Raw genomic sequence first — 57,671 nt, forward strand, 5'->3', positions numbered from 1 at the left:
TTAGGTAAGGAGGTGATCCAACCGCAGGTTCCCCTACGGTTACCTTGTTACGACTTCACCCCAGTCATGAATCACAAAGTGGTAAGCGCCCTCCCGAAGGTTAAGCTACCTACTTCTTTTGCAACCCACTCCCATGGTGTGACGGGCGGTGTGTACAAGGCCCGGGAACGTATTCACCGTAGCATTCTGATCTACGATTACTAGCGATTCCGACTTCATGGAGTCGAGTTGCAGACTCCAATCCGGACTACGACAGACTTTATGAGTTCCGCTTGCTCTCGCGAGGTCGCTTCTCTTTGTATCTGCCATTGTAGCACGTGTGTAGCCCTACTCGTAAGGGCCATGATGACTTGACGTCATCCCCACCTTCCTCCGGTTTATCACCGGCAGTCTCCTTTGAGTTCCCGCCATCACGCGCTGGCAACAAAGGATAAGGGTTGCGCTCGTTGCGGGACTTAACCCAACATTTCACAACACGAGCTGACGACAGCCATGCAGCACCTGTCTCAGAGTTCCCGAAGGCACTCCTCTATCTCTAAAGGATTCTCTGGATGTCAAGAGTAGGTAAGGTTCTTCGCGTTGCATCGAATTAAACCACATGCTCCACCGCTTGTGCGGGCCCCCGTCAATTCATTTGAGTTTTAACCTTGCGGCCGTACTCCCCAGGCGGTCGATTTAACGCGTTAGCTCCAGAAGCCACGGTTCAAGACCACAACCTCTAAATCGACATCGTTTACAGCGTGGACTACCAGGGTATCTAATCCTGTTTGCTCCCCACGCTTTCGCACCTGAGCGTCAGTCTTTGTCCAGGGGGCCGCCTTCGCCACCGGTATTCCTCCACATCTCTACGCATTTCACCGCTACACATGGAATTCTACCCCCCTCTACAAGACTCTAGCCAACCAGTTTCAGATGCAATTCCCAAGTTAAGCTCGGGGCTTTCACATCTGACTTAATTGACCGCCTGCGTGCGCTTTACGCCCAGTAATTCCGATTAACGCTTGCACCCTCCGTATTACCGCGGCTGCTGGCACGGAGTTAGCCGGTGCTTCTTCTGCGGGTAACGTCAATTGATAAAGGTATTAACTTTATCACCTTCCTCCCCGCTGAAAGTACTTTACAACCCTAAGGCCTTCTTCATACACGCGGCATGGCTGCATCAGGCTTGCGCCCATTGTGCAATATTCCCCACTGCTGCCTCCCGTAGGAGTCTGGGCCGTGTCTCAGTCCCAGTGTGGCTGATCATCCTCTCAGACCAGCTAGAGATCGTCGCCTAGGTGAGCCATTACCTCACCTACTAGCTAATCCCATATGGGTTCATCCGATAGCGCAAGGTCCGAAGAGCCCCTGCTTTGGTCCGTAGACGTCATGCGGTATTAGCCACCGTTTCCAGTAGTTATCCCCCTCTATCGGGCAGATCCCCATACATTACTCACCCGTCCGCCGCTCGTCAGCAAGAAAGCAAGCTTTCTCCTGTTACCGCTCGACTTGCATGTGTTAGGCCTGCCGCCAGCGTTCAATCTGAGCCATGATCAAACTCTTCAATTAAAAGTGTTTGATGCTCAAAGAAATCGAAAACTTAGCTATTCATAAATGAATTTACTTTTGTTGTTCACTCTTCAAGACTTGATACATCTAATATTTTAGAAGATATCGTCTCTGCGAGTGCCCACACAGATTGTCTGATAATTTGTTAAAGAGCAGTGCAACATTCGCTGCCGTTTCCGGTCTTCTGCGTTGTTGCGAGGAGGCGTATATTACGTTATTCCTCTGAAGAGTCAAGAGTTTTTTCAAACTTTTTTCTTTTCCCTTCGCTGTCCTTCGTGGCTGTTGTCAGCTCATCGTCGGTCAGTGGATGCGCATTATAGGGAGATCTCGGATTAGCGCAAGTGTTTTTTTAAAATAATTTTCCGTTCGCTTTTTTTTTCAACAAAACACGGAAAAACGCTCTATTTCTATGCTGATAGAGTAAAATCCAAACAGCTTTCTATAGCTGACTCACGTAAGATAGAAGATAAATTATGGTATAGGTAACCTTTATTATGCAATTTAGCGAACAACGTTCAGCTTCTCAAAAAAATCTTTCTTATATTGTTGCTGAAAAATTGGGTAAACAAATTCTTTCTGGCCATTACGAACCTGAATCTTTGTTACCAGGAGAAATAGAATTAGCAGAGTTACTCTCTGTCAGTAGAACCGTTATTCGAGAAGCAATAAAAATGCTTGCAGCAAAAGGGATGCTTTTACCACGCCCAAGAATAGGCACTCGAGTAACGCCAATGCAAAATTGGAACTTATTAGATAATGACCTTCTTAATTGGTGGATAGACAGTGGTGAATTTAATAAAGTCAGCCATTATTTCCATCATGTGCGTTTAGCCATAGAACCTCAAGCTTGTTATTTAGCTGCATTTAATGCAACTGAAAGCCAAAAACAGTCTCTTGTTTTATTTGGCAAAGAAATGCAGTTGCTTGATGAGAATTTTGACAGACAACATTGGTTAGATATTGATACACAATTTCATTACCTTATTTACCAAGCAAGTGGTAATCCATTTTTTGCTTCTTTTGGTTCTTTGTTCCTTTCTGCTTATAAAAAGTATTTTGATCTTATTGTGGGTAATGAAACCGTACAACCGGAAACACACAACCAAATAGTTCAAGCTATTATTGATGGTGATGGAAATAAAGCACGCGACCTCTGTTTAATCTTATTAACAAGTGATTGAATAGTTTTAATACAAAAATTGAAGGTTTTCTGTATATAATGAAGCGATAATCAAAATATAGAACAAAGACGGTATATGCTTCATGTTGAAATCCGCCAAAAATATGTCTGGGTTGCCTTGGATAGCTGCAATGGCTTTTTTTATGCAGGCTCTCGATGCAACCATTCTTAATACGGCATTACCTGATATAGCCAAGAGTCTTAATCACTCACCTCTCGCCATGCAATCGGCCGTTATTAGCTACACATTAACTGTGGCTTTATTAATTCCAGTTAGTGGATGGCTAGCCGACAGATTTGGAACTCGCCAAATTTTTATTATTGCGGTTTCTTTATTTTCTGCTGGCTCTTTATTATGTGCACTTTCTCCTAACCTCTCTTTTCTTGTTATTTCACGAATTATACAAGGAATAGGTGGAGCAATGATGATGCCAGTTGCACGCCTTGCTTTATTAAGAGCCTATCCACGTAGTGAATTATTACCCATTCTAAATTTTGTCACTATGCCGGGATTAGTAGGCCCCATAGTAGGGCCTCTTTTAGGAGGGATTTTAGTTACTTACGCCTCTTGGCATTGGATATTTATTATAAATATCCCTATTGGCCTATTAGGTATTTTCTATGCCATAAAGCATATGCCTAATTTTACTATGCCAAAACGCAAATTTGATTTACTGGGTTTTATTTTCTTTGGCTTTGGCTTAGTGATGCTTTCCGTTAGCCTTGATCTTTTTGGTGATAAAAATATCTCTCGCTATATCCCTATAGCCGTTATTTTAGGTGGTTTTTCTCTACTTGGTTTATATATTAATCATGCGAGACGCCACCAGCAGCCTCTGATCCCATTAAATATTTTTAAAACACGAACATTCTCTGTCGGGATTGCAGGCAACATTGCAACAAGGCTAGGAACTGGCTGTATTCCTTTTTTAATGCCACTTATGTTACAAGTTGGCTTTGGCTACCCTGCAATTGTTTCCGGTATGATGCTGGCACCAATGGCTCTGGGCTCTATTTTAGCCAAATCATTTGTCACAAAGATCTTAGTGAAATTTAGCTATCGCCGAACGCTCTTTGCTATCACTATTATTATTGGTTTGATGATCGCTCAATTTTCACTTCAATCTCCTGACATGTCTATTTACTATCTTGTTATCCCACTCTTTTTATTAGGTGTGGTCATGTCGATACAATTTACATCGATGAATACAATTTCATTGGCTGACTTAACAGATAATAATGCAAGTTCAGGAAATAGTGTTTTAGCTGTTACTCAACAGCTGGCTATTAGTTTTGGTATTGCTGTCAGTGCGTCTATCTTAGGATATTTTGATACTGAAAACGTTGGCACTACTGTTGATAACTTCCACTATACTTTTATTACGGTAGGTATTATTACATTACTGTCCTCCTTCGTGTTTTTACTCCTCGATAAACATGATGGCGATAACCTAACGAATAAAAAGAAAAAGGCCTGATAGTTTTATTCAAACTAAAAAGAGAGCTTATGCTCTCTTTTTCTTTATATATAGATAGAAAAAATGCTCTACAAGGATGATGCTAAAAAAGTATCCACTTCATGACGCCAAGGTACTGATGGCTGAGCGCCTGCTCGAGTAACAGCAATGGCAGCAGCAGCATGAGCAAACCTAATCGCTGGCATCATAGATTGCCCCTCTAATAAAGCGGTAATTAATGCGCCATTAAATGTATCGCCTGCTGCGATAGTATCAACAGCTTTCACTTTAAATGCAGGAACAATACAACCTTTACTATTTTGCTCGCTAACCCAAACTCCACGGCTTCCTAATGTAATCAGAACTGTTTTAATGCCTTTATGATGTAGAACATCCGCTGCTTGTTGAGCACTTTCATCATCTATGACTTTAATTCCTGTCAGATATTCAGTTTCTGTTTCATTTGGAGTAATAATATCGACAAGAGATAACAACTCATCAGGTAATGCTTGAGCAGGTGCAGGATTTAGTATTACTTGCACATTTTCTTGTTTCGCTATTTCAGCCGCTTTTAATACAGAATCAAGTGGCGATTCTAATTGCATTAACAGAGCATCAGCTTCTTTTATAATATTCCCATGGCACTGAACGTAATTTGTATCTAATCGCCCATTAGCACCAGCATGAATACCTATAACATTTTCACCCTGTTGATTAACGAAAATCAACGCAACACCTGTTGCTACATCGTCAATTAACTCAATACTCTTGGTATCAATGTTATCTGTCATTAATTGAGCTTTGGCTTTTTTACCAATATCGTCATTTCCTAAACAAGCAAGAAAAGAAATATTCGCACCACAACGCCCAGCTGCGACCGCCTGATTAGCTCCTTTACCACCAAATACCATTTGAAATTGGTTACCTGAAATGGTTTCACCAGGAAGCGGAAAATGAGCAACATTAAGAATATGATCAGCATTAACACTACCTAAAATCACAAGTTTCTTCGCTTCCATGATTTTTCCTTACTCTCAATAATAAATTCTAAATGCACTGAATAAATAACATGCAATATTTTAAACCGATCATCTCAGCAACATTAATGAAAAAACGTGATCACCATCGAAACGTTTCGCTAGTAAAACAAAAAAGAACCAAAAATAAGCAGTAGGAAGCTGAATCGATTTTTGTTATAAACAATTTGTGTGCTAATAGAATGTTTGACTATATGTCAGCAATCCTTTTCTGATATTTTCGGGGAATAATGAAAATAAGTACCCACTATTAGGAGTGTTTATGCAACTTGCAGAGCGGATTTCACAACTTAGCCAATATCTTGAAACTGGGCTTTATGAGCGACAATCAGCTATCCGTCTTTGTTTACTTGCAGCACTCAGTGGTGAGAGTGTTTTCTTACTTGGCCCTCCAGGTATCGCTAAAAGTTTAATAGCCAGAAGAATGAAAGAAGCCTTTAAAGAGGCTAAAGCGTTTGAATACTTAATGACGCGTTTTTCAACACCTGAAGAAATTTTTGGTCCTTTATCTATTCAAGCTTTAAAAGATGAAGGGAAATATCAGCGTTTGGTTGAGGGATATTTGCCTGATGCTGAAGTTGTCTTTCTTGATGAAATATGGAAAGCCGGACCCGCTATTCTTAATACGTTATTAACGGCGATTAATGAGCGTAAATTTAGAAATGGGGAAACTGAAGTCAACATCCCAATGCGCTTATTAGTTTCAGCTTCGAATGAATTACCTGATTCAGATAGTAGCCTTGAAGCGCTTTATGACCGAATGCTTATTCGTATTTGGCTAACAAAAGTTCAAGATAAGAAAAACTTTCGCGCTTTACTCGTTAATAAAGAAGTTGGCTCTTTTCATATTCCGTCTCATCTTCAAATTACCACAGAAGAATTTTCACGCTGGCAGTCAGAATTAGAAAAAATCACATTAGATGACCACTTATTTGATTTAATTTATCAACTTCGTGAGTCTTTAGATAAAAGTGATGCAGCTCCTTATGTTTCTGATAGACGTTGGAAAAAAGCGGTACGCCTTTTACAAGCTAGCGCTTTTTTTAATGGCCGTAATGCTATTTCACCATTAGATCTTATTTTATTAAAAGATTGCCTGTGGCATGACCAAGCATCATTTGCATTATTAGATAAATTATTACAAAGCCTTTTAACAGAACAAGCTTACCACCAGCTAGAATTGATCAGAAAAACAGAGAGTTTGTGGGCTGAGTGGATGCAATCAACGAGAAGCAAACAAGATCAACAAGCTTTTCGTTTTGAAAAACAAAGTGGAATGTTTGGCCGTAATGTTCATTTTAATCTGCCAGAAAAAATACAGGCAGATAAATACACACTGTTTTTACACATACCTCTGCATATTCATAGTATTCAAGTTAATTTTATTACATTTGAACACAAAGCCTTAGAAAACTTCTTATCCAAAGGAGAAGAATTGTCTGCACGTTTAAATGGCATTGGTTTTCCTCAATCTATTCATGCTCAAATTCGTCCAGATGGCGTATTAGAAATTTTAGATGTAAGTCGACGCACAACTTCTCTTTACCAACAACAAGAAACAGCACCTACGCCTCTTATTGAAAATAACAAAGAGTGGCAAGACAAATTAAAAGATCTGACTCAAGAAATTTATGGTGAACAAGAAAAATTTAATCATCATCAACCAAATTTATTTATTGATAATGATTGGCTTATTACCATCGAGCAAAGTTTTGTTCAGCTAAATGAAAAACTCTCTCAATTAAAAAGCCAAATAAAGTGATGTGATTATGCTGACACTTTCAACATTAGATATGCTTTTAGCTATAAATGAAGGACAACTTATCGAAGAAGTTATTATTGCTATATTAGCCTCTCCTCAATTAGCTGTTTTTTTTGAAAAGCACCCAAGATTAAAAAAAGCATTACTTAAAGATATCCATCAATGGAAAAAAAACCTACAACAAAGAGTTAAAGAAACATTAGTACCGACTATGATTGCTGATGAATTTGCTCTTTACCAACAAACGCAATCATTAGGTAATGCGATATTTAATCAGCAAGTTGAACACATCCTTGCTGAATTAAATAAATTAGATTCCTCTTTTATTGAAGAAGCCTCTCAGCTTATCAAAACAAACAAACCGTTTTCTCCTGCTCAGCAAGCGTTGTTTATCCAACACTGGCGGATAAGTTTAATTTTCCATGTCACAGCATTACACAAAGCCTTATTTGACCAAGAGCAAGAGCAACTCCTGGCTGAACTTCAGGAACGTTTAGCGCTAAGCGGGAGTTTAAGTAATACATTCTCTGAAAATGAGCGTGCAGCAGGGCGTTTATGGGATATGAGTAAAGGTGTTTTAACAAAAACCCCTTTCGATGAGAAGATTATTCAGCGTTATAGCGATTTTCTCGATCAACAACCTGAATTACACAAACTAGCAAGTTTACTAGGTCGTAGCAAAACAGCCAAATCTCTCCCTGAAGAGAGTGTTATTTTTGAACCTATAACTATTGTTGAAAAAGCGCCGGATACAACACCGGAGCAAGTCAACGGAATTGGGCTCGGTGATGATATTTTACGCTTACTTCCCGCTGAGCTCGCCTTGTTAGGTATTAATGAAATTGAGTATGAGTTTTATAGAAAGCTGGTAGAAAAGCAGCTCAATACCTATCGATTACAAGGAGATAATTGGCAAGAGCGTACTGTATTGCGTCCAGTAACTCATCATCATGATGAAGAAAGACCAAGAGGGCCTTTTATTGTATGTATTGATACATCAGGTTCAATGGGAGGATTTAATGAACAGTGTGCTAAAGCTTTTGGGTTAGCATTGATGAAAATAGCGCTTGCAGACAATCGTTCGTGTCATGTGATGTTATTTTCAACGGAAACGGTTCATTACCAGTTATCCTCATCTAACGGCCTACAAGATCTTATCAAATTCTTAAATCAATCATTTAGAGGGGGCACGGATTTAAGTGCATGTTTGGATGATGTTGCAGAAAAACTAAATAGCCCAGCATGGAAAGATGCTGATGCTGTTGTTATTTCTGACTTTGTCGCCCAAAGGTTACCCGAAAACCTAATCAACAAAATCAAAAAAAGCCAACAGCAACAGCACAATCGCTTCCATGCGGTTACCCTATCCAATTACGGTAAACCCAGTATCATGAAAATCTTTGACCATATATGGCGTTTTGATACTGGATTAAAAAGTCGCTTACTTCGACGCTGGCGCCAATAATTACAGCATATCAGCGAAAGCTAAACGGGTGTCTTTTTCCCACACACCACACTGTACTTGACCAATATGCTCTTTTTGCAGAAGTAGCATCACTAAACGCGATTGGCCAATACCACCACCAATGGTTTGTGGCATATCGCCATGCATTAATGCTTTGTGCCAATCAAGCTCTAGGCGCTTAGTATCATCGGTTAATGTTAACTGACGCATTAATGTTTCAGGATCGACACGGATACCCATTGATGACAATTCAAAAGCATCTTGTAATACTGGGTTCCAGACTAAAATGTCACCGTTTAAACCTTCAAATCCATCTTCGTTTGGTGTCGTCCAGTCATCATAATCAGGTGCTCTAACATCATGAGATTCACCACTTGAAAGTTTTCCACCAATACCAATTAAGAAAACGGCACCATATTCTTTCGCAATCGCTTTTTCACGACCTTTGGCATCAAGGTCAGGATAACGGCGCAATAACTCTTCAGTGTGGATAAATTGAATTTGATCTGGCAGGAACGGTACCAGACCAAATTCTTCGCTGACGGCTTTTTCAGTTTCTTTTATTGCCTGATAGATTTTACCCACTGTCTGCTTAAGATAAGGAACTGTACGATCCTTAGCTTCCATCACTTTTTCCCAGTCCCACTGATCAACATAGACAGAGTGGATCTGAGTTAAGCGATCTTCGTCTGGTCTCAACGCTTTCATATGTGTATAAAGCCCCTGACCAGAACTAAATCCAAAACGACCTAATGTTTTACGTTTCCATTTTGCTAATGAATGGACAACTTCAAAGGTAGAATCTGGTAAAGATTTGACTTTAACTTGTACCGCCTTCTCATGCCCAGATAAGTTATCTTGAGTTCCATCACCAAGGCGACTTAAGATCGGTCCTTGAACTTCAATCAGTCCTAATTCTTTTTCCAGCAGACGAGAAAAATATGATTTAACAAAGCTAATTTGCTGTTGAGTCTGAATGAATGATTTTTCCATTTTTATATCCCTAGTGGTGATGTCGTGTTTCGCTGATATAGATTAAGCAACAAAACAGGTACTAAATTCAATATACTTCATTAAAAATAGCCTTGCTTGTTTTAAATCGTTAAAAATAACGCTATAAAAATGTATTATCGTTAAAAACAGGAGGAGTTTATGGACAATATTTATCAGATCGATAATCTCGATCGTGACATACTTCACGCATTAATGGCTAATGCGAGAACACCTTACGCTGAATTAGCCAAAAAATTCGAAGTAAGCCCGGGCACAATTCATGTTCGTGTAGAGAAAATGAAGCAAGCAGGAATTATTACGGGAACGCGTGTTGATATCAGTGCAAAGCAATTAGGTTTTGATGTCTGTTGCTTTATTGGCATCATTTTAAAGAGTGCAAAAGATTACCATACAGCATTAGATAAGTTAGATAAGTTAGATGAAGTCGTAGAGGTGTACTACACAACAGGACAATACAGCATTTTTATTAAGGTGATGTGTAAAAGCATAGAAGCACTACAAGACGTACTTATCAACAAAATTCAGACGATTGATGAAATTCAATCAACAGAAACATTGATCTCTCTGCAAAACCCGATAATAAGGACGATCAAGCCATAAGGGTAAATTCTTATTTTTTTTTATAACCACATTATCCACAGGTAGATCCCAAGTGATTCACAGCGTACAATAGCGCGTCTTGAACATAAGGAGATCATTAATGAAAAAAGTCACTCTAATTAGTGGCAGTACCATGGGTAGTGCTGAATATGTCGCAGAACACCTTGCAGAGATCTTATCTGAGGAAGGTTTTGAGACTGATTTACACCATGGCCCTTCACTTAATGATCTTTCTAATGAAGGGATCTGGCTGGTGGTTACTTCCACACATGGTGCAGGTGATATTCCTGACAACCTACAGCCTTTTGCTGATGAGATTTCGGCAGACTCTATTGATCTTAGCAATATCTCTTTTGGTGCTATCGGTATAGGAAGTAGTGAATACGACACTTTCTGTGGTGCGATCAGAACATTGGATCAAAAATTAATAGAAAAAGGGGCTACTCGCCTTGGTGATCGTCTCGAAATTGATATTCAAAAGTATGACATTCCGGAAGATCCAGCTGAAGAATGGATAGCTTCTTGGAAAAATCTACTTTAATTTGCACAAAAAAACAGCAAACAGATGTGGATAACTCTACTCAAAAGCAGGGGTTAACCCGTAGTTATCCATTGTATAAGCCTCTATCAAGAAATGACCTGTGCATAACTCGTCATTTTGATCCCAGCTTATCAGCAGATAGATCACGGATCATTCACAGTATATGATCCTTTACACTTTTATGATCTTTAAATAGAAAATCCACTTATCCACAGAGGATCGCTTCCTTAATAAAAGATCTAATAAAGAGATCTTTAAATAAAAAGATCTTTAAATAATTACCTGCGGATCAGCTCGCTTGTATCTGTCAAAAAGTTGAGTAGAATTCGTTTTTCCAATGCAACACATTCAGCATTCGTAACATTTAAGGTTCACACATGTTTTATCCAGAACACTTTGACGTCATTGTCATCGGTGGTGGTCACGCCGGTACAGAAGCCGCTATGGCTGCAGCTCGTATGGGGCGTCAAACCCTATTACTGACCCACAATATTGATACTTTGGGCCAAATGTCTTGTAACCCAGCTATTGGTGGGATTGGTAAAGGGCATCTGGTAAAAGAGATCGATGCCATGGGTGGATTAATGGCAACAGCCATTGACCATGCCGGTATTCAATTTAGAACCCTTAACGCAAGTAAGGGACCCGCTGTAAGAGCAACAAGAGCACAAGCAGACCGTGTTCTTTACCGCCAAGCTGTTCGTACCACACTTGAAAATCAACCTAATTTGATGATCTTCCAACAACCAGTAGAAGATCTGATTGTTGAAAATGACCAAGTAACGGGTGCAGTTACTCGTATGGGATTAAAATTCCGTGCTAAATCAGTAGTTTTAACTGTAGGAACTTTCCTTGATGGAAAAATCCACATTGGTTTAGAAAACTACAGTGGTGGTCGTGCAGGAGATCCACCTTCAGTTTCACTATCACACCGATTACGCGAATTACCTTTACGTGTTGGTCGCTTAAAAACAGGAACACCACCTCGAATAGATGCTAGAACTATTGATTTTAGCCAATTGGCAGTTCAGTTAGGTGATACACCAATGCCTGTTTTTTCGTTTTTAGGTAATGTGGATCAGCACCCAGAGCAAATGCCTTGCCATATCACATACACTAACGAAAAAACCCACGACGTTATCCGTAATAATCTTGATCGTAGCCCAATGTATGCAGGTGTCATCGAAGGAATAGGGCCTCGTTATTGCCCATCTATTGAAGATAAAGTGATGCGATTTGCTGATCGTAATTCACATCAGATCTTTTTAGAGCCTGAAGGTTTAACCAGTAACGAAATTTACCCAAATGGTATTTCAACAAGTTTACCTTTTGATGTTCAAATGCAAATCGTAAATTCTATGAAAGGTATGGAAAATGCGAAGATCATTAGACCTGGTTATGCCATTGAATATGACTTCTTCGATCCTAGAGATCTAAAACAAACTCTAGAAAGTAAATTTATCAACGGGTTATTCTTTGCTGGCCAAATTAACGGTACAACGGGTTATGAAGAAGCTGCGGCTCAAGGTATGCTTGCAGGGCTTAATGCTGCACGTTATGCCTATGATCAAGAAGGTTGGTTCCCACGTCGTGATCAAGCTTACATTGGTGTATTAGTTGACGATCTTTGTACTCTTGGTACAAAAGAGCCATACCGTATGTTTACGTCTCGTGCGGAATATCGCTTGATGCTACGTGAAGATAACGCAGATTTACGTCTGACAGAAATTGCTCGAGAATTAGGCATGGTTGATGATAACCGCTGGGCTCAATTTAGTGAAAAAGTTGAACTTGTTGAAAAAGAACGTCAACGTTTAAGAAATATTTGGGTTCATCCTCAAGCAGATAACCTTTCTGAAATCAATGAATTACTAAATACCCCATTATCCAAAGAAGCCAATGGTGAAGATCTATTGCGTCGTCCTGAAGTGACATACGAGATACTGAAAAAAATACCTCGTTTTGCACCTGGTATTGACGGTTCAAAACCACAAGCGGCAGAACAAGTTGAGATCCAAGTTAAATACGAAGGTTACATTAATCGCCAACAAGAAGAGATCGAAAAGAAACAGCGTAACGAAAACGCGGCATTACCGATAGATCTCGACTACAAGCAAGTAAGTGGGTTATCTAACGAAGTTATTGCTAAACTTAACGATCATAAACCGACGTCTATCGGTCAAGCATCAAGGATCTCAGGTGTAACACCTGCTGCTATCTCTATTTTATTAGTGTGGTTAAAAAAACAAGGCTTATTACGCAGGAGTGCATCATGAGTGACTTACTTAATCGGCTAAAAAAGCTGGCTAAGCAAGCCAATATTGAGCTAACAGATATTCAAGCTGAAAAGCTAACGGGTTATGTGATGATGCTTGATAAGTGGAATAAGGCGTATAACCTGACCTCCGTCAGAGATCCACAGCAAATGCTAATCCGCCATATATTGGATAGTATTGTGGTTAGCCAATACCTTGAAGGTGAAAGATTTATTGATGTAGGTACAGGGCCCGGATTACCAGGTATTCCTTTGGCTATAATGCGTCCCGATCATCACTTTGTCTTATTGGATAGTTTAGGTAAGCGAGTTCGCTTTATGAAGCAAGTTCAGCATGAGTTAGGGCTTCATAACATCGAGCCGGTTCAATATCGTGTTGAAGAGTACCAACCTGAGAAACCTTTTGATGGTGTTATCAGCCGTGCATTTGCATCTATGAAAGACATGCTTTCTTGGTGTTCTCATTTGGTGGCTGAAGAACAAGGGTATTTTTATGCATTAAAAGGACAAATTCATCAAGAAGAGTTAGATGAACTTGCTGATAATGGATTAAAAGCACCTAAGAAAGTGATCAGTTTATCCATTCCTGAATTGAATGAACAAAGACATTTGGTGATTATTTAATCAAAACTTACCTGCATTATTGATCTTTTTTTCATTTTTTGTGCTCTGGCGATAATATTTACAATGTTATCGCCATTTGTTTTATGGGGAATTATAGGTAGTGTTAATTTTCACCTTAATGGAACAATAAATTAACATTTTATTATCTTTTGCGTTAATTCGCTTTGTAGCCTGAGTTTTCCTTATTTTATTTCCAAAATAAATTAATAATTCTGTGCATTATAAAAATATTGAATTTATTTAATTGAAAATGGGTCAATTCTTTTCCAATTGACACTAAATTGTTCATAAAAGGGAAGTTAATTGTTAACTTAGTTATATATTTTATGAAATAAGCTTTATTTATACTTTTATATTTGTGATGTATATCACGCTATTTATTTTATTCGGCTCTATTATTTTTACTCTTTTTGTCCTTAATCATTTTTCATAAATGGAACCTTGGTAAGAAATTTAAATTAATCTTCACTTTTTCGCTACTTATTGATTGAATTCATTGCCACGCCCCGTATAATTTGCTCGTTTTTGTCACTTGACACTTTATAGCAAAGACAGTTTGATACATCATTCAGTAATACCTTTTACGATAGCTAGTCTGGAGAATACAAACGTCATGTCTGTCTCCCTCTACAACGGGAAAGTTGCACTGAAACTGTTATTTTTGCAGTTTATGACTTTTGTTATTCTCAGTGCGAGTTTCTACTTAAAGAGTACAGACTGGAGTTTTTCAGCTTTTTTAGGCGGAATGGCATGTTGGTTACCCAATATTGCTTTTCTTTTGTTAATGCGCTTACAAAAAGTCAATGAAGAAGAAGCTCCAGTTCGCATAAACTGGCTTTTTGCTTTCAGTGAAGGGTTGAAGGTTATATTATCAATAGCCTTGCTGATTGTTGCTTTAGGAGTGTTTAAAGCGGCATTTGCACCACTGGTCATGACCTACTTAGCGGTGCTTGTTATGCAGGTCGTTGCACCAGCCGTCATTAACGGTTAGCGTTTTTAACAACAAAAGGGTAATTGGCATCATGTCTGCATCAGGAGAAGCATTAACCACTAGAGACTACATAGGTCACCACCTGAATAACCTTCAGTTGGACCTACGTACTTTCGAGTTGGTCAATCCCCATGCTGAAAATGCGCCATCATTCTGGGTGTTAAATATTGACTCACTTTTCTTTTCAGTATTAATGGGAGCATTATTCCTATGGCTGTTTAGAAAAGTAGCAGTAAGAGCAACCAGTGGCGTACCGGGAAAATTCCAGACTGCAGTAGAAATGATCATCGGTTTCGTTGATAGCAGCGTTCGTGATATGTATCACGGAAAGAGCAAGGTCATTGCACCTTTGGCATTGACTGTGTTCGTTTGGGTGCTGTTAATGAATGCCCTGGATTTATTACCAATCGACTTCATCCCTTATATCGGTGAACACATCTTAGGGTTACCAGCGTTACGCATCGTTCCGACTGCGGACGTGAGTATTACTCTTTCGATGGCAATTGGTGTATTTATCCTGATCCTTTTCTATAGCATTAAGATGAAAGGCATAAAAGGGTTTACTAAAGAGCTGACTTTACAGCCTTTTAATCACCCAATTTTTATTCCTGTCAACTTAATCTTGGAAGGGGTAAGCCTGCTATCAAAACCTGTTTCACTCGGTCTTCGACTGTTTGGTAACATGTATGCAGGTGAACTGATCTTTATTCTTATTGCTGGTCTGTTACCGTGGTGGTCACAGTGGTTATTAAGCCTTCCTTGGGCGATATTCCACATACTGATTATTACGTTACAAGCCTTTATTTTCATGGTTCTAACGATTGTTTATCTGTCGATGGCATCTGAAGAACATTAATTATTAACTCTTTGAAGAAATAACTGAAACAAACTGGAGACTGTCATGGAAAACCTGAGTATGGATCTGCTGTACATGGCTGCCGCTATTATGATGGGTTTAGCTGCAATCGGTGCTGCAATCGGTATCGGAATCCTCGGAGGCAAATTTTTAGAAGGTGCTGCTCGTCAGCCTGATCTGATCCCTCTTCTGCGTACACAGTTCTTTATCGTTATGGGTCTGGTTGACGCCATCCCAATGATTGCTGTGGGTCTGGGCCTTTACGTGATGTTTGCTGTTGCCTAATGATGGTAATGAGCAGTAAAAGCATCAAGTTAGTTTATAACCAAAAAAGAGGTATTGTGCTGTGAATTTAAATGCAACAATCCTCGGCCAGGCCGTCGCATTTGTCCTGTTTGTTTTGTTCTGCATGAAATTCGTATGGCCACCAATTATGGCGGCCATTGAAAAACGTCAAAAAGAAATTGCTGACGGTTTATCATCTGCAGAACGTGCTAAAAAGGACTTAGATTTAGCGAAAGCCGATGCAGGCGATCAGCTAGCGAAAGCAAAAGCAGAAGCACAAGCAATCATTGAATCAGCGAATAAACAACGCACTCAAATGATTGAAGAAGCTAAAGCAGAAGCAGAGCAAGAACGTAGTAAGATCGTTGCACAAGCTCAATCCGAACTGGATGCAGAGCGTAAACGTGCTCGTGAAGAACTTCGTAAACAAGTCGCAATGCTGGCTATCGCAGGTGCCGAGAAAATTATTGAACGTTCCGTGGATGAAGCTGCTAATAGCGACATCGTTGATAAACTGGTCGCTGAACTGTAAGGAGGGAGGGGCATGTCTGAAATAGCAACTGTAGCTCGCCCCTACGCCAAAGCAGCTTTTGACTTTGCTGTGGAAAACCAGGCTGTCGATAAATGGCAGGTTATGCTGGCGTTCACCGCTGAAGTAGCACGCAATGAGCAGGTAACCGAATTACTTTCTGGTTCTTTAGCATCAGAAAAACTGGCTAACATCTTCGCTGACCTTTGTGGCGATCAATTAGATGAACATGCTCAGAATTTAATTCGTGTTATGGCTGAGAATGGCCGTTTATCAACGTTGCCTGAAGTATTGAGCCAATTTATTCAATTGCGCGCAGTACTAGAGTCAACGGTTGACGTTGAAGTAACTTCTGCCATTGAGCTAACTAAACAGCAGCTAGCTAACATTTCTGCAGCGATGGAAAATCGTCTATCACGCAAAGTGAAGCTGAATTGCAAAATTGATAAGTCTGTTATCGCAGGCATGATTATACGCGCCGGTGACCTCGTCATCGATGGCAGTATTCGTGGCCGTTTAGAGCGATTAACTGACGTCTTGCAGTCTTAAGGGGACTGGAGCATATGCAACTGAATTCCACTGAAATCAGCGAACTGATCAAGCAGCGCATTGCTCAGTTCAATGTAGTGAGTGAAGCTCACAATGAAGGTACGATTGTTTCCGTCAGTGACGGTATCATTCGTATCCACGGTTTAGCCGAAGTTATGCAGGGTGAGATGATCGCACTGCCGGGTAACCGTTTCGCTATCGCACTGAACTTAGAGCGCGACTCTGTTGGTGCGGTTGTGATGGGGCCTTATGCTGACTTAGCAGAAGGCATGAAAGTTAAATGTACAGGTCGTATTCTGGAAGTACCTGTTGGGCGTGGTCTGCTTGGCCGTGTGGTAAACACACTGGGTGAGCCGATTGATGGTAAAGGTGCCGTAGAGCATGATGGATTCTCACCTGTTGAGATGATTGCTCCTGGTGTTATCGACCGTCAATCTGTTGATCAGCCTGTACAAACAGGTTACAAATCAGTCGATGCCATGATCCCAATCGGTCGTGGTCAGCGTGAATTGATCATCGGTGACCGTCAAACAGGTAAAACTGCTCTGGCTGTCGATGCGATTATCAATCAACGCGACTCTGGCATTAAATGTATTTATGTCGCTATCGGTCAGAAAGCCTCTACTATTTCGAACGTTGTTCGTAAATTAGAAGAACATGGCGCGTTAGAAAACACCATTGTTGTTGTTGCTTCTGCATCAGAATCAGCAGCACTGCAATACCTCGCTCCTTATTCAGGTTGCGCAATGGGTGAATACTTCCGTGACCGTGGTGAAGATGCCCTGATTATTTATGATGACCTGTCTAAACAGGCTGTCGCATACCGTCAAATTTCACTATTACTTCGTCGTCCACCTGGACGTGAAGCATATCCTGGTGACGTTTTCTACTTGCACTCCCGTTTACTTGAGCGTGCTGCTCGCGTTAATGCTGAGTACGTAGAAGCATTCACTAATGGTGAAGTTAAAGGTAAAACCGGCTCTCTGACTGCGTTGCCAATTATCGAAACGCAAGCAGGGGACGTTTCTGCATTCGTTCCTACGAACGTAATCTCTATTACCGATGGTCAGATCTTCTTAGAATCTAACCTGTTTAACGCAGGTATCCGTCCAGCTGTTAACCCAGGGATCTCCGTATCTCGTGTAGGTGGTGCAGCTCAGACTAAGATCATGAAGAAACTTTCTGGTGGTATTCGTACTGCACTTGCGCAGTATCGTGAGCTGGCAGCATTCTCACAGTTCGCTTCAGATCTGGATGATGCTACCCGTAAACAATTGAACCACGGTCAGAAAGTGACTGAATTGCTGAAACAGAAACAGTACGAACCAATGTCTGTTGCACAACAGTCTTTAGCACTGTATGCCGCAGAACGTGGTTATCTGGAAGATGTTGAAATTTCAAAAGTTGTGCCATTTGAAGCGGCTTTATTAGCTTATGCCTCTCGTGAACATGCTGATTTATTGAAAGAAATCAACCAGACCGGTACTTATAACGAAGAAATCGAAGCGAAGCTGAAAGGCGTGCTAGAAAACTTCAAAGCGACTCAGTCCTGGTAATAACTATTCGGCCTAATAGTTAAACATTAGGCCGTCTGGTTCATGAGGAGAAGCAGAAATGGCCGGCGCAAAAGAGATACGTTCGAAGATCGCCAGTGTGCAAAACACACAGAAGATCACTAAAGCGATGGAGATGGTCGCCGCGTCGAAAATGCGTAAAACGCAGGAACGCATGGCAGCCAGCCGTCCTTATGCAGAAACCATGCGCAGTGTGATTGGTCACCTTGCGTTAGGGAATCTGGAATACAAACATCCATACCTCGAAGAGCGTGAAGTTAAACGTGTCGGGTACCTGGTTGTTTCGACCGACCGTGGTTTGTGTGGTGGTTTGAACATTAACTTGTTCAAAAAACTGCTGGCAGACATGAAAGAGTGGTCTGAAAAAGGTGTACAGGTAGATTTAGCTCTAGTGGGTTCTAAAGCAGCTTCATTCTTCGGCTCTGTGGGCGGAAATGTTGTTGGTCAGGTAACCGGCATGGGCGATGATCCAAAACTGTCAGACCTTATCGGTCCAGTCAATATCATGTTGCAGGCTTATGACGAAGGTCGTTTAGATAAACTGTATGTGGTGGCAAATAAGTTCATCAATACCATGGCTCAAGAGCCTAAAATTCTTCAGGTTTTACCATTACCACCAGGTGATGATGAAGAGCTGAAAGAAAAATCTTGGGATTATCTGTACGAACCTGATCCTAAGGCGTTACTGGATACTTTACTGCGTCGTTATATCGAATCGCAGGTTTACCAGAGCGTCGTAGAGAACTTAGCGAGTGAGCAGGCCGCCCGAATGGTCGCGATGAAAGCCGCTACAGATAACGGTGGTAACCTGATTAAAGAGCTGCAATTGGTGTACAACAAAGCACGCCAAGCAAGCATTACTCAGGAACTTACAGAAATTGTGTCTGGTGCAGCCGCGGTATAACAGCTAGGTTTACGAATTACGTAGAGGATTCAAGATGGCTACTGGAAAGATTGTCCAGGTAATCGGCGCCGTAGTGGACGCCGAATTCCCTCAGGATAGCGTCCCTAAAGTATACGACGCTCTTGAGGTTATGAATGGTAAAGAAAAACTGGTGCTGGAAGTTCAGCAACAGTTAGGCGGTGGTATCGTTCGTTGTATCGCAATGGGTACATCAGACGGTTTAAGCCGTGGCTTAAAAGTTGAAAACTTAGGCCACCCAATTGAAGTACCAGTAGGTAAAGCAACACTAGGACGTATCATGAACGTTCTGGGTACACCTATTGATATGAAAGGTGATATTGCAACTGAAGAACGTTGGTCAATTCACCGTGAAGCACCAACCTACGAAGAGTTATCAAACTCACAAGAACTGCTTGAAACCGGTATCAAAGTAATGGACTTAATCTGTCCGTTTGCTAAAGGTGGTAAAGTAGGTCTGTTTGGTGGTGCGGGTGTTGGTAAAACAGTTAACATGATGGAATTGATCCGTAATATCGCGATCGAGCACTCAGGTTACTCTGTATTTGCCGGTGTTGGTGAGCGTACTCGTGAGGGTAACGACTTCTATCATGAAATGACAGATTCTAACGTTCTTGACAAAGTATCGTTAGTTTATGGTCAGATGAATGAGCCACCAGGAAACCGTCTACGTGTAGCACTGACTGGTCTGACTATGGCTGAAAAATTCCGTGATGAAGGCCGTGACGTACTGTTATTCGTCGATAACATCTATCGTTACACCTTAGCCGGTACAGAAGTATCAGCACTGTTAGGTCGTATGCCATCAGCGGTAGGTTACCAGCCAACATTGGCTGAAGAGATGGGTGTTCTGCAAGAACGTATCACTTCAACCAAAACAGGTTCAATCACCTCTGTACAAGCTGTATACGTACCTGCGGATGACTTAACTGACCCATCACCAGCAACAACGTTTGCTCACTTAGATGCAACAGTTGTACTGAGCCGTCAAATTGCTTCATTAGGTATCTACCCTGCGGTTGACCCACTGGATTCTACCAGTCGTCAGTTAGACCCACTGGTAGTTGGCCAAGAGCACTATGATGTCGCTCGTGGTGTTCAGTCTATCCTGCAACGTTATCAGGAACTGAAAGACATCATCGCTATCTTAGGTATGGATGAACTGTCAGAAGAAGATAAACTGGTTGTTGCGCGTGCGCGTAAGATCCAGCGCTTCCTGTCACAGCCATTCTTCGTTGCTGAAGTATTTACCGGATCACCAGGTAAGTTCGTTTCCCTGAAAGACACTATCCGTGGCTTTAAAGGTATTCTGAACGGTGATTATGACCACCTGCCAGAGCAGGCGTTCTATATGGTTGGTACTATCGAAGAAGCAGTAGAAAAAGCTAAGAAGCTTTAATACGGCTGACGGGAGGTTGATATGGCCGATACATCGTTCCACCTGAAAGTTGTCAGCGCTGAAAAGCAGTTATATGACGGCGAAGTCAAACGAATTCAGGTAACTGGTAGCGAAGGTGAGCTCGGTATTTATCCGCAGCATACCCCGTTATTAACTGCCATAAAACCGGGCATGGTACGTGTCGTAAAAACATCGGGCGAAGAAGAGGTTATCTACCTTTCAGGTGGTATTCTCGAAGTTCAGCCGACTGGCGTCATTGTACTGGCAGATACAGCTATCCGTGGTCGTGATTTGGATGAAGCGAAAGCGTTGGAATCTAAGCGTAAAGCTGAAGAACACATTCAATCCTCTCATGGTGATGTTGATTATGCTCAAGCATCAGCAGAATTAGCCAAAGCGATTGCAAAACTACGTGTAATCGAACTGACTCGACGTTGATGTAAATAGGCAGTCTATGAATAAAAAAGCCAGTTGGTTCTTAGCTAACTGGCTTTTTTGCGTCATGAAATATTTTGTGTGACGAAATATGTAGTATTATTTAGCATAAACAGGTTTACTTGCCATTCTTTACGGGAGTTATCGGGTTAATTATGTCTAATTCAGCTAAAAGCGTTGTTATTCTTGCTGCGGGAAAAGGCACCCGCATGTATTCACAGTTACCTAAAGTTCTTCATAAACTTGCGGGTAAATCCATGGTTCAACATGTGATTGATACTGCTAAGTCATTAGGTGCTCAACAAACACACCTTGTCTATGGACATGGTGGTGAGCTAATGAAAGAAAAATTAGGTTCACAACCTGTTAATTGGGTACTACAAGCAGAGCAACTAGGAACGGGTCACGCAATGCAGCAAGCCGCGCCTTTCTTTGCTGATGATGAAGATATCCTGATGCTTTATGGTGATGTTCCTCTTATAACCAAAGAAACATTAGAACGTTTAATTGAAGTTAAACCAGAAGGCGGTATTGGTTTATTAACGGTTATTTTAGATAATCCAACTGGCTATGGTCGTATTGTTCGTGAAAATGGTGAAGTAACTGGCATCATCGAACAAAAAGATGCTTCTGAAGAACAACTCAAAATTAATGAAATCAACACTGGCATTTTAGTGGCTAATGGTGGTGATTTAAAACGTTGGTTAGGTAAGCTCGATAATAACAATGCACAAAAAGAGTATTACATTACTGATATTATCGCGTTAGCGCATAAAGAAGGTCGTAAAATTGAAACGGCTCATCCTCGTCGCCATAGTGAAATGGAAGGCGTAAATAACCGTCTACAACTGGCTGCATTAGAGCGTATTTACCAAACAGAACAAGCAGAGCGCTTATTATTAGAAGGTGTTATGTTGCTTGATCCTGCGCGCTTTGATTTACGTGGAACATTAACTCATGGTAAAGATGTGGTGATTGATACCAACGTTATCATTGAAGGTAATGTGACGTTGGGAAATAACGTTGAAATTGGTACAGGTTGTGTTCTAAAAAACTGTGTGATTGGTGATAATTCTATTATTAGCCCATATACGGTGATCGAGGATGCAAACTTAGCACAAGAGTGTACAGTTGGCCCATTTGCACGTCTTCGCCCAGGTAGTGAATTAGCTGATAAAGCTCACGTGGGTAACTTTGTTGAGATGAAAAAAGCCAGCTTAGGTATTGGCTCTAAAGCAGGCCATTTGACTTACTTAGGCGATACAGAAGTGGGAGCTAACGTTAATATCGGCGCAGGTACTATCACTTGTAACTATGATGGGGCGAATAAATTCAAAACCATTATTGGTGATGATGTCTTTATTGGTTCAGATACTCAATTAGTGGCGCCAGTTACTGTTGCTAATGGTGCAACCATTGGTGCAGGAACAACACTCACTAAAAACGTAAATGAAAACGAATTAGTGATCAGTCGAGTTAAGCAAACTCATATCAGTGGATGGAAACGTCCAGTGAAGAAAAAACAATAATTTTAAGAGAAGGGCGTATATTTAATTAGCGCCCTTTTCTTGTACTCTATTATTCTAAAAACAAAAAATATCTCCGCTTTCTACAATGGCTTGGGGAAAAGACCAATCAGGTATAAGACATCCAAGTGCGAATAAACGCACAGTTTTAGGAATAACACAATGTGTGGAATAGTAGGTGCAGTTGCACAACGCGATATCGCTGAAATCTTAATTGAAGGCTTACGTCGTCTAGAATACCGCGGTTATGATTCTGCGGGGTTAGCCGTTGTTGATAATGACTGCAAAATGACACGTTTGCGTGAAGCTGGCAAAGTACAAATGTTGGCTGATGAAGCAGAAAAAACACAAGTCATTGGTGGCACAGGTATTGCTCATACACGTTGGGCAACACATGGTGAACCTTGTGAAGATAATGCACATCCTCATGTATCTGGCACTATTGCCGTGGTACACAATGGTATTATCGAAAACTACCAAGACCTGAAAGCAGAATTAATTAAAAAAGGGTATCAGTTTGCTTCTCAAACAGATACCGAAGTGATTGCTCACTTGGCAAACTGGGAACAGCGTCAAGGCGGCACATTACGTGAAGTTGTACAGCGCGTTATTCCTCAATTACGTGGTGCTTACGGTACTGTAATTATGGATAGTCGCACACCAGAATTATTAGTTGCCGCACGTTCTGGTAGTCCGCTGGTGGTTGGTCTTGGTGTGGGAGAAAACTTCCTTGCTTCTGACCAATTAGCATTATTGCCAGTGACTCGTCGCTTTATCTACCTTGAAGAAGGGGATATTGTTGAAATTACACGCCGTCATGTCCATATTTTTGATGTAAATGGTGAAGAAGTTAATCGTGATACGATTGAATCTAACGTTCAATACGATGCGGGTGATAAAGGTGTTTATCGCCACTACATGCAAAAAGAGATCTACGAACAGCCTCTGGCGATTAAAAACACCCTTGAAGGTCGTTTAAAATCAGATTCGATTGATCTCAGTGAATTAGGCCCTAAAGCTGAAGAGATCTTATCTGAAGTTGAACACATTCAAATAGTAGCTTGTGGGACTTCTTATAACGCAGGTATGGTTTCTCGTTATTGGTTTGAATCGTTAGCGGGCATTCCTTGTGATGTCGAAATTGCATCTGAATATCGCTACCGTAAACCAGCAACTCGCCGTAATAGCTTATTGATCACATTATCCCAATCAGGTGAAACCGCAGATACGTTAGCGGCGCTACGTTTATCTAAAGAGTTAGGATATTTATCATCACTGGCGATTTGTAACGTGGCTGGATCTTCTTTAGTGCGTGAATCTGAATTTGTTTTAATGACTAAAGCAGGTGCTGAAATTGGTGTTGCATCAACTAAAGCGTTCACAACACAGTTAACAGTTCTATTAATGCTGGTGGCATATATGGGACGCATTAAAGGTGTTGCAACATTAGAACACGAAGTTTCAACAGCATTACATGCATTACCAAGCCGTATTGAAAGCATGTTATCGAAAGATAAAGTGATTGAAGCCTTAGCTGAAGATTTCTCAGAAAAAAGTCATGCTTTATTCTTAGGTCGTGGTGACCAATACCCGATTGCGGTAGAAGGTGCCTTAAAGCTAAAAGAGATCTCTTATATTCATGCTGAAGCTTATGCTGCTGGTGAGTTAAAACATGGTCCATTAGCATTAATTGATGCGGATATGCCGGTTATCATTATTGCGCCAAATAATGAATTATTAGAAAAATTAAAATCTAATATCGAAGAAGTTCGCGCACGTGGTGGTTTACTGTATGTGTTTGCTGATCAAGATGCAGGCTTTGAAGAAAACGAAACGATGAAGTTAATTTCTCTGCCTCACGTTGAAGAGCTTATCGCACCGATTTTCTATACCGTACCATTACAGTTGTTGTCTTATCATGTTGCTTTAATTAAAGGCACAGACGTAGACCAACCTCGTAACTTAGCAAAATCAGTTACAGTTGAATAAAGATTAGCTTTATTCTAAAAGAACCAGTCATGCTGTAAAAAGCAGGCTGGTTTTTTTATGGGTAAATAAAAAAATAAAGCACATTTACTCTCTATATCATGATTGAAGCAATGGCATAGGTTGCCTAGGATTATCTTTATATTGTTGTGATAAAGGAGTAACACTATGGCGAATGAAGAAGAGAATACATCAATATTGAGCATGTCCCTTTCAAGTTTAAATATCGCTTCAACAAGAAGAAGCTAGTCATGTCCTCGCTTTGTATAAAATACAGATAGAACAGGGTGATATACAAAAAGCCTATCATTACCTTATGTGTTATATGATGTATTTAAAGGCTTATTTTTCTCGCTATCTACCAGATACATTTTCGATAGGTAATATTTCCCCTGGGTATTTAGATTTTACTTATTTTCCTTTTTTTGATGATTTTTTACGTGAGCGAAAATTACGTTTGGGTATTGTATTAAATCACCAATCCCTTCAATTTGAATTATGGTTAATGGGGCAAAATGCACTTGTTCAACAAGATTACTGGGAATTACTAAAAACAAGTAAATGGAATAGAAAACGGACAGACAAGATCTTTCAAGAAGCCTTAAAAACAACAACAAAAATAACAGATGAAATAAAGCAACGAGAAGCATCTTGATAAGCGATAAAACTCTGCCCGCAAATCGATAACAGGCAGAGGAAAATAGCACTATCGGAGAGATATATCGCTATTAAAACAACACTACAGTAAGAACAAAACTAATTAAGAAAAATAAGTAAGAAAAACCTAGTTGTAAGACTTAAATAGAGATTGATTACCTGACTTATCAAAAGCAATAACTTGGTAAGGCTCTTTATAATCACCAGCATACATACCTAAACTTCCCGCAGGCATTCCCCCAACAGCAATGCCCGATTTCGATTTATCCACTAAGTCGATATTTTTTAAGCTATCAACCGGGATATGTCCAACTAAGTCCTTACCTTGGTAAGTTGCCAAGTGGCAACTTAATAAATTATTTGGCACGCCTGCTTGTTGATATTTTTCCATTAATTGAGTTTCTGAAACGATATTCACTTTAACGTTAAAGCCAGCTTCTTTTACACCATCAGCCCATAAAGTACAGCATCCACAACTCTCTGTTTTATAAACCTCAACAACATTATGATTAGAAGCATAAGCTGTACTTGTAAAAGCTGAGATTGCAATGATAGAAGTCAGTAATAAATTTTTCATTGTTTATTCCTTTCATTAAATTGATAGAGAGACAATAATCTTTCCCCCTACGGGAAGGTCAATTTAATAAAGGTATAAACACGTAGAATTTTGTAAAAAAATATTTATAGAAAACAAAGATATAAATAATACTCTGTTTATTCTTTTCTTAATGATTTGTTGATATAAAAAGAAAAAAGCCTGCATAGCAGGCTAAAAATGGAGAAAGTAGGGTAAACATAGAGTTAGGATGTAAATGATTATGAGGGTATCTCATTAGTTAAATCACCTCTTGCGAAGAGTGATTGTGCTTTAACTGATAGTGAGTATAAACCTAAGCTTAACTTGAGGTTAAAGCGGATAAATTTGTATAAGGTGTACAATTTTATTGATTGAATTTAAAAAATAAAAAATGAAAATAAAAAAAGCCAACTTATTCAATTAATTGGCTTTTTTGTAAGGTATATTGGTTGGCTTTAGATGCAAATTATTTGATATTAATTATTTAATAATTGTAATTTATTTTACATCGATCTCAGTACTTGTCCACTCTTTATCAACCTTACCTTCAATTCTGACAGTATTCTCAGGTGTGACTGTTTGTCCGCGCCATCTTTTATTATCAATATCTACATTGATACCGCCGGTGCTATCTTCAAAAACATACAGCTCATCGCCAATTTTTTTGGTAATTTTACCCGTTAAGATAACCCATGTGTCATCAGAAAGATCTTTTGCTTTAGCAACCGTAGTTTCACTAATAGAAGGGCCTTTAAATCCACCTTGTTCTGTTGGTGCTTGAATTGAACCTTGAAAACCACCTTGGTGTGTTGTATTTGCTTGAGATGCAAACGCTAACGTACTACCAATTAATAATACTAGAATTTTTTTCATAACAAGCTCACTTATAGGTTAATAATTCAACTAATTAATGAATTAGATTTTATTTCATTTTCATGTATAAAACCGCATGTTAAGGTAAATTTTAGTATTAATATATCAACTGATTGATATTACCCCTTAAATTGTAGTTCTTTATTTTTCTTTGTGTTTTTTATTGATATAAGCATCTATCACTAAATACTTCTTTTCTCTAAGTTAAATCCACTGGTTATTTCCCCTTGGGATCGGTGCTAGCGGTTATTCAAAAATATACCCTTCGGGATCATTGTTTTTAGATCTATTACCTCTTATTATCCAGCGCCTTCAAATTTTTTTTAATTTTCCCCTATTATTTTTAGAGGTTTTAGGTTTTATGACTAACGAACGCATTGCCAATCCGGGTCCATTAGGTTTAATGGGTTTTGGTATGACAACGATTTTGTTGAACATACATAATGCCGGTTTTTTCCCTGTTGTCTCAGTCATTATGAGTATGGGAATTTTTTATGGTGGGATCGCACAAGTTATTGCTGGTATTTTTGAGTTCAAAAAAGGCAATACTTTTGGCGCAACCGCATTTACCTCTTATGGTTTCTTTTGGATAACATTGGTAGGAATTTGGTTATTACCCGTGATGGGCTTAAGTGAGCCAACAACCCCTCTCTTTTTAGGTGTCTTTTTAGCATTATGGGGAATATTTACCTTTTTCATGTTTATTGGCACATTAAAAGCCAATAGAGCATTACAGTTTGTTTTTTTAAGCCTGACAATTTTATTTGCCCTACTGGCGATTGGAAATATCACTGGTAATGCACTGATTTTAAAAATTGCCGGCTTTGAAGGTATTATTTGTGGCGCCAGTGCTTTTTATCTAGCAATGGCTGAAGTATTAAATGAGATGTATGGCAGAACAATACTGCCAATTGGTCACAAATAACTGTTTTATAGAGAAGTGGCTATTTAGCCACTTCTACTACTTGGCTTTTTCGTCGTACTAATTTTCTTGCACACCATGCATAAAGTAACCCAGCAACCACACCTGCAATATGTGATTCAGTCGATACACCTAATTGACCTGGAATTAACCCATAGGCCATTGATCCATAATAAAATAAAACAAAAAGGGCAATGACAATATCGATAATTTTCCGTCGAGTAAAAGCGTGAGCAATCAATAAAGACCATAATCCAAAGATCCAGCCACTTGCACCAACATGAATAGCACTTCGTCCAAAAATCCAAACCAACAAACCACTTACGATAATAATGAATAAGCTTGATAAAACATATTCTCGTAAAGATTGCGTCATGGATAAAAAGCTAAGAATAAGAAGAGGAAGTAGATTACTAAAAAGGTGAGACCAAGAACCATGTACAAAAGGGGCGATAAAGATGCCAATTAATCCTTCTCCTGTTCTTGGAATAATTCCCCATTGAAGAAGTGAAATAGGCAATAAAGAGCCAATTAATTGAAGTAGGATTAATGTGATCGTTAATCCACCAAGAAAGGTTAATCTTTTTTTAAACCAAATCTTATCCATAACGATAGCCTTAATACAGAGTGACGTAGATAAAACCGTTTTGATAGAAGAGCCTTTAATAAAAGAAGAAAGGCTCTTTTTTGTTTATCAGTCTAATAAATTAAGGCAAGCAGCTCCACGGGCGCCACCTGCATCACCGTGACGCGCTTTTTCTATTGCTGGAATTTGCGCATTTCCATAGACACAGTGTGAGAGATATTCAGGCAATTGGTCATACAATGCATTAAATTGTGATAATCCACCACCAATAACAATTAAATGTGGGTCAAGTACAGTAAGAATATTACTAAGGTAAATCGCAAGTACTTTCATATAACGATCAACATGTTCTTCTGTTTTCTTATCCCCAGCATAATATTGCTCAACGATATCAACAGCTCTTTGTGGCGTATGATTGAAAGCTTTATACATACGTTCAAAGCCTCGGCCTGATAAATAAGTTTCAAAACACGCTTTTTTACCACAACCACAGATAATTTTTGGCATGGTATCGCCTATGACATTATCTGCATCTACATTTAAATTCATATGGCCAATTTCACCAGCAATGCCATTTTTTCCAGAAAGCACTTTGCCATCAACAACAAAACCACCACCGACACCTGTACCTAAAATAAGGCCAAGTACAGAAGGATGATGGCGAAACTCAGGATCCCAAGCTTCTGATAAGGCAAAACAGTTGGCATCATTTTCAACTTTAACGGGCCTGTTGAGTATATGTGCGAGATCATGAACCATAGGCTTGTATTTGGCAGCTGGAACATTGGTGGTAAACACGGTTCCTTCTTTTGCATTTACAATACCTGGCACACCTACGCCGATCTTTCCTTTACATCCTAATTCGTTGTCAGCTTCTAAAGTTAGCTCCTTAAAAACATTCAATAATGACTGATAGTCATTTTTAGGTGTAGGAACACGTTTTTGCCACACTTGAGTCAGATCTTTATCAAAAACGGCAAGCTCAATTTTTGTGCCGCCCATATCAAAACCATAATACATATCAGTCTCTTAATTATTCTGTAAATATTATTTATAGTAACAACAAGATTGTTGATACCGTGCCATTTCTATTTCAGTCAATATTTAAGTTATCTCTACTGTTTATATACACTAGGTAAAAAGGAACAGTGATTGGTGACAGTTGAGTTTTTTTTACCTATTGATGACTGCCTTCCATTAAAACACTACGTACTTTCATTAGAGCAAAGCCTAATAAATTTAATCCATTCCATAAAAGGGGATTATTGATCTCTTTGTCTTGTTCACTTAAACCTACTCCCCATATCTTATCAACGGGGCTTGCTTCCACAAGCACACGATTGCCTGTGGAAATTAAAAAAGTACCCAATGCATTATTTTGAGAAAATTTGGCGATATTGGCTCGAATAACGATATCCATACGTTGCTGCTCCCAAATTTCTTGGTTAAATCCTTTTACTTCTCGACCAAGTGCTTTAGCTGTACCAGGATTTGATGTTGCTATAATACGCTCTCGTATTTCTATATCATTAAAAAGCTTTGCTTTCTCTGCCATCATATAGTGTTCAGCACTGATGTAACGAACATCATCTAAGATAAAGGGGGCTGGATACCATTGGCTAAAGCAGCTTTTTGTGACTTCATCTGTTTTACTTTTGTGTCCCCAAAAGTAAACAAATTTTATTTTCTTACCTGTACGGAAATCTTTCTTTAATTGTTCTAAATCCATTTTCTTTCCATTATCACGAAGGCTTTTTGTTTATCTAATAAAGATAGCATAGAAGTAAAGAAGGATAGAGTGCCTTTTTGTGATTCTGTGAGTAGGTGAAGCGATTCCGCTATTTGTTCATATTGATATAATTACACGTCTTATTTTGATTAGTTTCTATCAAATCATAAAAAAAATAGAACTTAAACCCGTAGGATTGTTCTTAAAAAAACCATCTAAAAAGTATTTTATTTTATATAGTTACATAAAAGGATTATCTCAAAATGACAATATCTTATTAGTATAAAGATGTAGTTGATTAAGTATTTTTAATATAAAAAAATATAATTATGGGTATTTTTACTAATTATTGGTATATATAACTATTATTTTATTATTTTTGAATAAAATTCAAATAGTTACGTTTGTTGCATCGTGTTTTTTCATCGTTACATTTATAATTTGAACTAGGTCACGCTTGTTAGGTTGTTAAGCTAAATTAACAATACTGTTTTAAGTATAAAATATAACTTAAGTTAATTATCCTAAAATACAGGTTATTCTTAGTGGTATTTACCATAAACAAATAGTGATACTACTCATAGTTAGATAATCTATTTTTGTCTATTTTATTAGGGTGTTTTTTCTAAAACTTAATCAACTCTGATGTATTTAATTTTTTTTCAATAAAAACTGCTCATCTTAATATGATAAAAAGCAATAAATTCACCTTTTGAGTGTAAAAAATAAATCATTTTTGATGATGATCAATATGAATTAATAATATTTAACATTTTTTCTGCTCTTTTTTAGAGAATGAATTTAATTAAAATATGAGGATTTTTTTAATTTGATCTTGAAAGGTTCTTTAGTTTTTAGAGGAAATAATATTAATTAATGATTATTTTAGAATTTTATTTTTATAAAATTTATACAAATTGTTATTAGTTAATAGTAGTTATTATCCGGTTTTTAATTGTGTTTTTTGGGGTAAAAAAGACGCTATTTTCGATGATAACAATGAATGTGAAATTAAGTAAAAATACCCAAATTTATGAAGTGAAAATGAGTATCGCTTAAATTTTTACGCTTTTTTTGATGTTGTCTTTTTGATTAAAATAATTATACAATTTAATTTAAATAATCATTGCTCTTAATCAGATGGTGTTTATTTGAAATTAAAAAAATCAGTATTTATAAGATTAATTTACCCTACATAGTTGATGTTCATTAATTGATAGTTTAATAAGAGTTTAAATGTGGATTTATAAAGATATATTTAAATTTGTTTTGAATTTATCTCTAAGGATCACACACTCTTATTTTGTATGAGCATCAAATTATTGAACAAGATTTAATGTGCTGTTATTAAAGGGGCCACACTATGTATGATGATATAAGTAACTTAAAAGATAAGTTCCAGGAGGATGCTTTTGCTTTTCAAGAGTTTCCTTCTTCTGTAACGCAAGATGTTGATAATAAAATAGAACCAATAATTATAAGTAGTGAAGATAATAATAAAATTAGTAATTTAAGTAATAATACGTTTTCAGAAACTTCACTCACCGTGAAAAACGAACTAAAACAACCTATTACTGTTTCGCCAACTCCTTCTTATCACCAGGATGCTTTAGTTGTTAAAGCAAAGAAAGACAATTTAATTAAGAGTAAGAAAAATTTGTTAGCAGATAATAAAATATTTGATAGCAATGAAACAGATAGAGTTCATGCACATGAAAATATATCACTAAAAGATATATTGTCATTTATTGCCTCTGTTTAATTCAAATAAGTAACACTCTTTGTATAAATAAATAATATTGACTGGTGTCAATCTTTAGCCATTGTTATTTTATTTTTTAAGCTAGGTTTATTTCTTTTCGATATCTATTCATATCGACGGGCAACCTTTGTCTTAAGAAAAGATCTATGGCGATGACAAAGGTATGGGTTTATGAATAAAATATTTAAAATATTAATTACGGCTTTCTTATTGATAACAATGTTTTCACTCATTGTTATGCCAATGAGCGCCGAGCAACAATATATATTCGGTATTATCAATATATTGTTGTTATTTGTTATCGGCTTTAAAAAATCAAAAAAACGATTGTTAACAATGGTTTTTATATCGTTGTTGATGTCAACACGTTATCTTTACTGGCGTGCGACAAATACCCTTAATTTTAATACAACTATCGAAGCTGTTTTAGGTAGTGGCTTATTTATGGCTGAGATTTATTCTTGGATTATTTTGGTCTTAGGATATTTCCAAACATCATGGCCATTAAATAGAAAAATAGCCCCTTTGCCTAAAGATGTTTCTCAATGGCCAACTGTTGATATTTATATACCAACATATAACGAAAGTTTAGATGTGGTACGTGATACAGTTTTAGCCGCACAGGCTATCGATTACCCTCAAGATAAAATGAAAGTGTATATCCTTGATGATGGTAGTCGTGAAGAGTTTAAACAATTCGCTGGTGATGTGGGTGTAACTTATATTGAACGTGAAGTTCATGATCATGCCAAAGCAGGTAACTTAAACCACGCGATGGGATTAACAGATGGTGAACTAATTTGCGTTTTCGATTGTGACCATATTTCAACTCGTATTTTCTTGCAAGCAACAGTCGGTAGCTTCCTTGAAGATCCTAAATTAGCGCTTATTCAAACACCTCACTATTTCTATTCTTCAGATCCCTTTGAACGTAATTTAAGTGCCGCTAAAGATGCACCACATGAAGGCGCACTTTTCTATGGCCCTGTACAGCGTGGTAATGACAACTGGAATGCGACATTTTTCTGTGGCTCATGTGCGGTTATGCGTCGTAGTGCGCTTGAAGAAATCGGTGGTATCGCCGTTGAAACAGTAACAGAAGATGCCCACACAGCACTGAAATTACAGCGTCTAGGTTGGAACTCTGCATTTATTGATATTCCTTTAGCAGCAGGCCTTGCCACAGAACGTTTAGCATTACATGTTAACCAACGTATTCGTTGGGCGAGAGGAATGACACAAATATTCCGCGTTGATAATCCAATGTTAGGCCGTGGTTTAACATTTCCTCAGCGCCTATGTTATCTCAATGCCATGCTCCATTTTCAGTACGGTTTGCCTCGTATTATCTTTTTGACTGCGCCGTTACTGTTTATGTTATTTAACCTCAATATTATTGCTTCATCTGCCAGCATGATATTCGCCTATGCATTGCCACACTTAATCATGTCGGTTTATGTAAACTCAAAAAATATCGGTAAATATCGTTATTCTTTCTGGGGTGAAATTTATGAAACTGTGATGGCTTTTGGCTTGGTTTTACCTACGCTACTCAGCTTAGTTTCACCAAAATTAGGTAAATTCAACGTAACAGATAAAGGTGATTTATTAGATAAAAGCTATATGGATTACCTCACTGTACGCCCTTTGATTATTACTGCTCTTCTTTTAATCACGGGTATTTCATGGGTCGTTATTCGTTATTTATTAAACGATTTCCAAGGTATTGATCCTCTAGTTATTGTTTTAAACCTGACTTGGGCAACTTACAGCTTATTTATTATTCTTGCATCGATTGCTGTTGGTAAAGAGACACGCCAAATTCGTAAACATACTCGAATTAAAGCCTCTCTTCCTATTACATTGCATTTTGATGATGGTGCGGAATTAAGTACTACCACTGAAGATATTTCAATGGGTGGTGTTCGTATCGCAGTGAATAAAATGACGGAATTACGCCAACGCAATGTCACATCAATCACGTTAAATGTTCAGCGTGATGAGGTTTCAGTTCCTGCTGAAATGGTTAGTTTAGAAAACAATCAATTACGCCTTGAATTTTTACCTATCAGTTTAAATGTTCGCCGTAAATTGGTGCGCATTATCTTTGGTCGTGCAGATGCATGGATACATCAAACAGATTACAAAGATAAACCTTTTAAAGAATTGGCAGGAATTACGCGTTGTATTTTTGAATTGTTCTTTGGTCGTCGTCAAAAAGTAAAACCAGTAGCAACAAGAACCAAAGCTAAAACTTCACTCTCTGTGCAATCTATTAACGGGGATGACTAAGCATGAAAAAGAAACTGACATTAATGCTAAGCCTGACTGCTATAGCGATTGCGAGTATTAATTTATCTCAAGCTGCGACAGGTATGTTAGAACTCGGTGGTGAATTTTTGCCTGACCCGACTTCTTATACTCAATCACCAGTGCAACAAAATGCCAATAACCCTATCAGAATGGGAGATGTGGCATTATCAGAAGCTCGTAATATCGAAGAGCAATTAACGTTGGCACAGATGGGAAACCCATCGCCTATCGTATTATCAGGAAGACGATTACTTTCTGGTGTGACTTTTAATATGGCGAATGATTTATTTATCGATAACGCCACACTAACAATGAAAGTGAAAGCATCTCAAGGATTAGTTCAATCGGATCAAACACTTCATTTAATGTTAAATGGTCAACCTATGGGATTTCTACCTTTAGAAGAAGGTGGGCAAGAGCATGAGTATGTTTTAGAAATCCCTGAAATGATGTTGACGAATGTGAATAATCTGAGTTTCCGTTTAGCAAGTCGTGATGCATTAGATGAAAATCAATGTACACCACCATTAGCTGAAGGACTTAGCTTCGTTATTTCACCTGATTCATCATTAGATTATCGAGGTCGCTGGATTAATGGCGGGTACAGTCTGGAACGATTGCCCCTACCGTTCTTTGATCCCGACAGAATGACAGCGACCTCGTTACCTATCATATTGTCAGATAAACCTGACCATGCAGAGGTAACAACAGCAGCGATTGCGGCATCATGGTTTGGTAGTTTTAGTCATGATATTAAGCAAGTTGATTTACCCGTTCTAATGAACCAATTACCTGAAAGTGACGGTATTTTAGTTGGTTACTCCGGACAAACTATTGCTGGTATTACTCTACCTTCAGGAAATAGTGGGCAATTAACTATTGTTGATAACCCCGTTGATCCTGTTTTCAAATTATTACTGATCAGTGGTGATAATGAGAAATCATTACGCCAAGCAGTATGGGCGCTAAATAACGGTAAACTGCCACAAAACGATCACTTAGTTGTACCTTCTCAAACATTGGCTGTACGAAAAGATTACGATGCACCACGTTGGTTAAATACCAATAAACCGGTCACATTGGGTCAAATTGCTAATGGTGGCGATGATTTCTCGCGTCAAGGTATTAATCATGCGCCGAATCAGTTTTCATTTCGTGTATCACCCGATCTTTTTTGGTGGGATGGTGATGCGTTACCTTTAGAATTGAAATATGTTTTTCCTCATTCAGATAAGCTCAATAGCCGTCGTTCTTCATTGATTGCTTCTTTGAATAATCAATTCTTAGGTGCGTTATATCCAGCACGTTCAGAACCTTTAGGTATGTTAAGACAATGGCTAGGTATGGAGAGTGAACAGCAAAACAGCACTCTCTATTTAAACCCTCGTCAAATTTATAGCCAAAATCAATTGCAGTTTTATTTTGATTTACGTGAGCCTGATGATTCTCCTTGTATTTTAACGGATGGCAGTAGCTTGATTAGCCGAATTGATCCGCAATCAACGCTGCAATTTAAAAATACTTGGCACTATTCAAGAATGCCGAACTTGGCGTATTTTTCAGGGGCTTCATTCCCATTTAGTCGTCGTGCTGATTTTTCACAAACCACACTGTTATTACCTGAAAATCCGACAACAGAAGAGCTTTATACCTTAGTCAATTTAATGGCGAGATCAGGCTATTCCACGGGTACACCAGTTTCTCATGCTTCTGTTTTCTTAGGGGCTAAAGCGCTAGAGAAAAATAACCTTTCTCAACAAGATATATTAGCCATTGGCTCATTAAACAGTGACGATTTTTTACCAGCACGTTTTTCACAACAGGCATTCTCTTTTTTAAATAAAAATATCGAGATCAAATCACAGTCGTTGCTTGATAAAGCGAAAGGCTGGATTGCTGGTGATTATTTATCTCAAAGTGGTGATGCCGCTAATTATCTCTCTTCCGTAAACAACTGGCGTGGCATGGTGAGTTTTATCTCACCTTGGGCGAGCGATAGGGTTGTCGTATTAGTGACTGCTAAAGGTAATGATTCAATAAAGACCATTATCAACGATTTAAATTTAGCTGAAATAAATGCAGCCATAAAAGGCGACATCACTCTGATTAGTGGTAAAGACACGGTAAGAAGTTTCCATTTAGGAGAACACTTCTCTCAAGGTGACTTACCTTTATTACAACAATTTCTTTGGTATAGCTCTAGGCATGTGTATTTGCTTGGTCTTTTAGCTGTTGGTTTTTGTGCGTTGACGGGCTTAGTGACTTATTACTGGTTACAACGTCGTTCAACTCGTCGTTTACATCAGATATCACAGCATCGTTCAGGTAAATAGGAGTATATGGGATGAAAAACCACGCACTTAACATCATCGTTAAAGTTATTTATGCAGGTTGTATTTTAGGCGCTTCAAGCCAAGTACAAGCCACAGCGAATGATGTAAATACAACAGCTACTGATCCAAATATTGTAAGCTCTCTTATTGAACAAGCTAATTATTGGCATGGTAGAGCGCATGATGCGCGTGCAGTAGAAGCACTGCAAAAAGTGTTGATTATGGAAAGTAATAACCAAGACGCTTTATATTTAATGGCGTTCTTTACAGCACAGCAAGGGAATGAAAAGCAAGCGACCTATTGGCGCGAAAAACTTGCACAAGTCGCACCGCAAGATCCACGTATTGAAGGATTAAAGAACATCCGATCATCACAATTTAGTGATCAACAATTAGGTTATGCCAGGGAATTGGCAAAGAAAGGGCAACATGAAGAAGCGATAAAAGCGTATCAACGTTTATTTGTTAGCAGTGAGCCACCAGAAACACTGGCATTAGAATATTATCAGACAATGGCAGGTGTGCCGGCTATGTTGCCACAAGCCATTTCAGGGCTAAAACAACGAGCAGCATTAATGCCTGATAATAAAGAAACACAAAGAGCGTTAGGGCTGACGCTAACTTATAATGAAGAAACTCGTCGTGAAGGGATAACAATTTTAGGTAATATTTCAGGTGATGAGTCAGCAAAAAAAGGCCTTCGCCAAGCACTACTATGGTTGAATGTTCGCCCTGATGATGAGGTGTTATATAAAACCTATTTACAAGCAAATCCGAATGATAAAGCCGTTGCTGAACATTTCCAAGGCGCTATTCAAGGTAATGCTCGTCAAGCAGGTTATACAGCTTTAAATAAAGGCAAATTAAAAGAAGCTGAAGGTTATTTTAAACAAGCATTAGCAGCGGATAATAATGATGCACAAGCATTAGCAGGGTTAGGTTATACCGCATTACGTTCAGGTGATTTAGCAACAGGTCAGCGCTTATTAAATCAAGCCGCACAATCAGGTGGCGAGCAGGGCAGTAAATGGAAACAACAAGCTGAAGATGCTGGTTTCTATGCACAATTACGTGATGCGCAACAACGTGCTAAACAAGGAAATATTCAACAGGCACTTGATAAGTTAGCACCTTTAACGGGCGCTTCAGGTGAGAAAGGATTATCCGCTAATTTGCTACAAGCTGATTTATTACGTAAACAAGGTAATTTACCCGCGGCTCACCAATTATTAGCCAGTCTTTATCAACAAAATAGTCGTAATGAAAAAGTCATTTCAGCTTACTACTATTTATTGGTTCAGGAAGGGCAAAATACGAAAGCAGAGCAATTACTGGCTCAACAATCAGCCTCTTTACGTCAAAAACTTACTGCAAATACAGATCCTTCAGAGACATTACGTCGTGAAGCACAAAAAGCGCTAGAAAATGGTAATCGTGTTCAAGCAAGACAATTACTGACACAAGCACAACGTAAAAATCCACAAAATAACTGGGTTTATCTTGATTTAGCTCGTTTAATGGCTGCTGATGGCGATAGTGTTGGTGCAAAAAATATTATTTCACAATTGCAAAATCGTAAAACAAGAGATACAGACTACGTCGCTTCTCTATTTTATGTTGAGCAAAAAGAGTGGGATAAAGTTTTTAACTTGTTAAGTAGTCATAATCAACAGACAGAAGCTGAAAAAGAGTTATTACAGCGTGCTCGTTTTCATCGTCAACTTGCGCAAGCAGAGCATTATCGCCAAGCTGGCAATCTTGTTGCTGTACGTAATACCTTGCGTCCTTTAATTAATCAAGTTGCTGATTATCCAAATGATGTAGGTGAATTAGCTGAACGATTAGTAAGCAGTGGATTAAACGATGAAGCGTTGCAGTTAGTTGAAAATGATATTGCTAAAGGCACTAAAGGCTCGGTAGGAAACTACGCAGGTCACATCAACGTTCTCAATGAGTTAGGTCATTATACACAGGCATCTAGCTTGATTAATGATCCCGCTTTACAACAAGAAACACCGATTGTTGAGAAAAAACGTTTAGAAGTTGCCACTAAAGTTGCGCAAGCTGATAGCTTACGAGAAAAAGGTGAAATTAAAGCGGCTTATGACACACTCGTTGTTGCTTTAAAATCATCCCCTAACGATCCTGATTTATTAATGGCATTAAGTCGTGTTTATTTAGCGCAATCTATGCCTGAACAGTCGAATAAAATTCTCTCTTATTTGGAAAAAGAGCAAGGAAAAGATACTAAATTAATCCAAGCTCAAATAGAAGTTGCATTAGCGCAACAAGATGGCCGAAAAGCACAGCAGTTATTGCAACAAATTCCATCTTCTTCACAACCTGCTTATTTATTACAAGCAGCGCAAATAGCACAATTAAACGGTGAAAACCGTAAAGCTTTAACCTTGTTACGCAGTGCACAATGGCAAAGCAATGATAGTGCATTGAATACCTCTGCGGGCCAATTACGCGCATTAGAGAGCGATAATACAGCCATAGCAGGTTCTATCTATGAACGTAAAGAGATGGCTTCTGTTCAACGTTCTATCCGTGAGTTAGAAGAAAAAGTTTCACCGTGGGTACAAGGCGGTGTTGTTGTACGTCATCGTAATGGTGATAAAGGATTATCTAATGTCACTGAAATTTCTGCACCAATCAGTATTTCAAGTGTTCCTGGAGAGGAGTTCCGCTGGGAATTTAATGTAACTCCAGTTTCTATGACGAGTGGCTCAGTTTCTGGTGAGAGAGCAAATCGTTTTGGTACAGGTCAGCTTCAACATGCTGAACGTTTTGCTAAAAATAGCGATAACCATGATGAGAAAAACAAAATTAATGCCGATGAAGCCGGTAGCCAACGTGCTTCTGGTGTTGAATTAGGACTACGTTTATCTGACAAGAATGTCAGCTTTGATGTTGGCTCAACACCATTAGGTAAAGATACGGCAACGGTTGTTGGTGGTCTCACATATTCACCTAAAATTGGCCAAAATGGGCAATTAACACTGACTGCAGAGCGCAGAGCTATCAAAGATAGTCTACTTTCTTATATGGGACGCACTGATCCTACGACGGGTGAAAGCTGGGGCCGTGTAACACGTAATGGTGCCAAAGCTCAATATGCTTGGGATGATGGCAAAGTTGGCGCTTATGTCGGGGGTGGTTTTTATAACTATGAAGGTAAAAGTGTTGCGAGTAATGATGAAGTGAAAGCATGGATGGGATCTTACGCTAAGTTCTATAAAGATGACCAGCAAGAGGTGAAAGCTGGTGTGCATGTTGATTATATGAACTTTAGAAATAACCAAAATAACTTCTCATTAGGGCATGGCGGTTACTTTAGTCCACAAGATTATGTTTCTGTTTCATTACCTGTTGCTTATACCCGCCGTTTTGAAAAAGGTGAAGTGTCCTTAAATGGTGCGATAGGTATACAAAGTTACAAACAAAAAGGCAGTGATTATTTTCCAACACATAGTTATATGCAGGACGCCTTAAATAAACATAACGCGAGCGATCCTCGTATTAAATCTCGTTATGAAGAAAAAGACGAAACAAATATTACTTACAGATTAGGTTTAGACGCGAAATATTATTTAAACAAAGAAACCGAGTTAGGTGTCAGCTTATCGCATGATACATCCGGTGATTATGCTGAAGATAATATGTGGTTACACCTAAAATATACTCCAGACTTTCTGTCTAAATAATTAAGGAAACAAATAATGAATAAGCATGACAGTGATATCTTACAATTACCTTTTGAAAGCGGCTGGCAAGATCTAACTCAATTATTATTTTTTCAAGTATTAAATGACAATGATATTTCTACCGCCGAAAGTAAATTAAGAAATATTGGTAAAGATATTGCCTTACGCTATCCTTTGCCAGAAAGTGAAAATATTCAATTACTTGAATCACATATCAATCGCGTATTAACGTTATTCAAATGGGGTTTTGTCACCATATCTCCTGCAATGAGTGAGCTTTTATTAGTGCACTGTGCATGGCCTCATTTTACGCAAAGCCAAGATGATGTTCAGTGGCGTGTTGCAAGTGCTGGCGTATTAGAGGGGTTATATGAGGGTTGGTTAACCCATCAAGGTGGCAATGCAAAAATGCAAGTGCATCGTCAACCTACTGATGCTAAAGATGTCTTTATTTTTCGCTATGCACATAATTCATCAGCTGAATAATAATATATATGCTTTATTGATGAGCATCGGAGGTCAAAAATGAATGAAATGATATTTAATGATGATAATTCTAAATGCTTATTAATAAAGCAGTTTACTAATAATGTTTTTATGATGTTAGTAACTGATATTAATGGCGCTATAGTTTATGCTAATGAAAAATATTGTGAATTTAATAACGTTCATTTTGAAAATATAAAAGATAAAAAATACAACTTGTTTTATTTAATTGATAAGAATCAAATCAATTATTGTGTAAACGGTAATAATGATAATAAAGGTGTCTATCGATTAGAAGCAAAGAGAAATAATGAATCTCAACAAGAAGTATGGGAAGATATTAGTATTATTCCTGTATTTGATAAAGATAATTTAATTTCTCATTATGTATTTATTAGCTTGGATATTACTGATAAAGTAGAGTTAAGAAATGAGTTGTTTAGTAAAAGCTATATTGACTCATTAACCGGAATATCAAATCGATTAAGTATTGTTGAAAAAATTGAAAATGAGCGATTAAATATTTCACATCCATCTTCATTTTGTCTTGGTATTATTGATTGTGATAAATTCAAAGCAATTAATGATCAATTTGGGCATCATGCCGGTGATAAAGTATTGTGTGAAATATCAAAGCGATTATCACAATTAGAAAACAGCGAAGTTTATTGTGGCCGTCTTGGCGGTGATGAGTTTGCTGTGCTTTTCCCTAAAGGATTACGTTCTTGTTCAGTGATTCTATTAGAAATCATAGAATCACTTTGGAAATCAATGGAAAAGCCTATCAATATTAATTCAGACTATATGTTAACGCCTTCCATTAGCTTAGGTATTGCAGAATATCCTAAAGACGGAAAGACATTATCTGAATTATTAAAATCTGCAGATGAAACACTTTATTCCATAAAAGAGATGGGTGGTAATAAATACGGGTTTTATTCTGGGTTTTAAATAGAAGAAAGTTTTAAATAAAGATATATAAAATAATATTATCTCTTTTTAATGAAGAGAGATAACTATATATTTAAAATATATCTCGTGTTTCTGATGAAATATAAAAGTAATTTAAAATAATACTAAATATTAGTTTTAGATAAATATCTATTAGAGGATTTTATTATGATGAAAGCTGTTATCCCTGTTGCTGGATTAGGTACTCGTATGTTACCTGCAACGAAATCAATTCCTAAAGAAATGCTGCCTATCGTTGACCGCCCTTTAATTCAATATATTGTTGAAGAGTGTGCTCAGGCGGGTGTTGAGGAAATTATTTTAGTCACTCATTCTTCTAAAAATTCAATTGCGGATCATTTTGATACCAGCTTTGAATTAGAAAATATGCTTGAACAGCGTATTAAAAATAAATTATTAGAAGAAGTACGTTCAATTTGCCCTGAAAATGTCAAAATTGTGCAAATTCGTCAAGGTCATGCATTAGGTTTAGGTCACGCTATTTGCTGTGCACGCCCTGTGATAGGTGATAATCCATTTATTGTTTTACTCCCTGATGTTTTATTGAATGCACACTATTGTGATCCTAAACATGATAATTTATCAGCAATGATCAAACGTTTTGAAAAAACAGAACGTAGCCAAATCATGGTTGAACCAGTACCAATGAGTCAAGTGCAACAATATGGTGTTGTGGATTGCGAAGGAATTTTCTGTCCTCAAGGCAATTGGGCTCCTATTCGTCGTATCGTGGAAAAACCAAATCCAGAAGATGCACCTTCTAATCTTTCTGTAGTAGGTCGCTATGTTTTCTCTTCTGCTATTTGGGAATTATTAGATGGTTTACCAGCAGGCGTCGGTGGTGAAATTCAGTTAACTGATGCGATTGATTTATTATTGAAAAAAGAGACGGCTGAAGCTTACACCTTAGTGGGTAAATCTCATGACTGTGGTAATAAGCTGGGATATATGAAAGCCTTTGTTGAATATGGTTTACATAATTCCGTTTTAAAAGAAGAATTCGCTTCTTGGATGCAGGATTTTTGTGAAAAAACATTGTTACCCAAAACAGAAGTCATAGAAGAAGACGAAATTAATGAAGAACAAAAGATAGTTGCTATCTTTTGAGTTACCTTGAAATAACATGCAATGTGCCGACCGAAATAAGATAACGGTCGGCAATAGCAGGAGAGAAAGGCAATGTCTTTTGGGCACTTATCTCGTTGTAATTATCTATTTTTTACCTTTTTTATTTTAGGTTTGTTGCTTATGGTTTCTCCCTCAATACAGGCAGCAGATACTCAAACCGGATGGCAGCAGTTTAAAGAGCGCTATATTAAGGATGATGGGCGTGTTATAGACAGTGCCAATAACAATATCTCGCACTCTGAAGGTCAAGGTTATGGGATGTTGATGGCGGTAATGAGTGATGATCGTGAGACATTCAATAAGCTGTGGCGTTGGACTGCAGCCTCTCTTTATCGAGGCGATTTAGGGCTGTTTAAATGGCGTTATGAGCCAGAAAACAGTGAACATACCCCTGATCCTAATAATGCCACTGACGGTGATATTTTAATTGCGTGGGCATTATTAAAAGCTGGTGAAAAGTGGAATGATGAAAGTTATCTTTCAGCCTCTGATTCTATTCAGCACGCTATTTTAGAGCACACCTTAGTTAAAACAAAAAACTATACCGTTTTACTACCGGGTATTAATGGTTTTAAAACACCGGAAGAAATTATTATTAATCCATCTTATTTTATTTTTCCGGCATGGAAAGATTTTTACCGTACAAGCAAAGATGTTCGCTGGAAAGCGTTAATTAATGATAGCCAATCTTTGCTAAGAAATATGCACTTTGGTGAATATCAATTACCAACAGATTGGGTGAGTTTATATCCTGATGGAAAAATAGAGCCTAGTGAGAAATGGCCAGCACGATTTAGCTTTGATGCAATACGTATTCCGCTGTATTTAGCTTGGGCACATGATGAATTAGCTTTACAACCCTTTGTGCAATATTGGCAACAATTTGATCGTTATAAAACCCCAGCTTGGGTCAGTATTGATGGCCAAGAGCGTGCGGAATATAACCTCACACCAGGTATGATGGCGGTGAGAGATTTAACAATGAAAACCCCAATTGAAGATGTTGATTTAAGTAAAGATACGGATTATTACTCTTCCGCTTTACATTTATTAGCAGCATTTGCTCAAAACGGGCAATAAGTATTTTTAATTAAAAATTATAGATAGCTTAAATTACTTTTAATTAATAGGTTAATTAAGTTATCTATTTTGTTTATGGCAATAATGATAAAAATAAAAAAAGAGATAACTCCCTGAATTTATTTCTATTAGTTTACGTGGTTATTATTTGTTTTCGCTATCTCTATTTATTTATAACGCTATGTTTTTAAATAATAAATAAACTTTAAACCATGATCTAAGAATAATTTATTTAATGATATTTATGCTAAAGTTATCTCAGTGACTTGATAGTATTATTAATATAATTTCTCATCAATAATAGAGGTGGATAAATGAAAGTTTCAGCACGCAATCAGTTAGTTGGTAAAGTTATTGATATTATTGAAGGTGCCGTTAATAGCGAAGTGATTTTATCTTTAGCGCATGGTGAAAAACTTGCCACAATTATTACTAAAGAAAGCTGTGGCAGTTTAAAGATCAAAAAAGATGGCGAAGCAATTGCCATCATTAAAGCACCGTGGGTTGTCTTAGCACTACCTGATTGCGGTTTAAATTTCTCTGCGCGTAACCAATTTGCAGGTAAAGTAACTCAAATCGCACAAGGCGCAGTGAACTCGACCGTTCATTTAGAAACAGCTAAAGGCTTAGAACTGACAGCTGTTATTACAAATGAAAGCTTACAAGAGATGAAGTTGGCAAAAGGCAGTGATGTTTTAGCATTAGTGAAAGCATCTAGTGTGATCGTTGCAACGCGTAAATAATAGTATTCAATCTTTTGAGATAATAAGTTTAGAGATAAAAAAAGAGGCTAAATAACTAGCCTCTTTTTCGTTGATATTAATCAGATTTTTAATCCCGATCATCCATTATTTAAGTGACAAAAATTAATCATCAGCGACACCTGCAACTTTCAGAGTGTCGTAAATATAATTTTTATAACTGTTAATTAATTTTTCGTCTTCACAGTCATTTAATTTACCTTCACATAAGTGTCGCATTTGAATATTGGCTTTATAGAAAGGTGATAATGGTAAACGTGCGCGCTCCAGTATCATGCCACCTAAGAAGCTAATATCCGTTAACTCACCCGTTGAAAGTGACGCACCTTGCGTTAGGTTGTCTCTCAATGTGAATTGAGTGATATGTGCAGGGTTAGTAAATGGTGATTGGTAATTATTTAATTCAATATTAGGTTGATGATCACCAAAATAGAGAAACATTGTCGGTTTTTCTCTTTGGGCGACAAAATTAGAGAAATCTTTAATTGCCGGATCACTGGTAATAATTTTTTCCATATAGTGGCTAAATTTACCCGGTGCATTACTGCTTTCTGTTTGACCCGTAATTTGGTAATCATCAGTATGAGATTCATCATAAGGGCCATGCTCATACATCGTTAATGAAAATATAAATAAAGGTTTATCTGTTCGTTTTTTAAGAACTTCCTCGATATAACCCAGCATATCTTGTGTTGATATTTTCCAAAGATTTTCTTCCAAATGCCCAGGATAACCTAACTCTTGTGGTTGGATAATTTCATCAACACCCATTTGCTCATAAGCATAACCAGCATGATAAGCACTGCGATTAAATGGGGTGAGTAAAACCGTGTAATAGCCTTCAGCTTTGAGTTGGCGGAATAAACTTTCATTAAGATTATCGACAACAAAATAGAATACCGAATTCTTACGGGCACCAAAATCGTCAGTATTTAATCCAGTTAAGATGGAAAACTCAGAAAGCCAAGTACCACCACCAAAGGTTTGTACACGTAAAGGGCTTTGAGCACTCACACCTTCATCTTTTTGGAACATGAATAAATTAGGTAATGCGAGATCTTTATCAAATTGATAAATGGAAGGATTAACCGTCGATTCTTGTAATAAAACGATGATATCGGGCTTTATGTCAGTTTGTGTCTCAGGTAATGCCGTTTTATTTGCTTTTTCAAGGAAGTAATCAGCACTTTCTTTAAAATAAGGGGGATGATAAGTCGTTTGGTAACCAGACATAATCAAATTAGTGACGGTACCGCGGCCACCAGGTAATGTGCCTTCCCATTCAGCTTGCCACTTTTCAACAGTAAAATGGATAGTAATGACGCCAACAACCATTAGCAGTAAGCTACTTATGCGTAAAGCAGGGCGTGATCTTTTGGAAAAACGCCAAGCAATCAACATATTAATAAGAAGCCATATTAGCATTGCAACCAATGCCACACCGGCTTCCCAATAATGTCCTAATGTCCCTAAATTCGAGCTATCAAAAGCTAAATCAAAGTCAGAGAACATTAATGTCTCTTTGTAATAATGGACTTTAAGTTGGTTAATAAACTTAGTGATCAGGAAAAGCGTACCTGTTGTAATGACAGAAAATAAAATACGTCCTGATAAAATAAAGAAAAGAGAAAAAAGAATAAAATAAGCACCTACAGAGAGTAGGGCTGTATAAATAAGGCTCGCTTTTTCAAAAACAATAAACAGAGAGCCAATAAGAATAAGTGCAAGGTAAGCACTTCCTAATAGTTTTTTCATATCTCTTCCGAGTATAGCCATAAAGAATGGGATTTAAATTTTACAAATATTGTAGGCGATAACCTTAATTAGACTGAATAGATTATTCAGCCTAATTATATTCTTTATTTAGAATAGCCCTTTATCTCGTAAAATATGAAGATCTTTTTTGCGCCGAGTAAAACCTGTACGGTCAAAATATTCTAGGATTTGTACTGCTAATTTACGCCCTACAGATAATTCATCACGAAAATCCGCTGCGGTAACACTGCCATTACTCTCATTATATTTCACAATAATGGAGGCAAATTTTTCTATAGATGTATGGGTATAGTAGCGATCAGCAATAATTGGGATAATTAAACCTAACTGTGCGGCTTTGCGTAATAATGAGCGAATTTCTTTTTCATCATTTTTCATTTCATTGGCAAGATCACGTACCCACCAAGGTTCAGATTGCTCAAAATAGACTTTAGCATGTTGCCATAACGCATCTTGTTCTGGAGAAAAGGCAAGACCATGAGTTGGAAGATGAAGCCAACCACGACTTTGGCTAATAGCACCGTCTTTACGTAATTGATCAATTAAGTGATAGACCAATTCATCATGATAAGTAGGTAGTGCCATTCGTTTTAAACGAGAACGTCCGACGCCCATTTGATCATTATGTTGTTGATGATATTCCTCAAGGGTATCGAGTAATTTCTGTTTTGCGTTATCAGCATTTTCTTTAGAAAGAATAACGCCTGCAACGCTGACTAGGTCAAAGGTTTCTAATAACTGAGTTAGCGCACTCTCTGTTAATTGCTGAGCCCAAGCAAACTGACTTAGAGAGAGCTCACCTTTTGGTAAACATAACGCTAAATGGGCACTAACGCTGTCTGCGCTATCAAGTTGGTGTAACCAAGTTAAGAACTCAGCTTGTCGTTTACCTCTACGTGGCGAGTGCAAATGTAAGACTTTCGCTGCGGCTAAAGTGCGTTGAGCACTGATATCACGCAAGATAAGTCTATCGTTATCCACCAGCCAAAGGGGTTCATCAAGAATAAGTTCAGCTAACTGTGGTGTTTCATTTGCATTATTTAAAAGAGCAACACGACCTGTAATATGGCGTGTACCGTGGTGAATATGTACAGGCTGCCAATGCTTTAAAGGTTCATCTGCAATTAAACTGACTAATATTTTATGAGATTGATAGTTAGGTGCTTGAGAAAGCAGCCAATCACCACGAGAGACGTTTTCTTTACTGACATCACCTGTGATGTTAATGGCAATACGATGACCAGCACCAGCATGCTCTACGGGCTGATTTTGTGCATGTAAGGCTCTTATTCTTACGGGTTTATCTGCGCCAGTTAGCCAAAATGTATCGCCAACAGAAATTTGCCCTGCAAGTGCGGTACCTGTGACAACCAATCCTGCCCCTTTAATGCTAAAAACACGGTCTATTGCTAAACGAAAACGCTTATGCCATTGAGGGTGTTGTTGCTCTTGTTGATGCAACTCAACAAGGTAGTCACGAAGTGCTGGAATACCTTCACCAGAAGGGGCTGAGGTGACAAAAATATCAGGTTGTTGCCAGCCTAAATTGGCTAATACGTCGATTGTTTGTGAACGAACTTCTTCAATCCGTTCAGGCGTAACACGATCTGCTTTGGTGAGAATAACGGTAACTTGAGGACAGCCAGCAAGGCGTAAAATAGAAATATGTTCAATGGTTTGGGCCATAACACCATCGTCACAAGCCACAATTAACAGTGCATGAGAGATCCCACCAACGCCAGCAAGCATATTGGAAAGAAATTTTTCATGACCGGGCACATCGACAAAACCAATAGACGTTCCGTCATCTTGACGCCAATAGGCATAACCTAAATCTATGGTCATGCCTCGTTTTTTCTCTTCAGGTAAATGAGTAGTATCTACCCCAGTAATGGCCTGTATAAGTGTGGTCTTTCCGTGGTCTACGTGACCTGCTGTCGCAAAAATCATAGTAAAAGTGCCTGTATTAATGCATTTTCATCCTCAAGACAGCGCAGATCAAGCCACAGGCGACCATCAGTAATTCGACCAATAATCGGCTTTTCTAAATTACGCCAATGCGCAGCTAGCGCATCTAACTGGCTACCTTTTCCATCTTTGGCTTCAAAGGTAAGTGCTGCACTTGGTAAACTTTCAATAGGTAACGAACCACTGCCTATTTGAGAAGCACATGAGGATATCGTGATATGGTAGTTATCCCCATAATATGCCTGAAAATGAGGCAATAACCGTTGCGCCATATCATTAATTTCTGTTTGTGTCCGAGTTAACAAACGTAATGTCGGAATTTCAACTACCATTTTTTCTGGTTGCTGATAAAGGCGTAATGTGGCGCCTAATGCCGCTAATGTCATTTTATCAACACGTAATGCACGCTTTAAAGGGTGGCGCTGAATAGCCTCAATCCACACTTTTTTACCAAGGATTATCCCTGCTTGTGGGCCACCTAATAATTTATCACCAGAGAAAGTAACAAGATCGATACCTTGTTGTAGATAATCTTGAGGCATCGGCTCTGAAGGTAAACCTAAAGCAGCTAAATTAGTCATTGAGCCACTGCCTAAATCGATAGCGGTAGGTAAATTCATCTCTTTACCTAAAGCGGCTAATTCATCACCATGAACTTCTGCGGTAAAACCTTGAATAGCGTAATTGCTGGTATGAACTTTCATCAGCAATCCCGTATTTTCATTAATGGCGTTACGATAATCTTTAAGATGAGTGCGGTTTGTTGTACCCACTTCTTTGAGTGTACAACCCGCTTGTGTCATCACATCAGGGATACGAAAAGCACCACCAATTTCCACTAATTCACCACGAGAAACCACGACTTCTTTATTGGGTGCAACGGTTGCAAGCATCAATAAAACGGCGGCAGCATTGTTATTAACAATACAGGCATCTTCAGCCCCTGTTAATTCACATAACAAATCTGCGATAGCGCGATCACGGTGTCCTCTTGAGGCACCATCGAGAGAATATTCTAAGGTTGCAGGGGCGCGCATAACTTGGCTAACGGCTTCGATAGCAGATTCAGCCATTAATGCTCGGCCTAAATTAGTGTGTAAAACCGTCCCTGTTAAATTGAAAACAGGTTTAATTGACGATTTTCGTTGTAATGTAATGCGATTTTGTAATTCATTCGCCCACTGGTTATGCCATGCTGGTAGGTTATTATCTTGGCGAATAATGATACGCGCTTCTTCTTGTAACTTTCGTAAATGCTCAGTAATAAATGTCTGACCATAAAAAGTAACTAAAGCCTGAATTTCTTCTTGATGCAGCAACTTATCAATAGACGGTAGCTGGCTGTAAAGTGAGCGCGTATCATTTGTCATACTAGTACCTAATTATTATTCATTTGGGAACAGGAATGGGTTAATGCTACTACGAGCAAATCCTTCTTCTTCCATTTTTGCATCAAGAACAATAGACGCTAAATCATCAGCAACAGCATCAACATTGGCATCTTTTTCTTGATATAAAATTTTCAGATAGCTTCCACAGTCACCACAGCTTTCTGCTTTAACTGGAGCATTTTCACTGTCTAATGACCAGTAATTTAATTTACCTGTTAGCTCACAGTTGGTGCATTTAATACGCACAACATGCCACTCGGTTTCACATAAATTACAATGTAAATAGCGTAAGCCTTGTGTTGTTCCGATTTGTACCATGCTTGTCACTGGCATACTGTTACAAACAGGACAGAATTGGCGATTTTCACCATATTCTGTTTTTGCTTTACCTGGGATATTAGAGGCCAATTGTGCCCAATAAAGGGATAATGCAGACCAAATAAAGACTGATTTATCCGCAGATACTTTTGAATATTCATCATTAAGTAATGCTGTCGCCATCTCTTCTAATTCAGTTTCAGAAGCTTTAGATAGGTTTTCTAATGTGATAGTGACACTTTCTGGTACAACTGGACGTAATTCAGCAATAATCGAGGCTAATAAAGCATGCCAATGTTTACTACGTTTGAATGTTTTTTTATCTAAAGGTGCAATACCCGCTTGCTGTGTGAGAAGTGGCGCAAGATCAATGACTAATGGATTGTCATGGAGTGCTTTTTCTTGAGCCTTAGCAATTTCAGCTGCAAATTCAAGGTAGTCTGCAAAAGGATTATCTTTTGCAAGCGTTTGAAAACGTTCAGCACGACGTTGATAAAGGTTTTTTAGATTAGGGAATAATACCGGTGGAATGAAACTAATCCCTTTTTCTGATTGCTCTTTACCTAATTGCTCTTTAGGAACGATGCGAATACTCATAACGTTCTATCTTCCTATTATCTTAAATTTTATAGTGAATACCCACAGGGTTTGGCTTCAGAATAAATCAAATACAGACATGAAGCCATGACAGTGGGTAATAATAGCGTGATTTTATTGTTTTTTTACGCCTTAAAACCAGACGTAAATTGAATAAAAAACGGAGGCTAACAAGCCTCCGTTTGTTCAGAAATACACTTTAGGGCATTATTTCTGTGACTGCTTTTCGGCTTCTTTTTTCTCTTCTTCGAGAATTTCACGATACCAACGAGGGTGATGCTTTTTAGCCCAACCACGAGTTACCCAGCCTTCAATCATGCTACGAATTGAACCTTTCACCCAGAACGCCGCATAAGCATGAACAAATACGGTGATTATCAGTAAGATTGCTGATAATGAGTGGACTAATAAGGCAATTCGGATCACTGGGATCGAGAAATACTCTGCGAAATAAGGACGCCAAATAATAACACCACTGACTGTTAGTAAGATCAGGCTGATACTTAATGTCCAGTAAATGCCCTTCTGACCTAAGTTGTAGTGGCCAATATCACCAGCTTCTTCATTTTGCAGTACTTTATGAATGTTTTTAGCCCAGACTAAGTCATCTTTATCAATAAAGTTGTGCTTCAGATATCTGAAGAACATAAAGAGAAAGAGAAACGCCATCACGCTACCCACGAATGGGTGTAATAAACGCGACAGTTCTGGTGTACCTAAAATATTCATGAACCAGTTCAGAGATGGGAAGAAGAAACCCAATCCGCTGATAGCAGTAAACAGAAATACAATCACTACTAACCAATGGTTAATACGCTCAGAAGCGGTGTGGCGAAGAATTTTATCGCCTTTCTTCTTCATCATTTCTGCTCCTCCTTATTCACAGAGGTCTGTGTTTTAGAAGATGCTTCCATCTCTTTGAGCGCTTCTTCTTCATCTTCTTCAGTTGTACGGTTTGGACCGACACCTAAATAATGGAAAATTGCACCCGCGAAGGTTGCGGCAAAACCAACTGCTGCTAATGGTTTCCAGATACCTTTCCAGAATTTAACGGTTGAGCTAATTTCTGGGTTTTCTGGTAAACCATGATACAGGTTTGGTTTGTCAGCATGATGGAGAACATACATCACGTGTGTACCACCCACACCTTGTGGATCGTAAAGACCAGCGTTGTCATAACCACGAGTTTGCAGTTCTGAAACACGTTCGCTTGCAAGATTGATCATCGCTTCTTTCGAACCAAAATGAATCGCTCCTGTAGGACACGTTTTCACACATGCAGGCTCTTGGCCGACTTCAACACGGTCAACACATAACGTACATTTGTAAGCACGGTTATCTTCTTCGTTAATGCGAGGCACGTCAAAAGGACAACCAGCAATACAATAACCACAACCAATACAGTGTTCTGATTGGAAATCAACAATACCGTTAGCGTATTGAATGATAGCGCCTTCTGCTGGGCATGCTTTTAAACAGCCTGGGTCAGCACAGTGCATACAACCGTCTTTACGGATCAACCATTCCAGCTTGCCATTCTCTTCAACTTCAGAGAAGCGCATCACTGTCCATGATTTTGCCGTTAAGTCAGTTGGGTTATCGTAAACACCAACGTTAGTGCCAATTTTATCGCGAATATCGTTCCATTCAGAACAAGCAACCTGACAGGCTTTACAGCCGATACAGGTTGTTACGTCGATAAGTTTTGCCACTTCTTCCTTGTAATCCCGCACATGAGGTGCGGGAGTAAGAGAATTGGTGGCAGAGCGACGAATAATGTCTTGGGATTGCAGTGACATAATTTATCTCCTTACACCTTTTCCACATTAACAAGGAACGCTTTAAACTCAGGCGTTTGTGTATTTGCATCACCAACAAATGGCGTTAACGTATTAGCAATAAAGCCTTTGACTGCAACACCTTCAAAGCCCCAGTGGATAGGAATACCAATGGTATCTACTTTACGACCATCCACATCAAGAGTTCTAATACGTTTAGTCACCACAGCTTTGGCCTTGATATAACCACGTTTTGAGCTGACTTTAACGGTATCGCCTTGAACAATGCCTTTTTCTGCGGCTAAACGCTCACCAATTTCAATAAATTGTTGTGGCTGAATAATCGCATTCAAGCGCGCGTGTTTAGTCCAGAAGTGGAAATGTTCTGTCAGACGATAAGTTGTACCGACATATGGGAAATCTTCTGCTTTACCCATATCTTTCCAGTCATCTTTAAAGATACGTGCTGCTGGGTTTGAAATCACATTTGGATGCAGAGGGTTAGTACCCAATGGTGTTTCAATTGGCTCATAGTGCTCAGGGAATGGACCTTCTGCCATCTTATCGATAGCAAACAGACGTCCCATACCTTCCGGCTGCATAATAAATGGACCAACATCAGAACCCGGTGCAGCGTTGCTATAGTCAGGTACATCAATACCTGTCCATTTGCTGCCATCCCATTCGATTAATTTACGTTTAGGATCCCATGGTTGACCTTGTGGGTCTGCCGATGCGCGGTTATAAATAATGCGACGATTAAGAGGCCATGCCCATGCCCAACCTAATGTATTACCTAATCCTGATGGATCGGAGTTATCACGGTTAGCCATTTGGTTGCCTTTCTCTGTCCAGCTACCTGCGAAGATCCAGCAGCCACTTGCTGTGGTACCATCATCACGTAACTGAGCGAACGAGCTAAGCAGTTGACCTTTTTTCAGAATGATATTGCCATCAGCGTCTTTTAAATCGACTAATGCTCTACCATTACTTTCTTGTGCAACTTCTGAGGATGTTGGATTATCAGGATCAAAGTAATCCCAAGTCATGTTCAACACCTGCTCTGGCATCGCGCCGCCTTCTTCTTTGTAGAGTTGGCGTAAACGATGGAAAATACCAGATAAAATCTCAGCATCAGGGATAGCAACACCTGGGGCATCTCCCCCTTTCCAGTGCCACTGTAACCAGCGACCAGAGTTAACGATAGAGCCGTCTTCTTCTGCGAAGCAGGTTGTTGGCAGACGGAAGACTTCTGTCTGGATATCTGCTGTTTTAACGTCGTTCTCTTCACCGTGGTTCTGCCAGAAACACGAAGTTTCAGTGTTTAGCGGATCCATTGTGATAAGGAATTTCAGTTTTGATAATGAACGAACAACTTTGTTCTTATTCGGGAATGATGCAACTGGGTTAAAGCCTTGGCAGATGTAACCGTTGACTTCACCTTTATCCATCATGTCGAAGTATTGTAGAACGTCATAAGGTTTGTCCCACTTAGGTAACAGTGAGAAGCCCCAATCATTATCACGTTGAGCATTATCTCCATAGAATGTCTTCATCATGCTGACGAAGAATTTAGGATAATTGCCCCAGTAGTTAACTTGTCCCGGTACTGTCGCTTTTGGCGTATTCGCAGCTAAGTAGGTTTCTAATGAAGTCTGCTTCTCAGAAGGCAGAGTCATATAGCCTGGCAAGCTTTGAGATAATAGACCGAGGTCAGTTAAGCCTTGAATATTGGAGTGACCACGTAGTGCGTTAACACCGCCACCAGCCATACCCATATTACCTAACAGTAATTGGATCATTGCCATGGTACGAATGTTTTGGGCACCAACAGTATGTTGAGTCCAGCCTAATGCATACAGGAAAGACGCTGTTTTATCTTTCGCTGCTGTTTCAGCAATATATTCACAGACTTTTAAGAAATCATCTTTTGGTGTACCACAAATCTGAGTAACCACATCAGGCGTGTAACGGCTAACGTGTTGTTTTAACAGATTCCAGACACAACGAGGATGTTGTAATGTGGTGTCGCGTTTTGCGAAACCATTTTCATCCATCTCGTAGTTCCAAGTGGTTTTATCATATTTACGTTTTTCTGCATCATATCCGCTGAATAAACCATCATCAAAGTGATAGTCTTCACGGACAATCAAGCTAGCATTGGTATAAGCCTCAACGTATTCTTTTTGATATTTCTTATTTTCGAGCAGATATAAGATAACGCCCGATAAGAACGTAATATCAGTACCAGAACGAATAGGCGTATAGAAATCCGCAACAGCCGCAGTACGGGTGAAGTGAGGATCAATAACAATGAGCTTGGCGTTATTATGGATTTTAGCTTCCATCGCCCAGCGGAATCCCACAGGGTGTGCTTCTGCCGCATTACCGCCCATAACGACGATAAGGTTGGCGTTTTTCATATCAACCCAGTGGTTGGTCATCGCACCGCGACCAAATGTTGGAGCAAGACTTGCTACCGTTGGTCCGTGTCAGACACGCGCTTGGTTATCGACAGCTAGCATCCCAAGAGCTCTTGAGAATTTCTGAGTTAAAAACCCAGTTTCATTGCTTGCTGCAGAGGCGCAAAGCATACCCGTTGTTAACCAACGGTTGACTTCTACACCTTCTTTATTGAATTTCTGGAAGTTGGCATCGCGGTCTTTTTTGATTAAGCGCGCAATACGATCAAACGTTTCTTCCCATGAAAGTTTTACCCATTTATCCGAGCCGGGTGCACGGTATTCTGGGTGTTTTAAACGACCTTCACTGTGGATGAAATCCACAAGACCAGCACCTTTAGGGCATAATGCACCGCGGTTTACTGGATGGTCTGAGTCACCTTCAATATGGAATATTGTTTCTTTTGCGTTTTTCGCGCCATCGCCCAGACTATACATTAATAGTCCACAACCGACAGAACAGTACGTACAGGTATTGCGGGTTTCGCGGGCTCTCAGTAGTTTATACTGACGCGAGCCTGCTAGCGCAACTGCTGGTGCAAAACCGAGCGCCGCCGCTGTAGTACCTGCCATACCGCCAGCACAGATCTTAAAGAACTGTCTTCTGCTGACCTGCATGGGGTCTCTCCTCATCATACATTGCTTTTACTGACTCTGATTTTCTTCACGAAAATGGAGCTGATTGTTTTTTTATTCCTATTATCCTTAATAGGATCAGGTTCATTGCCTGATAGGTAGTGTAAAATCGTTTTACCCATATTGTTATTATGTATTAATAAATTTAGGAATTCATCTTATGGATGAAACAAAATCGACAAAATTGTTAACTAAACGTGTAATCATTGGCGTAGATCAAACAATTGTGCAACACAAAGGATCGCTTAACAGACAAGAAGACGATTATATTGCACTCGAAGTTCCTGTTGCATTAGTGTACAACGGAATTTCTCACGTTGTTATGATGGCAAGCCCTAAAAATTTAGAGTTGTTCGCTGTCGGATTTTCTTTATCCGAAGGCATTATAAAGTCTTCTAATGAAATTCGCAGTATTGAAATTGTTGAAAATTGTAACGGGGGCATTGAAGTTCAAGTTGAATTATCAAGCCGACGTTTTATGGGATTAAAAGAGCGACGCCGTAATATGACCGGGCGTACAGGTTGTGGGATTTGCGGAACGGAGCAACTTGAAGAGATTTTTCGTCCTATTACGCCATTACCTTTTACACAAACATTTTCACTTTCAAATCTTGATAAATCATTAGAGCAGATGACAACCGTTCAAGAAATTGGTGAATTAACCGGCTGTACTCATGCGGCTGTTTGGTTATCACCAGAGGGGGAAATGCAAGGTGGCTGTGAAGACGTTGGTCGTCACGTCGCACTTGATAAGCTTTTAGGCATGAAAGCACAAGAGCAATGGAGTGAAGGTGCGGTATTAGTCTCTAGTCGAGCCAGTTATGAAATGGTGCAAAAAGCGGCGATGTGTGGTGCCGAAATATTATTTGCAGTTTCTGCGGCAACCTCTTTAGCTGTCGAAGTCGCTAATAAATATAATGTGACGCTGGTGGGCTTTTGTCGTCGAGGAAGAGCAACCGTGTTTACTCATCCACAACGACTGACTGATTAATGAGCATGAAACACATTAAAATAGGTGTAATGACTATATATTCTCGCATTACACCTATTTGATCTTTCACTTTATTTATATTTATGACCACAGTTTACCTAGTGTGTAATCCCATTCTTGTGGCTTAATCGGAATGCGCCCTGCATTTGGAGTAAAGGTCATTTCGCTAAATATAAGTCTATTTTCAGACATTAAAAAATCAACACGGCAATAATTAAAGTTATCAGCCATTTTTGTGGCTAACTGCAACATTTTTTCAAATTGGATTGGTTTTTCAACTGGTTCTGGCGTGTTGGGATCTTCTAATGTGAAGGGTTGTAGCCGCCAGTCTGTATCATACACATTTATATACTCATTTCCTTTGGTGTCAGAGATATCAATCTCGGCATAATGAGGTTGACCATGAAAGCAATGAATACGACAAGTTGTTGGGATCATTGGGCTTTGTGTATTGAATAAATCAATATATTCTTCACAAAGAATTTGAGGTTTTATATTTTTGTAGTGCCATTCTCGCGTTACTGGATAGAGGTTACGTTTTAAATGAAAATGGAGTTTTTTCTTTGCTTTTTCAAAATCAAAGGTTGATTTATCAAGGCATATCACTGTACTTCCGCTGTCATGATTGCATTTTAATACAAAGCGTGGAGGGAGTTGAGAGATATCTATTTCATCAGGGTGTGAATAAGTTTTAATAATAGGAACAAGATAAGATGGGCCTATTTTATCTATCACATAGTCTCTCACTTTAATCTTATCTGCTAAACGCGTATAAATTGGATTTCTATCAAATAACATACGTGCATTGATTTTTTCATTAAGTGATGTTGGTATTTTAAAATTAGGTTGATAACCTAAATTACGAATAAACTTATTCTTTAAATACACACGATCAGGTAATGCGATAGTACGAAATTGTTTGAAATAATATTCTATAATTTTCATAAGCTAATTTATATATGTGTTTATTTTTTATATTAAGAAATAATTAAATTTATATTAAAGGAGTATTAATTTAGCAATGTAGTGGTAAGGTTTTAAATGAGTAATATAAAAACAATATCTATTTTTAATTTTTATTAATATGGATATCAATACGTCAACATAGAGAGTATTGGCTGGAATTATTTTAAATTAATATAAAAATAGCGACATTAAGAGATAATTAATAAACGTAAAGATTGATTAAGAATATATTAATTAGGCGACCACTTGGTTATATGAATAGGTTTATCCCAGTTATTAAAGCGTAATCCTTTGCCAGTTCTATTTCCGTGAGCATCTAATATTTCATAGTATTCTTCAACGAT

47 protein-coding genes and 1 rRNA gene (1 of these 48 running past the window's edge) are annotated in these 57,671 nt (G+C 38.6%); 31 read left to right on the forward strand and 17 right to left on the reverse strand.

What is annotated here, in order from left to right; translation table 11 throughout:
* Positions 1 to 5 precede the first annotated feature (5 nt).
* Positions 6 to 1,548 (reverse strand): 16S ribosomal RNA (locus GWI68_RS02205).
* A gap of 494 nt (positions 1,549 to 2,042) precedes the next feature.
* Here GWI68_RS02205 and GWI68_RS02210 point away from each other — a divergent pair.
* Both GWI68_RS02210 and mdtD read left to right on the forward strand, forming a co-directional pair.
* Complete coding sequence (locus tag GWI68_RS02210) at positions 2,043 to 2,729, forward strand: FadR/GntR family transcriptional regulator (protein WP_166539244.1); 687 nt, start codon at positions 2,043 to 2,045, stop codon at positions 2,727 to 2,729.
* A gap of 82 nt (positions 2,730 to 2,811) precedes the next feature.
* The gene (mdtD, locus tag GWI68_RS02215) at positions 2,812 to 4,206 is read left to right on the forward strand and encodes a multidrug transporter subunit MdtD (protein ID WP_109410116.1); all 1,395 of its coding nucleotides are present in this window, start codon (positions 2,812 to 2,814) and stop codon (positions 4,204 to 4,206) included.
* A 68-nt stretch (positions 4,207 to 4,274) separates the two neighbouring features.
* Here mdtD and rbsK read toward each other — a convergent pair whose 3' ends face one another.
* Complete coding sequence (gene rbsK / locus GWI68_RS02220; protein ID WP_109410115.1) at positions 4,275 to 5,204, reverse strand: ribokinase; 930 nt, start codon at positions 5,202 to 5,204, stop codon at positions 4,275 to 4,277.
* A 280-nt stretch (positions 5,205 to 5,484) separates the two neighbouring features.
* Here rbsK and ravA point away from each other — a divergent pair, with 280 nt between their 5' ends.
* Both ravA and viaA read left to right on the forward strand, forming a co-directional pair.
* On the forward strand, positions 5,485 to 6,984 hold the full coding sequence (gene ravA / locus GWI68_RS02225) for an ATPase RavA (protein WP_166539245.1): 1,500 nt from the start codon (positions 5,485 to 5,487) through the stop codon (positions 6,982 to 6,984).
* Positions 6,985 to 6,991: 7 nt separating this feature from the next.
* Positions 6,992 to 8,449, forward strand: a complete 1,458-nt coding sequence (viaA, locus tag GWI68_RS02230; protein WP_166539246.1) for an ATPase RavA stimulator ViaA — start codon at positions 6,992 to 6,994, stop codon at positions 8,447 to 8,449.
* Here the strand turns inward: viaA and asnA are convergent, their stop codons facing one another.
* Entirely contained in the window at positions 8,450 to 9,442 is a 993-nt protein-coding gene (gene asnA, locus GWI68_RS02235) for an aspartate--ammonia ligase (RefSeq protein ID WP_109399003.1), read from the reverse strand.
* Positions 9,443 to 9,601: 159 nt separating this feature from the next.
* Here asnA and asnC point away from each other — a divergent pair, with 159 nt between their 5' ends.
* The 16 genes from asnC to GWI68_RS02315 all read left to right on the forward strand — a co-directional run bounded on the left by asnC (position 9,602) and on the right by GWI68_RS02315 (position 25,210).
* Positions 9,602 to 10,063, forward strand: a complete 462-nt coding sequence (asnC, locus tag GWI68_RS02240) for a transcriptional regulator AsnC (RefSeq protein WP_069367404.1) — start codon at positions 9,602 to 9,604, stop codon at positions 10,061 to 10,063.
* Positions 10,064 to 10,163: 100 nt separating this feature from the next.
* Entirely contained in the window at positions 10,164 to 10,604 is a 441-nt protein-coding gene (gene mioC / locus GWI68_RS02245) for an FMN-binding protein MioC (RefSeq protein WP_166539247.1), read from the forward strand.
* A 377-nt stretch (positions 10,605 to 10,981) separates the two neighbouring features.
* Positions 10,982 to 12,880, forward strand: coding sequence for a tRNA uridine-5-carboxymethylaminomethyl(34) synthesis enzyme MnmG (gene mnmG / locus GWI68_RS02250; protein WP_166539248.1), 1,899 nt, complete (start codon positions 10,982 to 10,984; stop codon positions 12,878 to 12,880).
* On the forward strand, positions 12,877 to 13,503 hold the full coding sequence (gene rsmG, locus GWI68_RS02255; RefSeq protein ID WP_115351346.1) for a 16S rRNA (guanine(527)-N(7))-methyltransferase RsmG: 627 nt from the start codon (positions 12,877 to 12,879) through the stop codon (positions 13,501 to 13,503). The genes mnmG and rsmG overlap by 4 nt, the downstream gene beginning before the upstream one ends.
* A 613-nt stretch (positions 13,504 to 14,116) precedes the next feature.
* Entirely contained in the window at positions 14,117 to 14,494 is a 378-nt protein-coding gene (gene atpI, locus GWI68_RS02260) for a F0F1 ATP synthase subunit I (protein WP_109410109.1), read from the forward strand.
* A gap of 31 nt (positions 14,495 to 14,525) precedes the next feature.
* The gene (gene atpB / locus GWI68_RS02265) at positions 14,526 to 15,350 is read left to right on the forward strand and encodes a F0F1 ATP synthase subunit A (protein WP_072071088.1); all 825 of its coding nucleotides are present in this window, start codon (positions 14,526 to 14,528) and stop codon (positions 15,348 to 15,350) included.
* Positions 15,351 to 15,395: 45 nt separating this feature from the next.
* Positions 15,396 to 15,635: a F0F1 ATP synthase subunit C gene (atpE, locus tag GWI68_RS02270; RefSeq protein WP_004246596.1), complete on the forward strand. Its 240-nt coding sequence runs from the start codon at positions 15,396 to 15,398 to the stop codon at positions 15,633 to 15,635.
* 61 nt (positions 15,636 to 15,696) lie between these two features.
* Positions 15,697 to 16,167: a F0F1 ATP synthase subunit B gene (atpF, locus tag GWI68_RS02275; RefSeq protein WP_072071087.1), complete on the forward strand. Its 471-nt coding sequence runs from the start codon at positions 15,697 to 15,699 to the stop codon at positions 16,165 to 16,167.
* A gap of 12 nt (positions 16,168 to 16,179) precedes the next feature.
* Complete coding sequence (gene atpH, locus GWI68_RS02280; protein WP_072071086.1) at positions 16,180 to 16,713, forward strand: F0F1 ATP synthase subunit delta; 534 nt, start codon at positions 16,180 to 16,182, stop codon at positions 16,711 to 16,713.
* Between the two features lie 14 nt (positions 16,714 to 16,727).
* Positions 16,728 to 18,269, forward strand: coding sequence for a F0F1 ATP synthase subunit alpha (atpA, locus tag GWI68_RS02285; RefSeq protein ID WP_109410108.1), 1,542 nt, complete (start codon positions 16,728 to 16,730; stop codon positions 18,267 to 18,269).
* Positions 18,270 to 18,327: 58 nt separating this feature from the next.
* Positions 18,328 to 19,191, forward strand: a complete 864-nt coding sequence (atpG, locus tag GWI68_RS02290) for a F0F1 ATP synthase subunit gamma (RefSeq protein WP_036933511.1) — start codon at positions 18,328 to 18,330, stop codon at positions 19,189 to 19,191.
* 34 nt (positions 19,192 to 19,225) lie between these two features.
* Entirely contained in the window at positions 19,226 to 20,608 is a 1,383-nt protein-coding gene (atpD, locus tag GWI68_RS02295) for a F0F1 ATP synthase subunit beta (protein ID WP_023583323.1), read from the forward strand.
* Positions 20,609 to 20,629: 21 nt separating this feature from the next.
* On the forward strand, positions 20,630 to 21,046 hold the full coding sequence (locus GWI68_RS02300) for a F0F1 ATP synthase subunit epsilon (protein ID WP_006534340.1): 417 nt from the start codon (positions 20,630 to 20,632) through the stop codon (positions 21,044 to 21,046).
* Between the two features lie 152 nt (positions 21,047 to 21,198).
* Positions 21,199 to 22,572: a bifunctional UDP-N-acetylglucosamine diphosphorylase/glucosamine-1-phosphate N-acetyltransferase GlmU gene (gene glmU, locus GWI68_RS02305; RefSeq protein WP_109410107.1), complete on the forward strand. Its 1,374-nt coding sequence runs from the start codon at positions 21,199 to 21,201 to the stop codon at positions 22,570 to 22,572.
* A gap of 159 nt (positions 22,573 to 22,731) precedes the next feature.
* Positions 22,732 to 24,558: a glutamine--fructose-6-phosphate transaminase (isomerizing) gene (gene glmS / locus GWI68_RS02310; RefSeq protein ID WP_166539249.1), complete on the forward strand. Its 1,827-nt coding sequence runs from the start codon at positions 22,732 to 22,734 to the stop codon at positions 24,556 to 24,558.
* A gap of 322 nt (positions 24,559 to 24,880) precedes the next feature.
* Positions 24,881 to 25,210 carry a hypothetical protein gene (locus GWI68_RS02315; RefSeq protein WP_166539250.1) on the forward strand — a complete coding sequence of 110 codons (330 nt, stop codon included), beginning with the start codon at positions 24,881 to 24,883 and terminating at the stop codon, positions 25,208 to 25,210.
* Between the two features lie 129 nt (positions 25,211 to 25,339).
* On the opposite strand, the gene GWI68_RS02320 is transcribed toward GWI68_RS02315, so the two are convergent.
* Together GWI68_RS02320 and GWI68_RS02325 are read right to left on the reverse strand one after the other, a co-directional pair.
* A complete protein-coding gene (locus tag GWI68_RS02320) occupies positions 25,340 to 25,789 on the reverse strand; it encodes a DUF411 domain-containing protein (RefSeq protein WP_166539251.1) in 450 nt (149 codons plus the stop codon).
* Positions 25,790 to 26,287: 498 nt separating this feature from the next.
* The gene (locus GWI68_RS02325; RefSeq protein ID WP_166539252.1) at positions 26,288 to 26,662 is read right to left on the reverse strand and encodes a YgiW/YdeI family stress tolerance OB fold protein; all 375 of its coding nucleotides are present in this window, start codon (positions 26,660 to 26,662) and stop codon (positions 26,288 to 26,290) included.
* A 361-nt stretch (positions 26,663 to 27,023) separates the two neighbouring features.
* Here GWI68_RS02325 and satP point away from each other — a divergent pair, with 361 nt between their 5' ends.
* Positions 27,024 to 27,587: an acetate uptake transporter gene (satP, locus tag GWI68_RS02330; RefSeq protein ID WP_109410100.1), complete on the forward strand. Its 564-nt coding sequence runs from the start codon at positions 27,024 to 27,026 to the stop codon at positions 27,585 to 27,587.
* A 19-nt stretch (positions 27,588 to 27,606) separates the two neighbouring features.
* On the opposite strand, the gene GWI68_RS02335 is transcribed toward satP, so the two are convergent.
* The 3 genes from GWI68_RS02335 to GWI68_RS02345 form a co-directional block, all read right to left on the reverse strand.
* Entirely contained in the window at positions 27,607 to 28,191 is a 585-nt protein-coding gene (locus tag GWI68_RS02335) for a rhomboid family intramembrane serine protease (protein WP_109410099.1), read from the reverse strand.
* 87 nt (positions 28,192 to 28,278) lie between these two features.
* Entirely contained in the window at positions 28,279 to 29,190 is a 912-nt protein-coding gene (nagK, locus tag GWI68_RS02340) for an N-acetylglucosamine kinase (RefSeq protein ID WP_166539253.1), read from the reverse strand.
* A 157-nt stretch (positions 29,191 to 29,347) separates the two neighbouring features.
* Entirely contained in the window at positions 29,348 to 29,899 is a 552-nt protein-coding gene (locus GWI68_RS02345; protein ID WP_166539254.1) for an NADAR family protein, read from the reverse strand.
* Positions 29,900 to 31,262: 1,363 nt separating this feature from the next.
* Between GWI68_RS02345 and GWI68_RS02350 the strand changes: the two genes are divergently transcribed.
* The 9 genes from GWI68_RS02350 to GWI68_RS02390 all read left to right on the forward strand — a co-directional run bounded on the left by GWI68_RS02350 (position 31,263) and on the right by GWI68_RS02390 (position 44,426).
* A complete protein-coding gene (locus GWI68_RS02350; protein WP_109410096.1) occupies positions 31,263 to 31,661 on the forward strand; it encodes a hypothetical protein in 399 nt (132 codons plus the stop codon).
* A 171-nt stretch (positions 31,662 to 31,832) separates the two neighbouring features.
* Positions 31,833 to 33,953 carry a UDP-forming cellulose synthase catalytic subunit gene (gene bcsA, locus GWI68_RS02355; protein ID WP_166539255.1) on the forward strand — a complete coding sequence of 707 codons (2,121 nt, stop codon included), beginning with the start codon at positions 31,833 to 31,835 and terminating at the stop codon, positions 33,951 to 33,953.
* A gap of 2 nt (positions 33,954 to 33,955) precedes the next feature.
* Positions 33,956 to 36,307 carry a cellulose biosynthesis cyclic di-GMP-binding regulatory protein BcsB gene (gene bcsB / locus GWI68_RS02360; protein ID WP_166539256.1) on the forward strand — a complete coding sequence of 784 codons (2,352 nt, stop codon included), beginning with the start codon at positions 33,956 to 33,958 and terminating at the stop codon, positions 36,305 to 36,307.
* An 11-nt stretch (positions 36,308 to 36,318) separates the two neighbouring features.
* Complete coding sequence (locus GWI68_RS02365; protein ID WP_166539257.1) at positions 36,319 to 40,017, forward strand: cellulose biosynthesis protein BcsC; 3,699 nt, start codon at positions 36,319 to 36,321, stop codon at positions 40,015 to 40,017.
* Positions 40,018 to 40,032: 15 nt separating this feature from the next.
* Positions 40,033 to 40,503: a cellulose biosynthesis protein BcsD gene (gene bcsD, locus GWI68_RS02370; protein WP_036933477.1), complete on the forward strand. Its 471-nt coding sequence runs from the start codon at positions 40,033 to 40,035 to the stop codon at positions 40,501 to 40,503.
* Positions 40,504 to 40,542: 39 nt separating this feature from the next.
* Entirely contained in the window at positions 40,543 to 41,454 is a 912-nt protein-coding gene (locus GWI68_RS02375) for a sensor domain-containing diguanylate cyclase (protein ID WP_109409805.1), read from the forward strand.
* Positions 41,455 to 41,622: 168 nt separating this feature from the next.
* Complete coding sequence (galU, locus tag GWI68_RS02380) at positions 41,623 to 42,582, forward strand: UTP--glucose-1-phosphate uridylyltransferase GalU (protein WP_227336216.1); 960 nt, start codon at positions 41,623 to 41,625, stop codon at positions 42,580 to 42,582.
* A gap of 72 nt (positions 42,583 to 42,654) precedes the next feature.
* Positions 42,655 to 43,683 carry a glycosyl hydrolase family 8 gene (locus tag GWI68_RS02385; RefSeq protein ID WP_166539258.1) on the forward strand — a complete coding sequence of 343 codons (1,029 nt, stop codon included), beginning with the start codon at positions 42,655 to 42,657 and terminating at the stop codon, positions 43,681 to 43,683.
* A 314-nt stretch (positions 43,684 to 43,997) separates the two neighbouring features.
* Complete coding sequence (locus GWI68_RS02390; protein ID WP_166539259.1) at positions 43,998 to 44,426, forward strand: TOBE domain-containing protein; 429 nt, start codon at positions 43,998 to 44,000, stop codon at positions 44,424 to 44,426.
* Positions 44,427 to 44,549: 123 nt separating this feature from the next.
* On the opposite strand, the gene GWI68_RS02395 is transcribed toward GWI68_RS02390, so the two are convergent.
* The 7 genes from GWI68_RS02395 to fdnG form a co-directional block, all read right to left on the reverse strand.
* On the reverse strand, positions 44,550 to 46,199 hold the full coding sequence (locus GWI68_RS02395; protein ID WP_166539260.1) for an LTA synthase family protein: 1,650 nt from the start codon (positions 46,197 to 46,199) through the stop codon (positions 44,550 to 44,552).
* 108 nt (positions 46,200 to 46,307) lie between these two features.
* The gene (gene selB / locus GWI68_RS02400; protein WP_166539261.1) at positions 46,308 to 48,170 is read right to left on the reverse strand and encodes a selenocysteine-specific translation elongation factor; all 1,863 of its coding nucleotides are present in this window, start codon (positions 48,168 to 48,170) and stop codon (positions 46,308 to 46,310) included.
* On the reverse strand, positions 48,167 to 49,558 hold the full coding sequence (gene selA, locus GWI68_RS02405; RefSeq protein WP_166539262.1) for an L-seryl-tRNA(Sec) selenium transferase: 1,392 nt from the start codon (positions 49,556 to 49,558) through the stop codon (positions 48,167 to 48,169). The genes selB and selA overlap by 4 nt, the downstream gene beginning before the upstream one ends.
* Positions 49,559 to 49,573: 15 nt before the next feature.
* Positions 49,574 to 50,494: a formate dehydrogenase accessory protein FdhE gene (gene fdhE, locus GWI68_RS02410; RefSeq protein WP_109409811.1), complete on the reverse strand. Its 921-nt coding sequence runs from the start codon at positions 50,492 to 50,494 to the stop codon at positions 49,574 to 49,576.
* A gap of 207 nt (positions 50,495 to 50,701) precedes the next feature.
* Positions 50,702 to 51,358, reverse strand: a complete 657-nt coding sequence (gene fdoI / locus GWI68_RS02415) for a formate dehydrogenase cytochrome b556 subunit (protein ID WP_072070496.1) — start codon at positions 51,356 to 51,358, stop codon at positions 50,702 to 50,704.
* Positions 51,355 to 52,293 (reverse strand): formate dehydrogenase subunit beta, encoded by a 939-nt coding sequence (fdxH, locus tag GWI68_RS02420; protein ID WP_036933457.1) that lies wholly within the window; start codon positions 52,291 to 52,293, stop codon positions 51,355 to 51,357. Before fdxH ends, fdoI begins: the two co-directional genes overlap by 4 nt.
* Before the next feature lie 11 nt (positions 52,294 to 52,304).
* The gene (gene fdnG, locus GWI68_RS02425) at positions 52,305 to 55,352 is read right to left on the reverse strand and encodes a formate dehydrogenase-N subunit alpha (RefSeq protein ID WP_166539263.1); all 3,048 of its coding nucleotides are present in this window, start codon (positions 55,350 to 55,352) and stop codon (positions 52,305 to 52,307) included.
* A 178-nt stretch (positions 55,353 to 55,530) separates the two neighbouring features.
* Between fdnG and fdhD the strand changes: the two genes are divergently transcribed.
* Positions 55,531 to 56,361 carry a formate dehydrogenase accessory sulfurtransferase FdhD gene (gene fdhD / locus GWI68_RS02430; protein WP_166539264.1) on the forward strand — a complete coding sequence of 277 codons (831 nt, stop codon included), beginning with the start codon at positions 55,531 to 55,533 and terminating at the stop codon, positions 56,359 to 56,361.
* A gap of 81 nt (positions 56,362 to 56,442) precedes the next feature.
* Here fdhD and GWI68_RS02435 read toward each other — a convergent pair whose 3' ends face one another.
* Positions 56,443 to 57,306, reverse strand: coding sequence for an ATP-grasp fold amidoligase family protein (locus GWI68_RS02435; RefSeq protein ID WP_166539265.1), 864 nt, complete (start codon positions 57,304 to 57,306; stop codon positions 56,443 to 56,445).
* A 251-nt stretch (positions 57,307 to 57,557) separates the two neighbouring features.
* Positions 57,558 to 57,671: the 3' portion of a UmoA family flagellar biogenesis regulator gene (gene umoA / locus GWI68_RS02440; protein WP_166539266.1), read on the reverse strand. Its footprint extends 423 nt past the window's final position; 114 of the gene's 537 nt are visible here — the last part of the coding sequence; its start codon lies beyond the right edge, outside the window — the gene reads right to left on this strand; it ends in the stop codon at positions 57,558 to 57,560.

This window comes from Proteus sp. G2669, from assembly GCF_009915245.1.
In the GTDB taxonomy this organism is placed as follows: domain Bacteria; phylum Pseudomonadota; class Gammaproteobacteria; order Enterobacterales; family Enterobacteriaceae; genus Proteus.

Bases quoted from the DNA above. Each gene is read 5' to 3' on its own strand.
- GWI68_RS02210 (WP_166539244.1), top strand. From the start codon at position 2,043: ATGCAATTTAGCGAACAACGTTCAGCTTCTCAAAAAAATCTTTCTTAT.
- mdtD (WP_109410116.1), top strand. From the start codon at position 2,812: ATGTTGAAATCCGCCAAAAATATGTCTGGGTTGCCTTGGATAGCTGCA.
- rbsK (WP_109410115.1), bottom strand. From the start codon at position 5,204: ATGGAAGCGAAGAAACTTGTGATTTTAGGTAGTGTTAATGCTGATCAT.
- ravA (WP_166539245.1), top strand. From the start codon at position 5,485: ATGCAACTTGCAGAGCGGATTTCACAACTTAGCCAATATCTTGAAACT.
- viaA (WP_166539246.1), top strand. From the start codon at position 6,992: ATGCTGACACTTTCAACATTAGATATGCTTTTAGCTATAAATGAAGGA.
- asnA (WP_109399003.1), bottom strand. From the start codon at position 9,442: ATGGAAAAATCATTCATTCAGACTCAACAGCAAATTAGCTTTGTTAAA.
- asnC (WP_069367404.1), top strand. From the start codon at position 9,602: ATGGACAATATTTATCAGATCGATAATCTCGATCGTGACATACTTCAC.
- mioC (WP_166539247.1), top strand. From the start codon at position 10,164: ATGAAAAAAGTCACTCTAATTAGTGGCAGTACCATGGGTAGTGCTGAA.
- mnmG (WP_166539248.1), top strand. From the start codon at position 10,982: ATGTTTTATCCAGAACACTTTGACGTCATTGTCATCGGTGGTGGTCAC.
- rsmG (WP_115351346.1), top strand. From the start codon at position 12,877: ATGAGTGACTTACTTAATCGGCTAAAAAAGCTGGCTAAGCAAGCCAAT.
- atpI (WP_109410109.1), top strand. From the start codon at position 14,117: ATGTCTGTCTCCCTCTACAACGGGAAAGTTGCACTGAAACTGTTATTT.
- atpB (WP_072071088.1), top strand. From the start codon at position 14,526: ATGTCTGCATCAGGAGAAGCATTAACCACTAGAGACTACATAGGTCAC.
- atpE (WP_004246596.1), top strand. From the start codon at position 15,396: ATGGAAAACCTGAGTATGGATCTGCTGTACATGGCTGCCGCTATTATG.
- atpH (WP_072071086.1), top strand. From the start codon at position 16,180: ATGTCTGAAATAGCAACTGTAGCTCGCCCCTACGCCAAAGCAGCTTTT.
- atpA (WP_109410108.1), top strand. From the start codon at position 16,728: ATGCAACTGAATTCCACTGAAATCAGCGAACTGATCAAGCAGCGCATT.
- atpG (WP_036933511.1), top strand. From the start codon at position 18,328: ATGGCCGGCGCAAAAGAGATACGTTCGAAGATCGCCAGTGTGCAAAAC.
- atpD (WP_023583323.1), top strand. From the start codon at position 19,226: ATGGCTACTGGAAAGATTGTCCAGGTAATCGGCGCCGTAGTGGACGCC.
- GWI68_RS02300 (WP_006534340.1), top strand. From the start codon at position 20,630: ATGGCCGATACATCGTTCCACCTGAAAGTTGTCAGCGCTGAAAAGCAG.
- glmU (WP_109410107.1), top strand. From the start codon at position 21,199: ATGTCTAATTCAGCTAAAAGCGTTGTTATTCTTGCTGCGGGAAAAGGC.
- glmS (WP_166539249.1), top strand. From the start codon at position 22,732: ATGTGTGGAATAGTAGGTGCAGTTGCACAACGCGATATCGCTGAAATC.
- GWI68_RS02315 (WP_166539250.1), top strand. From the start codon at position 24,881: ATGATGTATTTAAAGGCTTATTTTTCTCGCTATCTACCAGATACATTT.
- GWI68_RS02320 (WP_166539251.1), bottom strand. From the start codon at position 25,789: ATGAAAAATTTATTACTGACTTCTATCATTGCAATCTCAGCTTTTACA.
- GWI68_RS02325 (WP_166539252.1), bottom strand. From the start codon at position 26,662: ATGAAAAAAATTCTAGTATTATTAATTGGTAGTACGTTAGCGTTTGCA.
- satP (WP_109410100.1), top strand. From the start codon at position 27,024: ATGACTAACGAACGCATTGCCAATCCGGGTCCATTAGGTTTAATGGGT.
- GWI68_RS02335 (WP_109410099.1), bottom strand. From the start codon at position 28,191: ATGGATAAGATTTGGTTTAAAAAAAGATTAACCTTTCTTGGTGGATTA.
- nagK (WP_166539253.1), bottom strand. From the start codon at position 29,190: ATGTATTATGGTTTTGATATGGGCGGCACAAAAATTGAGCTTGCCGTT.
- GWI68_RS02345 (WP_166539254.1), bottom strand. From the start codon at position 29,899: ATGGATTTAGAACAATTAAAGAAAGATTTCCGTACAGGTAAGAAAATA.
- GWI68_RS02350 (WP_109410096.1), top strand. From the start codon at position 31,263: ATGTATGATGATATAAGTAACTTAAAAGATAAGTTCCAGGAGGATGCT.
- bcsA (WP_166539255.1), top strand. From the start codon at position 31,833: ATGAATAAAATATTTAAAATATTAATTACGGCTTTCTTATTGATAACA.
- bcsB (WP_166539256.1), top strand. From the start codon at position 33,956: ATGAAAAAGAAACTGACATTAATGCTAAGCCTGACTGCTATAGCGATT.
- GWI68_RS02365 (WP_166539257.1), top strand. From the start codon at position 36,319: ATGAAAAACCACGCACTTAACATCATCGTTAAAGTTATTTATGCAGGT.
- bcsD (WP_036933477.1), top strand. From the start codon at position 40,033: ATGAATAAGCATGACAGTGATATCTTACAATTACCTTTTGAAAGCGGC.
- GWI68_RS02375 (WP_109409805.1), top strand. From the start codon at position 40,543: ATGAATGAAATGATATTTAATGATGATAATTCTAAATGCTTATTAATA.
- galU (WP_227336216.1), top strand. From the start codon at position 41,623: ATGATGAAAGCTGTTATCCCTGTTGCTGGATTAGGTACTCGTATGTTA.
- GWI68_RS02385 (WP_166539258.1), top strand. From the start codon at position 42,655: ATGTCTTTTGGGCACTTATCTCGTTGTAATTATCTATTTTTTACCTTT.
- GWI68_RS02390 (WP_166539259.1), top strand. From the start codon at position 43,998: ATGAAAGTTTCAGCACGCAATCAGTTAGTTGGTAAAGTTATTGATATT.
- GWI68_RS02395 (WP_166539260.1), bottom strand. From the start codon at position 46,199: ATGAAAAAACTATTAGGAAGTGCTTACCTTGCACTTATTCTTATTGGC.
- selB (WP_166539261.1), bottom strand. From the start codon at position 48,170: ATGATTTTTGCGACAGCAGGTCACGTAGACCACGGAAAGACCACACTT.
- selA (WP_166539262.1), bottom strand. From the start codon at position 49,558: ATGACAAATGATACGCGCTCACTTTACAGCCAGCTACCGTCTATTGAT.
- fdhE (WP_109409811.1), bottom strand. From the start codon at position 50,494: ATGAGTATTCGCATCGTTCCTAAAGAGCAATTAGGTAAAGAGCAATCA.
- fdoI (WP_072070496.1), bottom strand. From the start codon at position 51,358: ATGATGAAGAAGAAAGGCGATAAAATTCTTCGCCACACCGCTTCTGAG.
- fdxH (WP_036933457.1), bottom strand. From the start codon at position 52,293: ATGTCACTGCAATCCCAAGACATTATTCGTCGCTCTGCCACCAATTCT.
- fdhD (WP_166539264.1), top strand. From the start codon at position 55,531: ATGGATGAAACAAAATCGACAAAATTGTTAACTAAACGTGTAATCATT.
- GWI68_RS02435 (WP_166539265.1), bottom strand. From the start codon at position 57,306: ATGAAAATTATAGAATATTATTTCAAACAATTTCGTACTATCGCATTA.